The organism is Asaia bogorensis NBRC 16594 (genome assembly GCF_001547995.1).
In the GTDB taxonomy this organism is placed as follows: Bacteria; Pseudomonadota; Alphaproteobacteria; order Acetobacterales; family Acetobacteraceae; genus Asaia; species Asaia bogorensis.
In genome coordinates this window covers 1,795,001-1,852,671 of record NZ_AP014690.1, presented here as the reverse complement: position 1 = coordinate 1,852,671, position 57,671 = coordinate 1,795,001, and the positions used below count along the sequence as shown (strand labels likewise).

At 60.6% G+C, this 57,671-nt stretch carries 51 protein-coding genes and 1 tRNA gene (1 of these 52 cut by a window edge); 15 read left to right on the top strand and 37 right to left on the bottom strand.

What is annotated here, in order from left to right; genetic code table 11:
* The 3 genes from Asbog_RS08295 to pdxH all read right to left on the bottom strand — a co-directional run.
* On the bottom strand, window positions 1-1,617 hold the 5' portion of the coding sequence (locus Asbog_RS08295; RefSeq protein ID WP_062164775.1) for a glycosyltransferase N-terminal domain-containing protein. The gene continues 378 nt to the left of window position 1, outside the view; the window shows 1,617 of its 1,995 coding nt (coding positions 1-1,617); its start codon is at window positions 1,615-1,617; the stop codon falls past the left edge of the window.
* A 71-nt stretch (window positions 1,618-1,688) separates the two neighbouring features.
* Entirely contained in the window at window positions 1,689-2,576 is an 888-nt protein-coding gene (locus tag Asbog_RS08290; protein WP_062164774.1) for a universal stress protein, read from the bottom strand.
* A 75-nt stretch (window positions 2,577-2,651) separates the two neighbouring features.
* Window positions 2,652-3,263, bottom strand: a complete 612-nt coding sequence (gene pdxH / locus Asbog_RS08285) for a pyridoxamine 5'-phosphate oxidase (RefSeq protein ID WP_062164773.1) — start codon at window positions 3,261-3,263, stop codon at window positions 2,652-2,654.
* 142 nt (window positions 3,264-3,405) lie between these two features.
* On the opposite strand from pdxH, the gene fabI reads away from it, so the two are divergent.
* Together fabI and aroC are read left to right on the top strand one after the other, a co-directional pair.
* Complete coding sequence (fabI, locus tag Asbog_RS08280) at window positions 3,406-4,248, top strand: enoyl-ACP reductase FabI (RefSeq protein ID WP_062164772.1); 843 nt, start codon at window positions 3,406-3,408, stop codon at window positions 4,246-4,248.
* 1 nt (window position 4,249) lies between these two features.
* On the top strand, window positions 4,250-5,350 hold the full coding sequence (gene aroC / locus Asbog_RS08275) for a chorismate synthase (protein ID WP_062164771.1): 1,101 nt from the start codon (window positions 4,250-4,252) through the stop codon (window positions 5,348-5,350).
* A gap of 228 nt (window positions 5,351-5,578) precedes the next feature.
* Here aroC and Asbog_RS08270 read toward each other — a convergent pair whose 3' ends face one another.
* Complete coding sequence (locus tag Asbog_RS08270) at window positions 5,579-6,007, bottom strand: OsmC family protein (RefSeq protein WP_023978734.1); 429 nt, start codon at window positions 6,005-6,007, stop codon at window positions 5,579-5,581.
* 406 nt (window positions 6,008-6,413) lie between these two features.
* On the opposite strand from Asbog_RS08270, the gene Asbog_RS08265 reads away from it, so the two are divergent.
* Genes Asbog_RS08265 through Asbog_RS08255 form a run of 3 tightly spaced genes read left to right on the top strand, consistent with a single transcriptional unit; the run spans window position 6,414 to window position 10,113 of the window.
* Window positions 6,414-8,267 carry a ribonucleoside-diphosphate reductase subunit alpha gene (locus Asbog_RS08265; protein WP_083510969.1) on the top strand — a complete coding sequence of 618 codons (1,854 nt, stop codon included), beginning with the start codon at window positions 6,414-6,416 and terminating at the stop codon, window positions 8,265-8,267.
* Entirely contained in the window at window positions 8,258-9,091 is an 834-nt protein-coding gene (locus Asbog_RS08260) for an META domain-containing protein (RefSeq protein ID WP_062164770.1), read from the top strand. Before Asbog_RS08265 ends, Asbog_RS08260 begins: the two co-directional genes overlap by 10 nt.
* A complete protein-coding gene (locus Asbog_RS08255) occupies window positions 9,088-10,113 on the top strand; it encodes a ribonucleotide-diphosphate reductase subunit beta (RefSeq protein WP_062164769.1) in 1,026 nt (341 codons plus the stop codon). The genes Asbog_RS08260 and Asbog_RS08255 overlap by 4 nt, the downstream gene beginning before the upstream one ends.
* Before the next feature lie 186 nt (window positions 10,114-10,299).
* Here Asbog_RS08255 and Asbog_RS08245 read toward each other — a convergent pair whose 3' ends face one another.
* On the bottom strand, window positions 10,300-11,115 hold the full coding sequence (locus tag Asbog_RS08245; RefSeq protein ID WP_062164767.1) for a tRNA1(Val) (adenine(37)-N6)-methyltransferase: 816 nt from the start codon (window positions 11,113-11,115) through the stop codon (window positions 10,300-10,302).
* Between the two features lie 185 nt (window positions 11,116-11,300).
* On the opposite strand from Asbog_RS08245, the gene Asbog_RS08240 reads away from it, so the two are divergent.
* Window positions 11,301-12,338, top strand: coding sequence for a polyprenyl synthetase family protein (locus Asbog_RS08240; protein WP_062165787.1), 1,038 nt, complete (start codon window positions 11,301-11,303; stop codon window positions 12,336-12,338).
* A gap of 90 nt (window positions 12,339-12,428) precedes the next feature.
* On the opposite strand, the gene murI is transcribed toward Asbog_RS08240, so the two are convergent.
* Together murI and Asbog_RS08230 are read right to left on the bottom strand one after the other, a co-directional pair.
* Window positions 12,429-13,256 (bottom strand): glutamate racemase, encoded by an 828-nt coding sequence (gene murI / locus Asbog_RS08235; protein WP_231944542.1) that lies wholly within the window; start codon window positions 13,254-13,256, stop codon window positions 12,429-12,431.
* A 1-nt stretch (window position 13,257) separates the two neighbouring features.
* Window positions 13,258-14,010: an orotate phosphoribosyltransferase gene (locus Asbog_RS08230; RefSeq protein WP_062164766.1), complete on the bottom strand. Its 753-nt coding sequence runs from the start codon at window positions 14,008-14,010 to the stop codon at window positions 13,258-13,260.
* 175 nt (window positions 14,011-14,185) lie between these two features.
* On the opposite strand from Asbog_RS08230, the gene Asbog_RS08225 reads away from it, so the two are divergent.
* Window positions 14,186-14,422, top strand: a complete 237-nt coding sequence (locus tag Asbog_RS08225) for a hypothetical protein (protein ID WP_023978727.1) — start codon at window positions 14,186-14,188, stop codon at window positions 14,420-14,422.
* 168 nt (window positions 14,423-14,590) lie between these two features.
* Here Asbog_RS08225 and Asbog_RS08220 read toward each other — a convergent pair whose 3' ends face one another.
* From Asbog_RS08220 to Asbog_RS08170, 11 genes are all read right to left on the bottom strand, one after another.
* Window positions 14,591-15,907, bottom strand: coding sequence for a citrate synthase (locus tag Asbog_RS08220; protein WP_023978726.1), 1,317 nt, complete (start codon window positions 15,905-15,907; stop codon window positions 14,591-14,593).
* 36 nt (window positions 15,908-15,943) lie between these two features.
* Complete coding sequence (locus Asbog_RS08215; protein ID WP_062164765.1) at window positions 15,944-16,480, bottom strand: SixA phosphatase family protein; 537 nt, start codon at window positions 16,478-16,480, stop codon at window positions 15,944-15,946.
* A 14-nt stretch (window positions 16,481-16,494) separates the two neighbouring features.
* Complete coding sequence (locus tag Asbog_RS08210) at window positions 16,495-16,797, bottom strand: chorismate mutase (protein ID WP_023978724.1); 303 nt, start codon at window positions 16,795-16,797, stop codon at window positions 16,495-16,497.
* Window positions 16,790-17,506, bottom strand: coding sequence for a metallophosphoesterase (locus Asbog_RS08205; protein ID WP_371861649.1), 717 nt, complete (start codon window positions 17,504-17,506; stop codon window positions 16,790-16,792). Before Asbog_RS08205 ends, Asbog_RS08210 begins: the two co-directional genes overlap by 8 nt.
* A gap of 96 nt (window positions 17,507-17,602) precedes the next feature.
* A complete protein-coding gene (locus Asbog_RS08200; RefSeq protein WP_062164763.1) occupies window positions 17,603-22,117 on the bottom strand; it encodes a coiled-coil domain-containing protein in 4,515 nt (1,504 codons plus the stop codon).
* Between the two features lie 23 nt (window positions 22,118-22,140).
* Complete coding sequence (locus Asbog_RS08195) at window positions 22,141-22,743, bottom strand: thioredoxin domain-containing protein (RefSeq protein WP_062164762.1); 603 nt, start codon at window positions 22,741-22,743, stop codon at window positions 22,141-22,143.
* A 114-nt stretch (window positions 22,744-22,857) separates the two neighbouring features.
* Window positions 22,858-23,778, bottom strand: a complete 921-nt coding sequence (locus tag Asbog_RS08190; RefSeq protein ID WP_062164761.1) for a hemolysin family protein — start codon at window positions 23,776-23,778, stop codon at window positions 22,858-22,860.
* Window positions 23,775-24,215, bottom strand: a complete 441-nt coding sequence (gene ybeY / locus Asbog_RS08185; protein ID WP_231944541.1) for an rRNA maturation RNase YbeY — start codon at window positions 24,213-24,215, stop codon at window positions 23,775-23,777. The genes Asbog_RS08190 and ybeY overlap by 4 nt, the downstream gene beginning before the upstream one ends.
* A 70-nt stretch (window positions 24,216-24,285) precedes the next feature.
* Complete coding sequence (locus Asbog_RS08180) at window positions 24,286-25,350, bottom strand: PhoH family protein (protein ID WP_062165784.1); 1,065 nt, start codon at window positions 25,348-25,350, stop codon at window positions 24,286-24,288.
* Between the two features lie 113 nt (window positions 25,351-25,463).
* The gene (gene miaB / locus Asbog_RS08175; RefSeq protein WP_083510786.1) at window positions 25,464-26,882 is read right to left on the bottom strand and encodes a tRNA (N6-isopentenyl adenosine(37)-C2)-methylthiotransferase MiaB; all 1,419 of its coding nucleotides are present in this window, start codon (window positions 26,880-26,882) and stop codon (window positions 25,464-25,466) included.
* Between the two features lie 250 nt (window positions 26,883-27,132).
* Entirely contained in the window at window positions 27,133-27,954 is an 822-nt protein-coding gene (locus Asbog_RS08170; protein ID WP_231944540.1) for a lysophospholipid acyltransferase family protein, read from the bottom strand.
* Between the two features lie 599 nt (window positions 27,955-28,553).
* Here Asbog_RS08170 and Asbog_RS08165 point away from each other — a divergent pair.
* The gene (locus Asbog_RS08165; protein WP_083510785.1) at window positions 28,554-30,533 is read left to right on the top strand and encodes an autotransporter assembly complex protein TamA; all 1,980 of its coding nucleotides are present in this window, start codon (window positions 28,554-28,556) and stop codon (window positions 30,531-30,533) included.
* An 86-nt stretch (window positions 30,534-30,619) separates the two neighbouring features.
* The gene (locus Asbog_RS08160) at window positions 30,620-34,768 is read left to right on the top strand and encodes a translocation/assembly module TamB domain-containing protein (RefSeq protein WP_062164759.1); all 4,149 of its coding nucleotides are present in this window, start codon (window positions 30,620-30,622) and stop codon (window positions 34,766-34,768) included.
* Between the two features lie 60 nt (window positions 34,769-34,828).
* Here Asbog_RS08160 and Asbog_RS08155 read toward each other — a convergent pair whose 3' ends face one another.
* The 6 genes from Asbog_RS08155 to Asbog_RS08130 all read right to left on the bottom strand — a co-directional run bounded on the left by Asbog_RS08155 (window position 34,829) and on the right by Asbog_RS08130 (window position 39,800).
* The gene (locus Asbog_RS08155; protein ID WP_062164758.1) at window positions 34,829-35,455 is read right to left on the bottom strand and encodes a nucleoside/nucleotide kinase family protein; all 627 of its coding nucleotides are present in this window, start codon (window positions 35,453-35,455) and stop codon (window positions 34,829-34,831) included.
* Window positions 35,445-36,950 (bottom strand): tetratricopeptide repeat protein, encoded by a 1,506-nt coding sequence (locus tag Asbog_RS08150; RefSeq protein WP_062164757.1) that lies wholly within the window; start codon window positions 36,948-36,950, stop codon window positions 35,445-35,447. Before Asbog_RS08150 ends, Asbog_RS08155 begins: the two co-directional genes overlap by 11 nt.
* A gap of 2 nt (window positions 36,951-36,952) precedes the next feature.
* Window positions 36,953-37,315, bottom strand: a complete 363-nt coding sequence (locus tag Asbog_RS08145; protein WP_062164756.1) for a response regulator — start codon at window positions 37,313-37,315, stop codon at window positions 36,953-36,955.
* 20 nt (window positions 37,316-37,335) lie between these two features.
* Window positions 37,336-38,136 carry a glucose 1-dehydrogenase gene (locus Asbog_RS08140; protein ID WP_031240803.1) on the bottom strand — a complete coding sequence of 267 codons (801 nt, stop codon included), beginning with the start codon at window positions 38,134-38,136 and terminating at the stop codon, window positions 37,336-37,338.
* A gap of 99 nt (window positions 38,137-38,235) precedes the next feature.
* Window positions 38,236-38,826 carry a CarD family transcriptional regulator gene (locus Asbog_RS08135; RefSeq protein WP_023978709.1) on the bottom strand — a complete coding sequence of 197 codons (591 nt, stop codon included), beginning with the start codon at window positions 38,824-38,826 and terminating at the stop codon, window positions 38,236-38,238.
* Between the two features lie 98 nt (window positions 38,827-38,924).
* A complete protein-coding gene (locus Asbog_RS08130) occupies window positions 38,925-39,800 on the bottom strand; it encodes a bestrophin family protein (RefSeq protein ID WP_023978708.1) in 876 nt (291 codons plus the stop codon).
* 132 nt (window positions 39,801-39,932) lie between these two features.
* Here Asbog_RS08130 and Asbog_RS08125 point away from each other — a divergent pair, with 132 nt between their 5' ends.
* From Asbog_RS08125 to Asbog_RS08115, 3 genes are read left to right on the top strand one after another with little or no spacing between them, the layout of a single operon-like run.
* Entirely contained in the window at window positions 39,933-41,054 is a 1,122-nt protein-coding gene (locus tag Asbog_RS08125; RefSeq protein ID WP_062164755.1) for an S-(hydroxymethyl)glutathione dehydrogenase/class III alcohol dehydrogenase, read from the top strand.
* Window positions 41,051-41,908 carry an S-formylglutathione hydrolase gene (gene fghA, locus Asbog_RS08120; RefSeq protein WP_062164754.1) on the top strand — a complete coding sequence of 286 codons (858 nt, stop codon included), beginning with the start codon at window positions 41,051-41,053 and terminating at the stop codon, window positions 41,906-41,908. The genes Asbog_RS08125 and fghA overlap by 4 nt, the downstream gene beginning before the upstream one ends.
* The gene (locus Asbog_RS08115) at window positions 41,905-42,699 is read left to right on the top strand and encodes a ribonuclease T2 family protein (protein WP_083510784.1); all 795 of its coding nucleotides are present in this window, start codon (window positions 41,905-41,907) and stop codon (window positions 42,697-42,699) included. The genes fghA and Asbog_RS08115 overlap by 4 nt, the downstream gene beginning before the upstream one ends.
* Before the next feature lie 43 nt (window positions 42,700-42,742).
* On the opposite strand, the gene Asbog_RS08110 is transcribed toward Asbog_RS08115, so the two are convergent.
* Entirely contained in the window at window positions 42,743-43,159 is a 417-nt protein-coding gene (locus tag Asbog_RS08110) for a secondary thiamine-phosphate synthase enzyme YjbQ (protein ID WP_023978704.1), read from the bottom strand.
* A 61-nt stretch (window positions 43,160-43,220) separates the two neighbouring features.
* On the bottom strand, window positions 43,221-44,216 hold the full coding sequence (gene trpS / locus Asbog_RS08105; RefSeq protein WP_062164752.1) for a tryptophan--tRNA ligase: 996 nt from the start codon (window positions 44,214-44,216) through the stop codon (window positions 43,221-43,223).
* Window positions 44,217-44,340: 124 nt separating this feature from the next.
* Between trpS and Asbog_RS08100 the strand changes: the two genes are divergently transcribed.
* Entirely contained in the window at window positions 44,341-44,871 is a 531-nt protein-coding gene (locus Asbog_RS08100) for a thymidine kinase (RefSeq protein WP_231944539.1), read from the top strand.
* 84 nt (window positions 44,872-44,955) lie between these two features.
* Here Asbog_RS08100 and Asbog_RS08095 read toward each other — a convergent pair whose 3' ends face one another.
* From Asbog_RS08095 to Asbog_RS08055, 9 genes are all read right to left on the bottom strand, one after another.
* On the bottom strand, window positions 44,956-45,411 hold the full coding sequence (locus tag Asbog_RS08095) for a c-type cytochrome (RefSeq protein WP_062164750.1): 456 nt from the start codon (window positions 45,409-45,411) through the stop codon (window positions 44,956-44,958).
* Between the two features lie 10 nt (window positions 45,412-45,421).
* On the bottom strand, window positions 45,422-45,910 hold the full coding sequence (locus Asbog_RS08090; protein WP_062164749.1) for an FKBP-type peptidyl-prolyl cis-trans isomerase: 489 nt from the start codon (window positions 45,908-45,910) through the stop codon (window positions 45,422-45,424).
* Between the two features lie 23 nt (window positions 45,911-45,933).
* Window positions 45,934-47,163 (bottom strand): argininosuccinate synthase, encoded by a 1,230-nt coding sequence (locus Asbog_RS08085; RefSeq protein ID WP_023978699.1) that lies wholly within the window; start codon window positions 47,161-47,163, stop codon window positions 45,934-45,936.
* A gap of 96 nt (window positions 47,164-47,259) precedes the next feature.
* Entirely contained in the window at window positions 47,260-48,453 is a 1,194-nt protein-coding gene (gene rlmN / locus Asbog_RS08080) for a 23S rRNA (adenine(2503)-C(2))-methyltransferase RlmN (RefSeq protein WP_023978698.1), read from the bottom strand.
* A 112-nt stretch (window positions 48,454-48,565) separates the two neighbouring features.
* Window positions 48,566-49,303, bottom strand: coding sequence for a TlyA family RNA methyltransferase (locus Asbog_RS08075; protein ID WP_062164748.1), 738 nt, complete (start codon window positions 49,301-49,303; stop codon window positions 48,566-48,568).
* Entirely contained in the window at window positions 49,303-51,297 is a 1,995-nt protein-coding gene (gene dxs, locus Asbog_RS08070) for a 1-deoxy-D-xylulose-5-phosphate synthase (RefSeq protein ID WP_062164747.1), read from the bottom strand. Before dxs ends, Asbog_RS08075 begins: the two co-directional genes overlap by 1 nt.
* 4 nt (window positions 51,298-51,301) lie before the next feature.
* Window positions 51,302-52,222: a polyprenyl synthetase family protein gene (locus tag Asbog_RS08065; protein ID WP_062164746.1), complete on the bottom strand. Its 921-nt coding sequence runs from the start codon at window positions 52,220-52,222 to the stop codon at window positions 51,302-51,304.
* Complete coding sequence (locus tag Asbog_RS08060) at window positions 52,219-52,479, bottom strand: exodeoxyribonuclease VII small subunit (RefSeq protein WP_023978694.1); 261 nt, start codon at window positions 52,477-52,479, stop codon at window positions 52,219-52,221. The genes Asbog_RS08065 and Asbog_RS08060 overlap by 4 nt, the downstream gene beginning before the upstream one ends.
* Before the next feature lie 121 nt (window positions 52,480-52,600).
* Entirely contained in the window at window positions 52,601-52,870 is a 270-nt protein-coding gene (locus tag Asbog_RS08055; protein WP_062164745.1) for a sulfurtransferase TusA family protein, read from the bottom strand.
* A gap of 145 nt (window positions 52,871-53,015) precedes the next feature.
* Here Asbog_RS08055 and Asbog_RS08050 point away from each other — a divergent pair, with 145 nt between their 5' ends.
* The gene (locus tag Asbog_RS08050; RefSeq protein WP_062164744.1) at window positions 53,016-53,951 is read left to right on the top strand and encodes an ROK family protein; all 936 of its coding nucleotides are present in this window, start codon (window positions 53,016-53,018) and stop codon (window positions 53,949-53,951) included.
* Window positions 53,952-53,961: 10 nt separating this feature from the next.
* Here Asbog_RS08050 and Asbog_RS08045 read toward each other — a convergent pair whose 3' ends face one another.
* Together Asbog_RS08045 and Asbog_RS08040 are read right to left on the bottom strand one after the other, a co-directional pair.
* Window positions 53,962-54,759: an RlmE family RNA methyltransferase gene (locus Asbog_RS08045; RefSeq protein ID WP_062164743.1), complete on the bottom strand. Its 798-nt coding sequence runs from the start codon at window positions 54,757-54,759 to the stop codon at window positions 53,962-53,964.
* Window positions 54,756-55,895, bottom strand: coding sequence for a Ppx/GppA phosphatase family protein (locus Asbog_RS08040; RefSeq protein ID WP_083510783.1), 1,140 nt, complete (start codon window positions 55,893-55,895; stop codon window positions 54,756-54,758). Before Asbog_RS08040 ends, Asbog_RS08045 begins: the two co-directional genes overlap by 4 nt.
* Before the next feature lie 202 nt (window positions 55,896-56,097).
* Here Asbog_RS08040 and Asbog_RS08035 point away from each other — a divergent pair.
* A tRNA-Gln gene (locus tag Asbog_RS08035) sits at window positions 56,098-56,171 on the top strand.
* Window positions 56,172-57,671: the final 1,500 nt, after the last annotated feature.

The window sequence follows — 57,671 nt, the reverse complement described above, 5'->3', positions numbered from 1 at the left end:
GGCGCCTGCGCTACGCCGGGGCGCTGCCGGAGAGGTGAGGGTGGCGATATCCTCACCCCTTACCGGGTGTCTGGGGGCGATGATGGTCAGGAGAGCGGGAAAGTGCTCTCGCGCCAGGTGGGCGGCGCGCAAGATGATCTCGTCCTCACCGGGGTGGGTCGATGCGGCGAGGAAAACCGGTCGCCCCGCGATCAGGCGTCTGAGCCTGTCCAGCTCGACCGGGTCAACTGGCGGCGGCGGCGCATCCTGTTTGAGGTCGCCCAGACAGACAACATCCTTCACCCCGAGGTCGTGGAAATGCCGGCGATCCTCCTCGCCTCGCGCGGCCACAAAGGCCAGACGGCGGAACAGGGGCGGGGCAATATGGCGGGCCTTGTGCCAGCGCCGCCACGATTTTTCCGACAGGCGACCATTGAGAACACCTACAGGAATGGCGCGGCGTGTGCAGGCAAGGATCAGCCCCGGCCAGAGTTCGCTATCGGTCAGAAGCAGGGCTTCGGGTTGCCAGTGATCCAGAAAGCGTCGCGTCCAGAGCGGTGTATCATAGGGGATGAACTGATGGATGATGCGCGCATCCTCGTGCGCTTTCTGGCCAAGATAATGCGCGACAATATCGGCACCGCCGATCGTGGCGCTGGTGAGGAGGAAGTGCCACCCCGGATTGCGCCTTGCCAACGTCTCGATCAGGGGGAGGATGGAATGGGTCTCACCAACGCTTGCCGCGTGCAGCCACAGAACCCGACCGGTCGGCCGCGTAAGGCTCGCGCGGCCCCGACGCTCCGGGAGACGTTCGCGCCGCTCCTTGCTGCGCCTGAGGCGAACGAGCATCATGGCCCGCAACCCCGGCGTAAGAACCATGCCCAGCAAGTGCCAGAGATGATCCGGCAGGGTAAAACGGCCAGCAGATAGATAATGCTCCGCTTTGGCAGAGAGGTCTTTCAGTTCGTTCTCGATGGCCTCGGGGGTGGCGTCTCCCTTTCGAGGGGCACCATAGAGCATGTAACCGCGGCCGAAGGGCAGGGGAACGCGTAATCCATCCCAGCTCGGCAGACGAAGCGAAGTGCACGCTCCCCCGATGGGAATAAGGGGGCTGCCCGATAACCGCATCAGAGCCGGGGTGCCGGGCTGAACCTTTTCAGCGGGGCCGCGTGGGCCATCCGGCGTTATGGCAAAGACCACACCATTCTTGATCGCCCTGACAGATTCGCGCAGGGCGCGACTGCCCCCCTTGTTCTTGCCCTGACGATCACTTGACCCTTCGACCCCGGTAATCCCCCAGGGAGCCACAAGGTCGTTGATGAAACGTCCATCGCGGTTGCGGCTGATCATGACCCCAAAATTGAGGGCAGGGTTCTGGCGGTGTCCCCAGCGACACATGGCTGGCAGAAAGAGCAGGGAGCGGTGCCAGCAGGCCGTTATGCAGCCATCGACTGGTCGATCAGGACTTTGAAGCAGGGATGGGAGGGATTCCGGCGCACCGGTGAAACACCAGCGTATGGTGGCTTGGGTGAAGCCCAGATAGGCGCGTGCCAGTGTCAGAAGGAGGCGCTCGGCGCGTGAGCGGCCCGGATGCCTGACCTGGCATTCGGTCTGGAGCTCTGGCTCAAGACGGTTCATTCGGCGCCTGTAAGGAAGTCACCCATACCGCGCCGGTAGCATGTCCGGTGCGGTATGGCAAAAGTTCGACATCAACGGCTCATGAGAACCGTTATGCCAGCATGTTCAAGCACATGGCGGGTGGCGCCCCCCATGATCATCTGGCGCAACCGTGAATGGGAGTAGGCTCCCATAGTGAGCATATCAGCGCCGAAATCTGCACACGCGGTAAGGATGCCTGCGCCGACATCACGCTCGATTCCCTTGAAGTTCCTGATCTCGGCATTCACGCCATGAAGCTTGAGATAATCCTGCACGGTATCTGCTTCAGGCCCGCGCCGGTGATAATCGACACTGGTGAGGATCTGCACGGCTTCGGCCTGTTTGGCATAAGGGAGAGCCCCGCGCAGGGCCGATGCCGCCTCTGCGGTGCCATTCCAGGCAATACACAGGCGCTTGCCCGAACTGACAGGTGGCGTCGGAGGGGCAATAACCAGCGGGCAGCCACTATCATAGAGCACCGCATGCAGGACTTCCGAGGCACGGGCATTATCGTTAGGCCCGAGATGCGGCATGAGGGTGAGGTCCGACAGGCGGGCTCGCCAAGTCACGGCTTCGTGTTCCGATCCGGTCAGAAATTCGAGGGAGGCGCTCAGTCGTGAATGGGCGAGGGGGTCGTTTTCAAGAAAACCCTGCTTGGGCTCGATGTCATTGTCGCGAATGAACGCATCGAATTTGAGCCGAACCTGGAGCATGCGGCGATGCGCCTCATGCTCGGCCGCCTCCATCATCTCATTGATCATCGCACTTGAAAGGCCCTCGCCTGTGAGCGCTGCCATTTCATTGGGATCGTCGCCCACAAGTACGGTTGAGAGGTGAGCGTTGAAGGCGCGTGCATGGAGAAGGCCGACACGCAGAACGGCATCGATATTGCCTGCGCCATTCAGCGGGACGAGGATGTTTCTGACGTCGTTGGCCATGAGGGGTCTCACTAGATAAAAGATGTGTCTGGCCGGGTGGGCGAGGTCCCGCGAGTGCGCCCGTGTCAGGTAGTGTCAGGGGTAGAGCCGTGTGACGGCCCAGTCATTCTCTTCACGTGTCCACGTGGCGCGGTCATGCATGCGGTAAGGACGGTCCTGCCAGAACTCGATCTGCCGGGGCACAAGGCGGAAACCTGACCAGTTGGCCGGACGCTCGGGCTCCTTCCCCTCGAAACGCGCTGTCACCGCCTCTATGCGTTTTTCGAAATCAGCGCGCTCGGCAAGCGGCCGTGACTGGTCGGAGGCGATGGCACCGATCCGGGAATTGCGGCTGCGGCTGGCGAAATAGCGATCCGCTTCCTCTGCACTGACCGGTTCAACCGGACCTTCGATACGGATCTGGCGGCGCAGGGATTTCCAGTGAAAGAGCAATGCTGCATGGGGGTTGCTCGATAGTTCACCACCCTTGCGGCTCTCGAGATTGGTATAGAACACAAAACCTCGCTCATCCGCGCCCTTGAGCAGGATCATGCGGACGGAGGGAATACCCTCGGGTGAGGCGGTGGCGAGTGCCATTGCGTTGGGGTCGTTTGGCTCGCTGGCCTCGGCGTCCTTCATCCACTCGGCGAAGAGAACAAAGGGGTCTGCGTCGAGCGGTATAAGGGGGCGTGTGGTGTCGTCAGCCATGACAGGGTGTCTCCTGCGTTATTAGGGTCCGTCTTCGTTGTCACTGCTAACGTGTCATCTCGACACTTGTTTGCGCGGCAGGCATGTGCGACGTAGCGGAGCATTATTGTTTCTTTCTCTGACATTAACCGGGATCTGCCTCATGTCCACCGCTTCGTTCGATCTCCCCACCGGGACGCTGATGGCGGGCAAGCGCGGCCTTGTGATGGGCGTCGCCAATGACCGCTCCATCGCCTGGGCCATCGCCTCTGCCTGCGCCGCACAGGGGGCTGAGCTCGCTTTCACCTATCAGGGCGAAGCACTGGGCAAGCGCGTAAAGCCTCTCGCAGAGAGCGTAGGTGCTTCTCTGGTTATCCCTTGCGATGTCAGTGACGATGCCGATATCGACCGTGCTTTCGACGAGATCGAAAAAGCCTGGGGCAAAATCGATTTCGTGGTTCATGCCATTGGCTGGGCAGACAAGCAGTTCCTGCGCGGGCGCTATGTCGATACGCCGCGCGATGCCTTTCTGAAGGCGATGGATATTTCCTGTTTTTCCTTCACGGCGGTTGCGCGCCGAGCTGCGGCCCTGATGACCGATGGCGGTTCACTCCTGACCCTGTCCTATCTGGGCGCGGAACGCGTCATGCCTCATTATAATGTGATGGGCGTGGCCAAGGCGGCCCTCGAAGCTTCGGTGCGTTACATGGCCGCGGATCTTGGCAAGGACAATATCCGCGTCAATGCGATCTCTGCCGGGCCGATCATGACGCTGGCCGCCAATGGCATCGGCGATTTCCGCTACATTCTGCGCTGGAACCAGCTCAATGCGCCGATGGAGCGCAATGTATCGCTCAAGGATGTAGGGGGTTCGGGCCTATACTTCCTGTCTGACCTTTCATCGGGCACAACAGGTGAGGTCCATCACGTCGATTGCGGCTATCATCTGGTGGGTATGAAAAACCCGACCGCGCCCGATATCGCTGTCGCATCCTCAGAAGGCTGACATGTCGGATAACAGCTTCGGGACGCTGTTTCGTGTCACGACTTGGGGCGAGAGCCACGGGCCGGCCATTGGCTGCGTCGTCGATGGCTGCCCGCCCGGTATCACCCTGAACGAGGGTGACATCCAGCCCTGGCTCGATCGACGCAGGCCCGGGCAGTCCAAATTCACCACCCAGCGTCAGGAAGCAGATCAGGTCCGTATACTTTCCGGCGTGTTTGAGGGCAGGACGACCGGCACGCCGATTGCGCTCATGATCGAGAATACGGATCAGCGCTCGAAAGACTACTCGGATATCGCATCGCGCTATCGTCCCGGCCATGCCGACGTCACCTATGACCTGAAATACGGTCACAGGGATTATCGCGGGGGCGGACGCTCATCGGCCCGAGAGACAGCCTGCCGTGTCGCAGCGGGCGGTGTTGCGCGGCGTGTGATCGAGACCCTGCTGGGCGAAATGGCGACCATACGCGCCGCGTTGGTGCAGATTGGCGGCCTTGCGATCGACAGGGCGCGGTGGGACTGGGATGAAGTCAATCGCAATCCCCTGTTCTGTCCGGACCCAGTTACGGCGGTCGAATGGGAGGGTCTGCTTTCGAGCGTGCGTAAGGAAGGATCGTCCATCGGTGCGCTGGTTGAAGTCGTTGCCGAGAATTTCCCGGCCGGTCTTGGTGCGCCGCTTTATGGCAAGCTCGACGCCGACATCGCGTCTGCCCTTATGGGCATCAACGGCGTGAAAGCAGTCGAGATTGGTGAGGGCATGGGCGTTGCGGCGCTGCGTGGTGAGGAGAACGCCGACCCGATGCGCATGCGTGAGGGGGCACTTCATTTCGAGGGAAACAGGGCGGGCGGTATTCTGGGTGGCATCTCGACCGGCCAGCCTATCACCGCGCGTTTCGCGATCAAGCCGACCAGTTCGATCTTGGTGCCGGTGCCCTCGGTCAACCGTCAGGGTGAGAATATCGATGTCATGACAAAGGGCCGCCACGACCCGTGCATCGGTATTCGCGCGGTGCCTGTAGCCGAGGCGATGCTGGCCTGCCTGCTGGCAGATCACATCCTGCGTGACCATGCTCAGAACAGCTGGCATCGTGTCCGCGATTAGAGATCACTCTCCGGCGGGTGCTGAGCACCCGGGCTCACTCCCGCAGGTGAGGTAGATCGAGTCCGATGGCAGGACGATCGAACACTCAGCCGAATATGGTAAGGCGTTCCACGTTCCGCCATCACTGCCCCGGCACCTCCGGGCTTATCTACGCATGATTGCGAACCACGCGCACGTATCGGTGCTCAGGGGAGGGGGTGTCAGGCTGGCAGCCGCCAGCCCGACGGTTCAGACCAGCGCGGCAGAAAGGGTAATATCAGCCTTGAAAAGCTGCGAGACGGGGCAGCCATTCTTGGCCTTCGTGGCAAGCTCTTCAAACTTTGCCTGATCGGCGCCGGGGACAGTGCCCTTGAGGTCGAGGTGGATGGCAGAAATTTCAAAACCGCCCTCGGTCTTGTCGAGCGAGACAGTTGCCTTGGTTTCGAGCGACGTTGCCGTGAGGCCGGCTTCGCCGAGGATCATGGAGAGTGCCATGGTGAAGCAGCCGGCATGCGCCGCACCGATCAGTTCCTCCGGGTTCGTGCCGGGCTTGTCCTCGAATCGCGTGTTGAAGCCATAGGGCTGGCTGGAGAGCGCACCGCTCTGCGTCGAGATCGTACCCTTGCCGTCCTTCAGGCCACCGCTCCACTGGGCGCTGGCAGTTTTCTTGATCGTCATGTGCAAGTCCTCCTGCTGGATTCCGGACGCAGAAGCCTCCGGTTGTTCAGCCAACGCAGGGGCCGGGAAATTGTTCACCTGTAACGCTGTGACATCATCGCAACGCCGGGAGCGTACCGTAAAAAAAGCGGCTTGGGGGAACTCCATGTTCTCCAAGGGCTTCTGCCCCTGTCAACACCATATGTAGTGCCGAGGGCGAAATTTAACCCGATATATTGCTTGTCTGGCAGGCGCGACTTGCGCCAAGAGGACACTCGGAAATTGCGATACCAAACTCGATTTGATCCTGGGGAGATGGCCCGTGAGCCTGCTAGACGACACGATCCGTGAGCCTGTTTCAGCGACAGCTGATGTTCTGCCCGAGCCCTGCGACCGCGCGCCCCAGGAGATCGAGGCCGAGCCGGATATGTTCGATGATGTCGTTCAGCTTGAGGGCCATCACCCTGTCCGGGTCAACCGGTCGCGTGATTCGCTGCTGACCGATTTCGGCCGTGCGACGCTCGATAACCGCTATCTGCTCCCGGGTGAGCACTATCAGGACCTGTTTGGTCGTGTCGCCTCGTATTACGGTGCCGATGCCGCCCATGCACAGCGCCTTTATGACTACATCTCACAACACTGGTTCATGCCCGCAACCCCGGTTCTGTCCAACGGGGGAACGTCGCGTGGCCTGCCGATCTCGTGCTTCCTGAACGAAGCCGATGATAGCCTGCGCGGCATTGTGGACCTCTGGAACGAGAATGTCTGGCTGGCCTCCAAGGGTGGTGGCATTGGCTCTTACTGGGGTAATCTGCGCTCGATCGGCGAGAATGTCGGCAAGAATGGCAAGACCTCGGGTGTCATTCCGTTCATTCGCGTCATGGACAGCCTCACACTCGCCATTTCGCAGGGCTCCTTGCGTCGCGGTTCGGCGGCGGTCTACCTACCCGTCTGGCATCCCGAGATCGAGGAATTCGTCGAGATGCGCCGCCCGACCGGTGGTGACCCTAACCGCAAGGCCCTCAATCTGCATCACGGTGTGCTGCTCACCGACGACTTCATGCGCGCCGTGGAGAAAGATGAGGAATGGGGCCTGCGCTCGCCCAAGGACATGTCTGTCATCCGCAGCATTCCAGCACGTCAGCTCTGGATCCGTATCCTGACGGCCCGCATGGAGCAGGGTGAGCCCTACATCATCTATTCCGATCATGTGAACAAGGCGCGCCCCGAGCATCACAAGCTTGCCGGGCTTGAGGTCAAGACCTCCAATCTCTGCGCGGAAATCACGCTGCCCACCGGGCTCGATCATCACGGCAAGAACCGTACCGCCGTATGCTGCCTGTCCTCGCTCAATCTCGAGACATGGGACGAGTGGAAGGACAACCCGCAATTCATCGAAGACGTCATGCTCTTCCTCGATCGCGTGTTGCAGGACTTCATTGACCGCGCGCCTGATGACATGGAGCGCGCCCGCTACGCCGCCATGCGCGAGCGCTCGGTCGGGCTTGGGGTCATGGGCTTCCATTCCTTCCTACAGGCGCGCAGCATCCCGTTCGAGAGCGTGATGGCGCGTGTGTGGAACAAGCGCATCTTCCAGCACATCAAGGTGCAGGCCGACGCGGCCTCCAAGCATCTTGCCGAGCTGCTCGGGCCGTGCCCCGATGCCGAGGAATACGGCATCATGGAGCGTTTCTCGAACAAGATGGCGATTGCCCCCACGGCCTCGATCTCGATTATCGCCGGCAATGCCAGCCCCGGTATCGAGCCGATCTCGGCCAATGTGTTCCTGCAGAAAACCCTCTCGGGTTCGTTCACCGTGCGCAACCGCCATTTGCTCGCGCTGCTGGAGCAGAAGGGGTATAACAACGATGCAGTCTGGTCATCGATCACCCTGAACAAGGGTTCTGTGCAGCATCTCGACTTCCTGACACAGGACGAGAAGGATGTTTACAAGACGGCATTCGAGCTGGATCAGCGCTGGGTGATCGAACATGCGGCTGATCGCGCCGGCTTCATCTGTCAGGCGCAATCCATCAACGTGTTCCTGCCTGCTGATATTCATAAGCGCGACCTGCATCAGATCCATTTCCTTGCATGGAAGCGTGGCGTGAAGTCGCTCTATTACTGCCGTTCGCTCTCGATCCAGCGCGCTGACGCGGTCAGTGACATGGCGCTCAAGAACAACATTCTTGAGGACGAGGATTACAGCAGCGACGCGGCTGAGGCTGCCAAGAAGCCCGCCGCGACGACGAGCTATGAGGAATGTCTGTCATGTCAGTGAAGCATTCGCTCTGTGCGGTGGCGTTGCTGACAGGCGCACTCACGGCAGGTTCCGCTGGTAACTGGTGTGCCGTTGCGGCGGAAGCGCCGGCCCCCGGGTCCGAGGTGAAACAGACCGTCGTGAAGGGTGTGGTCGTCACACCTGCCGGGATGATCATACCGAAAGGTGCGATGATCACGGTGCGGCTGGATGATGTGAGTCTCGCCGACGCTCCCTCGGTGACGCTTGGCAGGACCGAGTTCACGCCGGTTGGCAAGTCGCCCTATGGCTACGCGCTGCATTACGATGCGCAGCACCTGACGGCCGGGCACCGCTATGCGCTGCATGCTGCGATCCGCCAGAGTGGCAAGCTAATTGCCATAAGCAAGACCGCCACTATGGAAGCTGGCGCTGTGCCGTCAGACACGACGGTGACAGTCGAATCCGTTAGCCAGCCTGTGCCTCAGCCCGTTGCCGGTGCGTGGGCGATCACGGAAATCGGCATGCAGAAGGTTGACCCCGCAGCGCCTGCCTTCATGGTCATACGTGCCGATGGTGCGCTGTCTGGAACAGGCGGATGCAACCGGATGATGGGGCATGTGGTTGCCGACGCGACCCATTTCACCTTTGGCCCGACGGCGGGAACACGCATGGCCTGCCCAGGTGTGCGCATGACGCAGGAAGACGCCGTGTTCAAGGCCATGCAGACCGTGCGTGCATGGCGCAGGGAGGGCGATCGCCTGATCCTGAGTGACGATCACGGCGTGGCTGCGCTGACATTGCAGGAAAATCAGGGCCGGACCGATGCCGGCCCGCAGACAGAACGGAGCAGGAAGAGCCCATGAGCGAGACACAGAACGCCGGCGCGCCGCTCGCCGAAGAACAGCATTTCGATCTGATGACCGCCAACCCGGTCTATAAGCCCTTCCGTTACCCCTGGGCCTATGACGCATGGCTGATCCAGCAGCGTGTCCACTGGTTGCCCGAGGAAGTGCCTCTGGCCGATGACGTGAAGGATTGGCATCGCACGCTGAGCGAGGGCGAGCGCCATCTTGTCACGCAGATCTTCCGGTTTTTCACGCAGGCCGACGTCGAGGTGAACTCGGCGTATATGAAGTATTACAGCCAGGTCTTCAAACCGACCGAAGTGCTGATGATGCTGTCATCGTTCTCGAATATCGAAACGATTCACATCGCTGCCTATTCGCATCTTCTTGATACGATCGGCATGCCGGAAACAGAGTATTCGGCATTCCTGAAGTACAAGGAGATGAAGGACAAGTATGATTTCATGCAGTCCTTCAACATCAACAACAAGCGAGAAATTGCGAAGACCATGGCAGCGTTCGGCGCTTTCATGGAAGGGCTGCAGCTTTTTGCCTCCTTCGCGATCCTGCTGAACTTCCCCCGCTTCAACAAGCTCAAGGGAATGGGGCAGATTGTTTCCTGGTCGGTGCGCGATGAAACGCTGCACTGCCTGTCCATGATCCGCCTGTTCCGTACCTTCGTGCGCGAAAACCGTGAGATCTGGACCGAGGATTTCCGCGCTGAACTCGCAGAGATCTGTGCGACAACGGTCGAGCATGAGGATGCCTTCATCGATCTCGCTTTCGAGATGGGCGATGTCGAAGGCCTGAGCGCTGATCAGGTGAAGCGTTATATTCGCTTCATTGCCGATCGTCGCATGACGCAGCTTGGTCTCGATCCCTTCTATGGCATCGAGGAGAACCCGCTGCCCTGGCTCGACGACATGCTGAATGCGGTGGAACACGCCAATTTCTTCGAAAACCGTTCGACGGAATACTCCCGTGCTTCGACGTCGGGATCCTGGGAAGAAGCTTTCGAGGCGGACGTTTTCGCTTCCTGAAATGCGGGGCGGGGTCATACTCCGCCCTGAAATCTCAGCACCGCGTGACTTTCGCAAGTCGAATCTACCCTCGAGCGGATGGCTCCCGGACGAGGGTGAAAATACCCTGGATCATTTTCAGGGCACCTATTCTCCGGTGTCGAAGCGTCGCTGTCAGACTGGCGAAGCCGCGCGAAGTTTCCGCGGTTACTCCAGCGCGCTCGCCTGACGTAGAACCGCCTCACACTCATCCGTGTAGCCGCCCTCCTGACGATGGAGCACGAGGCCGGGAAGAAGGCGGAACGCGCCCTTACCCCCCCATATCCCGCGTAGCAGAACGATCTTCGCTGCCCGCCCCTGTTTGGGCCAGAGCGGGCAGAGGGTGAGGCTCCCGAACCCGGCCTGGCGCAAGGCCTCGCAGGCTGTGTCAATGACGAAGGCAGGCAGGGCGAGCGTCAAGCTGCCGCCGGGAAGCACCCATTTTGACAGCGCGTCGATCCATGCGGTCCAGCCTCCTTCTGGCATGGTCATCGCCAGGCGACGTCGGGCATCATCGGCTCCGGTATGATCGGCAGGATGCCAGGGAGGGTTGGCCATGGCATGATGGAAGCGGCCATTGGCCCCCGGCGTTATCTGTCGCAGGGTAGGGGGGATGTCGGGCAGGCTGCCCTGAATGATCGAGACGCGGGCGCCCAGACCATTGGCCTCCATGTTTAGTCTCGCCAGTTCCGCCGTCGCACCATCGGCTTCGATACCTGCGCCGCTGGTCTCAGGGCATCGCGTCATGAGGCAAAGCAGGCCCGCACCTGCGCCGCATCCAGCCTCGAGAATGCTCTCTCCACGTCGAGCGGGCACGAAGGCAGCCATCAACACTGGTTCTATGCCAGTGCGATAACCCTTTGTGAACTGGTGATACCGCACACATCGGTCGAGCAGATAACCGGGCATCGTATCGGTTGTATTGATTGCGGCAGCGTCAGCTTTGAGGGTTGCCGGGTTGACCGGGGCCGTCCTGCCGCTCATATGGATTTGACTGTCAGAGGGCCGGTTCTCCGGTCTGAATGGCTCATGCATGAAATCCGGTTTCTGTCTCGGTGTTCTGTTACGCCGTGCGGGGTGTCGGCTCGTGCCTTATACTGCATCAGGGTCGTCAGTGGCCAAGTAGGAAGTGGAGAGTTGCCTTGGGTGGTGCCGACAGCCTGGCCGATATGAAGGCCGAGCAAAACAACAGTGCAGCCGTGCCCGTCAATGGCGAGCGCTCAGCCCTTAACGCCCTTTCCGACTTTCTCAAGGACGACATGGAGGCCTGCAACCGCGAGATCGTCGCGCGTATGCAAAGCCCGGTCCCGCTCATCCCCCAACTGGGCGCCCATCTGGTCGCCGCTGGTGGCAAGAGGCTGCGCCCGTTGCTCACCCTCGCATCGGCGCGTTTGTGTGGCTATGAGCCTTCGCCCGAAAACCAGCGCCATGTCGGGCTCGCCGCCTGCGTCGAGTTCATCCATACGGCCACATTGCTGCATGACGACGTGGTGGATGAGAGCACCTTGCGCCGTGGCCTTGCCTCCGCCAATGCCGTGTTTGGCAATAAGGCCTCAGTGCTTGTGGGCGATTTCCTGTTTGCCCGTTCGTTCCAGCTGATGACCGCCGATGGCTCCCTCAAGGTCATGGCCATTCTTTCGGCCGCCTCGGCTACGATTGCCGAAGGCGAGGTGTTGCAGATGGCGACACAGAACGACCTGTCCACACCGATCGAGAAATATCTGGAGGTCATTCACGGCAAGACGGCTGCGCTGTTTGCTGCTGCATGCCGGGTTGGCGCAGTGGTGGCGGCGCGCCCGGAGAGCGACGAGAATGCGCTCGAGGCCTATGGCACCAATCTGGGTATGGCGTTCCAGCTTGTCGATGACGCACTCGATTATGCGGCTGACCAGCAGGTGCTAGGCAAGACCGTGGGCGACGACATGCGTGAGGGCAAGATTACACTGCCTGTCCTGGCGGCTTTCCAGGCTGGCGATGAGGCCGACCGTGCATTCTGGCTACGTGTCATCGAAACCGGCGAGCAGACCGACGAGGACCTGCCGCACGCGCTCGCCCTTATCGAGAAAACCGGGGCCATCCAGACGACCCTGGATCGGGCGCAGCTTTACGCGGATGCGGCTATCGAAGCCCTGTCGTCTTTCCCAGACAGCCCAATCCGGCAGCTCATGATCGACGCAGCCTCCTATACGGTCAGCCGCGCCAATTGACTGAAGAGACGAGGGAGCAGATAGCTCTCTCGTCGGTATCTGTTCGCGCCTCATACGCTTGGCAGCGAGGCAGGCCCAGCACACCCCTGTTCAAGAGATGGGGGTTGGGTCCAGAACCGTGATATCCTGATACCCCAAGCGAGCAATGGCGTGTTTCAGGGCCTGCTCATCCGCAGCTGGGCCGGTCAGGCAGAGCGATTCTGGCGAGGCGCTGGTCGAACGATCTGCCACCCGCATTTCAAGCACGTGATTGACCTGCCGGGCGACCGCAAGAGCCGGATCGAGCCAGTTGATGTCCGGCGGGCACAGGCGCAGGAAAGCGTTACTGAGAAACGTATAATGAGTGCAGCCCAGTCCGATTGTATCGATCCGATCGCCATTGGGCGCCTCGAACAGATGGCGCAGTTCCTGTGCCACCAGATCGTCATCGATCGGACGGCCCAGAAAGGCCTGCTCCGCCAGATCGGCGAGGGTACGGGCCCCGTGTACGATCATCTCGCAATCGGCAGCGAAAGTGTCGCGTAAGCTGCGCAGATAGGGGCGACGTGCCGTGCCTCTCGTGGCCAATAGGCCGAAAACCCGCGTCTGACTGACGCGCGCCGCCCAGCGGACAGGGGGTACGCAGCCCACGAAGGGTACGTCGAAACGAGCGCGCAGGGCCTCCAGGGCGATGGTGCTGGCCGTATTGCATGCAATCAGCACGACATCGGGGCGAAGCCGGGCAATGCGTTCTTCCATGAGCGCAAGGATGCGCGTGACGAGCACGGCATCGTCCTGCTCGCCGTAGGGAAAAAGCGCGTTATCGGCCAGATAGTCGATCAGGGTGCCGGGCGGCAGGGTGGTGCGCAGAGCCTGCACCACCGCCAGACCGCCTATGCCCGAGTCAAAAGCCAGAACACGACCCGGATCGGTAGGCAAGTCAGCCTTCCGCCTTGGCCTTGAGGGCTGCGGCCTCCTCGGCGCTGCCGACACCACCATGTGCCTTGGACCAGCCACAGGGATCCTCAAGGAAGCGACGCACCTCATGGATGTCGCTCTCGGAGAAATAATTGGCGCCGGAGCAGGCCTCAAGCACATCCCACCAGGTGCAGAGCGAATGAAGCGAGACATTCATGTCGGCAAGGGTCTTCTGTGCGCCGGGGAACACGCCATAGAAGAAGACGACAAAGGTGTGATCGACAATGGCACCCGCCGAACGCAGGGCATTGGCAAAGCGGACCTTGGACGCGCCGTCCGTGGTGAGGTCTTCCACTAGAAGGGTGCGCATCGATTCCGGAACGTCACCCTCGATCTGCGCGTTACGGCCAAAGCCCTTGGGCTTTTTGCGGACATAGGCCATTGGCGCCATCATCCGGTCGGCAATCCAGGCAGCGAAGGGAATACCTGCAGTTTCACCCCCAACAACGCACTCGATGCTCTCATAGCCGATATGACGACCGATCTTCTCGACGGCGAGTTCGACAATCTTGGCGCGTGCCCGCGGGAAGAAGATGATCTTGCGGCAATCGATATAGACCGGCGATTTCCAGCCCGAGGTCAGGGTGTAGGGCTCGTCAGGGCGGAAATTGATCGCCTTGATTTCCAGAAGGATGCGCGCTGTGGTCAGGGCTGCGTCCCTGTCCCACTGGGTCTGACGAACCGTACCACCGTTGATCTCGTTGCTGAGAGCCATCTCTTGTCACTCCATGATCTTTAGCCGTGCAGGATTATCCGGCCTTCGTGAGAAAAGTAAGACAAATAAGCAGAGAAAACGCTCCCGTGAGTGCGATAGGCTACGCTTGCATTTACCATCGGAAAAGATTTACAATGCAGCAATTGATAATAATTCTCAACTAGGATCTGTTTGCGTGACTGTTGATCTCAACCGCATTTCCCGAAAGTGCGAACGCGCCGTGATCACGGCGTATGAAGAATTGCGGGAAGTGGGTCAGCCTGACATCCAGGCTTTCACCGCATGCACGACCCTTTATCGCATCCATCATCCTGAAGCGTCCATCAATGAGGCGCGCCGTCTGGTCTCGGAATGGATCGATCATCATATCGTGCGTCAGGATAAAGGAGCGACGCCCGGCTGCGATTGCTGAACTCCAGCGGCATCCGCGCGGGATACTTGCTGACAGTTTTTCGTGTCCAGCAGCCTAAATGGGCAACCAGCCCTTGCGACGCTATGATCTTTGACGGAGTCAAAGGCCTTTTTGTCATGCCAGGCTAAAACCGGAGCAACGCTCCGGTTTTTTGTTGGCCGGATGTCTTCAGCTTCGCCGGCAGAGCGGCACGTAGTCACGACGCGCCTGGCCCACATAAAGCTGGCGCGGGCGTCCAATACGCTGGCCGGGCTCTTCGATCATTTCGCGCCACTGACTGACCCAACCTACCGTACGGGCCACGGCGAAAAGCACGGTGAACATCGAAGTCGGGATACCCATCGCCTTCAGAATCAGCCCTGAATAGAAATCGACATTGGGGTAGAGGCGGCGCTGCACGAAATAGGGATCGTTGACGGCAATACGTTCGAGCTCGGCAGCAAGATCGAACATCGGATCGTGCTTGAGCCCAAGCTCTGCCACGACCTCGTGATAGGTCTGCTCCATGATCTTCGCACGTGGATCGAAGTTCTTGTATACGCGATGGCCGAAGCCCATCAGCCTTACGCCGCTCTCACGGTTCTTCACCTGAGTGATGAAGGCCGGGATGTTTTCCTTCGATCCGATCTGGGAAAGCATGCCCAGAACGGCTTCATTGGCCCCGCCATGCGCAGGCCCCCAGAGCGCTGCGATACCGGCTGCGATACAGGCAAACGGGTTCGAGCCGGTCGAACCAACGAGGCGTACCGTCGAGGTCGAGGCATTCTGCTCGTGATCGGCATGCAGGATCAGGATACGATCGATGGCGCGGGCCAGAACCGGGTTGACCTTGTAGTCGGCGTTTGGCTTGGCAAACAGCATCTTCAGGAAGTTTTCCGAGAAGGTCAGGCTGTTGTCAGGGTAAACGAATGGCTCGCCCACCGTGTATTTATAGGCCCAGGCAGCGATGGTTGGTACCTTGGCGATCAGACGGCGTGTGGAGAGGTCACGCGAGGCTTCGTGGGAGATATCCACGGCATCGGGGTAAAAGGCCGACAGCGCAGCCACGGTACCGCACAGGATGGCCATTGGATGAGCGTCGCGGCGGAAGCCATTGAAGAAGTTGCGGATCTGCTCATGCAGGAGCGCCTGCTCCTTGAGGTCGTGCTGGAACCGATCGTAATCCGCGCGGTTCGGAAGCTCGCCATAGACCAGAAGATAGGCTGTTTCAGTGAAACTGGCCTCGGTGGCGAGCTGCTCGATGGGGTAACCCCGGTGCAGCAACACGCCCTCATCACCATCAATGAAGGTGACAGCACTACGGCAGGAAGCCGTCTCACCATAGCCGGGATCGAAGGAGAACATCCCGGTCTCGGCTGTGAGTTTGCGGATATCCACCACATCGGGGCCCATCGTACCCTTCATGATGGGGAATTCGGCAGAGCGCTCGCCTATGCTGAGGGCCGCCGTTGCGGAGATAGGTCCGTTAGTGTCGTGTTCAGCCATAGGAAATGCCTTACGAATTGTGCCGGACGGGGGCAATCAACATATGGGTGATGAGCCTTGCGGATGGAGCACCGCACCAAGGCCAGCCGTGTTGGGAGAAAGACCAGCCCAGTCAGACGCCACGGTGAAACGGGTGGCTGTACCAGGCTCGTAGGATTTCATCAGGTCACGCGCGATTGGGCCATCAACAGCATTGCTGGCCAGGTGGCGGCATGTCTCGGCGATACCCGGGTTGTGCCCCACGATGATCAGGGTCGTGATGGCGCGAGGTGTCTCCCGGAGCAATTCGAGGATTCCGTACAGGTCGAGATCATACAGCGCATCGAGACCAAGCATGACGCTTGAGCCTGGCAGGGATTGCATGATGGACGACGCTGTCTGGGTCGTTCGGGTGGCAGTACTATGCCATAGATGCGTCTGCTCGAGCGGGATATCGAGCGCTGCGATTTTGTGCCCCAGGCAGAGAGCATCATGCTCGCCTGCCGGCGTCAGGACACGTTCGCGGTCGCTGCCGCCGCGCATTTCAGGTGCAGCCTCAGCGTGTCTGGCGAGGATGAGGTGATGCACGGTCATGCAGGCTCCGTCATTCAGCGCGGGCTGCGCCCGGCGATTGAGTCATGATGACGGATCACTTCCTTGATGATGAAGGCAAGAAACTTTTCTGCGAAGTCGGGGTCCAGACGTGCTGACGAGGCAAGCTGACGCAAACGTTCGATCTGCCTGGATTCGCGTGATGGGTCGGCAGCGGGCAGGCCGGCGCGGGCCTTGAGTTCACCCACGGCCTGGGTCTGCCGGAATCGCTCTGCCAGCATGTGGATCAGGGCGGCATCGATATTATCGATACTCTGCCGATGCTGTTCGAGGAGAGTACGGGTTTCGGTTTCAGACATCGAGATCAATCCAGGCAAGATGGCCGCCTTTGCCGGCGCCAAGGTCGGTGAATATCGCACGCCCACCGTTACGCCCATCGCGTATCCAGGGGCGTCCGTCGGTCGAGCGTCGGTCATGGCCGCAATAGACGACATGGCCTGCGGGAATATGGTCGATCCAGCGCAGACGTCGCTCGGGATAGCCATCCGGCTGCATTCTTCCCGTGGTCTCGCCAAAGAGCGCGCGCGACAGCAGCGAGCTCATGCTTCCGAGTGCGGGTGGGGGCGCTTCCACAAGCATGTCGGTGTGGAAGCCGCCATGGACGAAAATTAGCTTGTCGTGAATGATCCAGGCGGGTGCGGTAGCGATCGCCTCATAGGCGCGCTCACGCAGCCCCGCCTGAACGGGCCCGGAAAGCTGATGCAGTGTCTCCTCCAGAGGGGGATCACGGCGCAGCCTACGCCCCTCGAGGGCTCGACCGAGCTTACGGTCATGATTGCCAAGGATGAACAGGCCGCGACCATCATCAATCAGGTCAAGCATGAGCCTTAGCGTGCCTGCGCTGTCAGGACCATGATCGACCAGATCGCCCAGCTGGATGATGAACCGGTCGGTGGCGACCGCATGTTCAAACGCAGTCAGGTCTCCATGCACGTCTCCCACCACGCGTATGCCGCGACCGGCACTTAGCCTGGACAGGTCGGGAGGAGGGGGGGGAGAAAAGGTAATCGTCGGGGCCTTTCAGTGCTCTCACATGTCGAAACTGCCAGTATGAGCTGCATCTGGCGAAAAACACAATGAAGACATGGTTATAACCGATCGCTGTCAGGACGCCACAGCCACGGTGCCGCTTTCTGCAAAAGCGGCAGCCAGCGACAGATCCACCGAAAGCACCTGACTGACGCCACGCTCCTGCATGGTCACACCGAACAGCCTGTCCATATGGGCCATGGTCAACTGGTGATGGGTCACGATCAGAAAGCGTGTCTGGGCTTCCTCGGCCATGTCCTTGAGCAGACCGCAGAGGCGCTCGACATTGGCATCATCCAGCGGCGCATCCACCTCATCGAGGATACAGAGCGGTGAGGGCTGACACCGGAAGGTGGCGAATATCAGTGATAGCGCTGTCAACGCTTGCTCACCGCCAGAAAGCAATGAGAGGGTCGACAGCTTCTTGCCCGGTGGCTGCGCAAAGATTTCGAGCCCCGCCTCGAGAGGATCATCACTGCCGACGAGACCCAGATGCGCCTTGCCGCCATTGAACATACGGCTGAAAAGCGACTGGAAATGGCGGTCCACCTCAACGAATACCGCCTGCAGGCGCTCGCGCCCTTCCTTCTTGAGGGCATTGATTGACCCACGCAGGCGCTGGATGGCGGAGGTCAGCTCCTCATGCTCGCGTGTCAGATGGTCGGATTGCTCCTTGGCCTGCGTGTATTCCTGCTCGGCCAGAAGATTGACCGGCCCGAGGGCCTCACGGTCTTTATGGGCGCGGGCGAGCCGCCGTTTGAGCGTCGTTTCGCTTGCCTCGGTGAGGGGGATATCCGGGGGTGACTCCGGCTCGACGAGCGGTGTTTCGGCCAGTTTCTCATGCTGCGACAGTGCCTGGGCGAGGCGCTCCTGCAACCGGATGGCGTTCTCGCGGGCGTGCGCTCCGCGTTGCTCCTCCTCGCGCTGGCTGTGCGCCAGATCCTGCAGGGCCGTATCGAGCTCTGTCAGCGCAATAATAGCCTGTTCGTGCTCCTGCTCGGCGTTTTGCAAGGCGGTCTGATGGGTTTGCAGCGCTTCATCCTGCGCGGCTCTCTCAGCAGCACTACGGGAGATCTCCTCGTGGCTGAGTGTCAGACGCTCCTCAAGACGGGAACAATCGTCGCGCAGGGTCTCACCCTGTGCGCGCGTTTCACCTAGCCTGAGCGCGATGGCGTGCTTCTCCTGCGTCGCCTGATCCAGCCGTGACTGGGCCTCCTGCACCTGCGTTCTGGCGGCGAGGTCGCATTCGCGCTGATCGGCCTCGGCGGCCAGCGCCGCGCTGAGCTCAGCTTCAGAGGGCGCGAGATCCGGGATCGGTGCCAGAGCTTCCTGTGCTTGCGTTGCCCGCGCGAGTTGATCCCTGACAGTGTTCTGGCGTGGGGTCAGGGCCGCAAGGCGGCTGTTCAGGCTGAGTTTGAGGTCACGGCGCGTCTGAAGTTCGCGGCTGGAATGGCCGATATCACGGCTGAGGGTTTCGAGCCTTGTCTTCAGTATGGCGCGTTCCCGGTCACCGGTAACAAGAGCACTCTTGCACTGTTCAAGCACCGTGCGGGCAGAGGCCAGTGCTGCGTCGTGATCGTTTTGCGAGAGCGCCTGACGCTGACCGGCCACGTCATCATGATCAGCACGCGCCTGCTTCAGCACGGCGCCGATTGTGGCGAGCTTGGCGACGCAGGAATCGTTCTGCAGGTGTTGCCTTGTCGCATCCTGCTGTGCGTTCGTGTAGTCGGTCTCAATCTGGCTCGCAGCGGCAATAGCGGCTTCGGTCACGCTGCGCTGCCTGGAAACATCGCCATTCAGGATGTGCAGGGCCTCGTGCAGTTTAGCTTCATCGCCCAGCGCCTCAAGGCCTATCACGGCGTTGCTCAGGCGGTCACGGGTCTCGTCCCGCTGGATTGTGGTCTCGGTGCTGTTCTGATCGATCTGGGCAATCTGCCCGGCGAGCCGGTCCCGACGATCGAGCAGGTCGGTCTCGGCCTGTTTCAGAGCGCTCAGGGTTTTTTCCTCGCGTTGTACCGTCTCGCGAAGGGTTGTCAGCTTTGCCGCTTGATCGGCCTCCTGATCATTGAAGGAGCCAAGCGTTGCCCGTAGGGCAGGAATGGCAGCCTCCGCGGCAGCAATCCGGGTATCCAGATCCCGGAGCGCGGCCAGGTGCTCGACCCGGCTGAGGGCGTTCGAGGGCAGGTTGGCCGCTTCCCGATAGCCATCCCAGCGCCATAGGGCACCCTCGCTTGTGACGAGACACTGACCGGGGAGGAGACGCGTCTGAAGTGATTCAGGATCATGCGTGCTATCGATCAGGCCGACATGATCGAGGCAGCGCCGGAGCGCTTCAGGCGCCTTGATCAGGGCTGAGAGCGATGTGCAACTAGCCCCGAACTGAGCCGGGGTCAGCGGTGGAAGCGCCTGCCATGCGCGGCTCTGAAGTGTGTCCAGCGAAGCCTCGAGCGTTTGCCCGAGGGCCGCAGCAACGGCGCGCTCAAGCCCCGCGGGAATTTCCATTTGCGCCAATGCAGGGTCTGGAAGGGCATCGTCGGGCGTATTGGCCTGCAAGGCATCACGCCTCGCCACGAGGCCGAGATGATCGGCGCTGGCAAGGCGGAGGGCATTCTCGGCCTCGTCCCGCGCCTGCTGCGTATCGCGCCGCACCTGGCTTATCGTCTCAATTTCGGAAGTCAGGGACGACAGCGCGTGTTGCGCGGCCTCCCGGGCTTCAACGGCGTGACTGATAACAGCATCGTCGGGCATATCGCGGCCGAGAGCCTCCCGCCGGGCGATAAGGGTCTCGAGAGACTGATTAAGGCGCTCAAGACTCTGGCGGGCCTGATCGCGGTCTTTCTCGAGAAGCTCCCGCTGCCGGGCGATGCTGCGCGCCTCGGCTTGCTGGGCGCTGAGCTGTTGCTCGATCTGCGCAAGAGCGGAGCGGCTCTCTTCTGCTTTCGCTCTGGCGACATCCCGCGCGGTCAGTAGGGTGGCGGCCTTGGTATCGAGCGCGTTCAACGCAGCGTCATCAAGCCGGGCGGCTTCGAGGGCTTCCAGTTCATTCTGGTGCGTTGCGATCTGCTGGGCGAGGTTGTTTGCCCTTGAGGTCAATCGCGCAAGCATCTCGCGATTTTCGCGAGCTTCCCTCTCGATTCGGGCCAGATCCTGTTCGGCTTTGGAGGTGTTGACGAGTTGTTCCTGCCTGAGCTGCGCCTGCTGCTGGATTTGCTGGTCGAGAGCGGTTCTCTCCTGACGCTGCTCGTCCAGTCGCCGGGCAAGTTGCTCTAGCGCCGTCTCATCGGGAAGCTCATCCCGGAGTTCGGCTATCGCCTTCGCGAGCGTTACCGATTCACCCGTCAGGGCTTCAACGGCCTTTGCGGCAGCTTCATGCTCCAGTGTGAGGGCCTGAGCGGTCATGCGCCGTGTGGTCAGCTTGTCAGTCAGGGCCAGCCTTGTCTGCTCAAGGCGGGACAGGAGTTCGGCGCTTTCCTGAGCGGCCTCGCGCAGGGTGGCGAGCGTATCGGGCAGCTCGCCCAAGGTGACGGCAAGCCGTTGCTCTTCCTCATTCAGCAGCGCCTCACGCTGCGTGAGTTCCTCCAGTCGTTTCAGGGCCAGCTGGTGATCGGCTTCCATCTGCTCGTGGCGCTGGGTCGTCTGCTCGTGGCGCGCCTGGGCCTGCGCCATGGCCTCGCGGGTCGATTCGCTGATAACGCGCAGCCTGTCGCGGGTGGTACGCAGGGCGTCGGTATGGTCGCGCAGGGCGAGCAGGCGTTCGCGCCCTGCTGCGCCCTGCTGCCCTGCCTCATCGGCAGCGCGCGCCGAAGCGTCACGGGATTTTTCCGCCGCCTCAAGCTGCTCCCGCGTGCGCTCGACAAGCAAGGCGGCCCGACGGTGTATGAGCCAGGAGAGGGTCAGTTCATCTGTACGTATCGCTTCGGAAAGGCTGCGATAGGCTCTTGCCTGAACCGATTGCGCATCGAGTGTGGCCAGCCGCGTCTCGATCTGCTGACGCAGGTCCTCCGAGCGCTCCATATTGCCTTCAGCCTGCCGGAGCTTGATTTCAGCATCATGGCGCCTTGCATGAAGACCCGTTATGCCCGCAGCCTCTTCAAGGAGCGATCGTCTTTCTTCGGGCTTGGCGCTGATGAGCGCGCTGACACGGTTCTGGCTGACAATGGAGGAGCTGCGAGCCCCCGAAGAGAGGTCGGCAAACATCGTGGTGATGTCACGTGCGCGCAGGGCGCGCCCGTTGAGGCGAAACTCACTGCCCGATCCGCGTTCGGCTCGCCGGGTGATTTCGAGACCGTCTGTTTCGCTGAACGGGGGTGGGGCGAGACCCTGTGCCTCATCCAGCCACAGCGTAACCTCGGCGAGGCTGCGGGCCGAACGTGCGCTCGTCCCTGCAAAAATCAGGTCGTCGAGTTCGCCGCCGCGCAGGGCACGGGCGGAACTCTCGCCCATCGCCCAGCGCAGGGCCTCAACGACGTTGGATTTGCCACAACCATTCGGCCCCACGATACCGGTGAGGCCAGGCAGGATGTCGATTGTGGCTGGATCGGCAAAACTCTTGAAACCCGCTATCCGCAGGCGCGTGATCTTGGCTGACATACGCGAAAAGCGGGGTCCTCTGTTTAGCCGCCGGCTTTCTTGACCTCGGCCTCGAAGGCCTCATAGGTCAGAAGCTCCTGATTATAGGGCTGTTTGTTGAACATGAAGAAGGGCGTGCCGCCGATATTGTATTTTGCCTGATCGGCATCCTGCTGGGCGACCAGCGCCTGGCGGAATGTATCATCGGCGTCAATCTTCGCAAATTGCTCAGCCGAAATGCCTGCGAGCGCAGCCATCTGCTGGATCTGCTGCTTGGGGTTCACATCCCGTGCAAAAGCCCAGCGATCTTGGCTTGAGAGCATCGAATTGACGAACGGCACATAGCGATCGACAGGCAGCGAACGCGCCACCATCGCCCCAAGCAGGGCGATCTGATCGAGCGGGAAATCGTGATAGATGTAAAACACCTTGCCGGTATCGATCAGGTTTTTCTTAACATCCTGAAAAACCGTCATCTCGAAATGGGCACAATGGGTGCAGGTGAGGGAGAACCACTCATTGACCGTGACGGGCGCCTTGGGGTTGCCAAGGGTGCGCGGGGTCAGTCGGGCATCCTCTGCGCGGGCCTTCGGCATGAGGGCGAGGGCGGGCATGGCTGCCAGGAAACTGCGCCGGTACAAAGACATGAAGAACTCTCCCCGTGAATGATACCGAAGTTTTGAAGACCGGAAGCCCTCTCCGCGTCAAGTGTCCCGCGCGACGGCGCGCCGGACATCATGACACGAAATAGGGTGCGGGGTTCAGCGTTTCTCGTCGCTGTGGTGGGGCGTTGGATTGTCGCTACGGACCCAATCGGGCGGCACGCGCATCCGGAGCGCCCGGATATGGCGTGCATCGGCATCGGTCACACGAAAGACAAGGCCGCTTTCATGGGTAAAGACCTCACCGCGTATCGGCACATGCCCGGCGAGACGAAAGACGAGACCGCCCACGGTTTCGATTTCCGCCTCACGTTCCGCTTCGGTCAGCACCGGCCCCATGAAGCCCTCGAGTTCATCCACAGGCAATCTGGCATCAAGGTCGAAGGACCCATCGGCACGCTCTGAAATCATGGCCGAGACTGGCTCGTCATGTTCGTCCGAGATGTCGCCCACGATGGTCTCCACAAGGTCCTCGATGGTGACCAGCCCATCCACGCCGCCATATTCGTCGATGACGAGCGCCAGATGGGTGCGGCGCTGACGCATCTGCAACAGCAGATCCAGCACAGGGATCTGCGGCGCTACCAGCAGGGGCTGGCGCAGAAGGGGCTCGATATCAAACGCCTCCGAAGTGCCGATATAGGCAATAAGGTCCTTGACGTGAATCATCCCGATGACGTTGTCGAGATGCTCGCGATAGACCGGCACGCGTGAATGGTTTTCACGGCGCATGAAGTCCAGCGCTTCATCCAGCGTGATATCCGCTGACATCGAGACGATATCGGCGCGGGGTACCATGACGTCATCGGCGGTTTTTTCGCGCAGATGCAGCACATTGGTGATGAGTGCACGTTCCTGCCGATCCAGCTCCGGACGGGTGCCCGCTTCGGGGTGGGGGGCAGCTGCCTCTTCCACAAGAGCCGCAATCGAAAGTCGCAGCCCTTGTTCGCGCCCCTTGCGATTGAAGATGCCGAACAATCCCTTGGCCGGTCTCTGGCGATGGTCGTCGCTCTCGCTCATGCGCCGCGCCCTCCGCCCATGCGCCAGGGATTGGGAACACCGAGACGGGCCAGAATGCGGGATTCCGTCATTTCCATTAGCCGCGCCTCATCGGGGCGGTGATGGTCGTGACCCGCGAGGTGCAACAAGCCATGAACGACGAGATGCGCAAAGTGATGCGGAAATTTCTTGCCGCTTGCCTTGGCCTCACGACGGACGGTCTCGTAGGCAAGGGCTATGTCGCCATCGCCAAACGCACCGTTCTCCTCGAAGGTCAGGACATTGGTCGGCTTGTTCTTGTCACGGAACGTCGCGTTGAGTGCCTTGATGGCGTGGTCCCCCGCAAGAAGGAAGGCTGGAACACGGTCGCGGTCAAGCCACGGCCAGCTTGCCTCAAGGCAACGGGCGACGAGCGCTTCCAGATTGGGCACGCTGGCACGCCAGCGGCGATCGGCCACGATCAGATCAAGACGTGAACGAAGGGCCGCCCTCGTGATAGAGGACGGCTCTTCGGCGGATGGGGTCAGACTACTTCGAGGTTCCATTGTATTCCCGGCGCGACCTGCCTCGGGAATAGTCCCGTGCCGCAGCCACTCGTTGATCATAAGCGTCCACAATACGTGCCACCAGCGGGTGACGCACGACATCGGCGGACTCGAAACGGGTAATACCAATTCCCGGCAAGCCTTCAAGGGTCTCGACCGCTTCACGCAGCCCCGAAGCGACGCCCGACGGCAGATCGATCTGGCTGAGATCGCCGGTAATGACCATGCGAGCGCCCTGACCCATGCGGGTCAGGAACATCTTCATCTGGGCCGGGGTGGTGTTCTGGGCCTCGTCGAGAATGACAAAGGCATGGGCGAGGGTCCGGCCACGCATGAACGCAAGCGGCGCCACCTCGATTTCGCCATTGGCCATCCGGCGGGCGACCTGATCACCCGGCAGCATGTCATTGAGCGCATCGTAGAGTGGGCGCAGATAGGGGTCGATCTTCTCCCGCAGGTCGCCAGGCAGGAAGCCGAGGCGCTCACCAGCCTCGACGGCAGGGCGGGAGAGGATGATCCGGTCCACCTGGCCTGCCTGAAGCATGGCAACACCCTGCGCCACGGCCAGATAGGTCTTGCCGGTACCGGCCGGCCCGATCCCGAATGTCAGTTCGGTCTTGGCCAGCATCTGCATATAGGCGGCTTGCCCGCGCGAACGCGGCGCAATGGCCCCGCGCTTGGTCTTGATGGCCGGCAGGTCGAGGAAGGGCGCTGGTCCCTCGGTCTCGTTGCGTGGCAGTTCGGCTGCTGATGCCTCGTTCTGGCGGGGCGCGTTTCGGGGCTCCGCCGCGCGGGTGGGCCGCGGCAGGGCAGACAGGCGAATGACGCTGTCGACCACGGGGCCGTCGATCTTGCCGCCATGCTCAAGCTGATTATAGAGCGCGGTAATAGCGGCCTGAGCGCGAGCGACAGAAGCCGCTTCACCCGTGATCGCAATCTTGTTGCCGCGGCACGTCAGGCGGACATCGAAACCCTGTTCGAGCCTGATGAGATGGCGGTCGTGATCGCCCAGAAGCTGCTGGAGGAGAATGTTATCTCCGAAACGCAGCGCCGAGGTGCGGTGTCCCTGTTCGTGAGGAGGGGTTTCAGGCGGGAGGTGCCGCCTGGAGTTACGGTCATTGGTCCCGTATCCGGGATGCGACTGGGGTGCCGTGGGGTGGCTCAAGCGCAGACTCTCTCCCGTAAGAGTATACCAGCCAGCGAATTTGTGAGACGCTGGGTTATCACAACCGGCACGGTCTGACCGATCAGGTCATCGGTCCCTTCGACATGAACCGGTTGCAGATAGGGTGAACGTCCGGTGATCTGTCCGGGTTTGCGGCCGCGCCCGGTAAAGAGCACCGGCAGTGTCCGGCCAACCATATCGGCGTTGAAGGCGTCCTGTTGCTCACGCAGCAGGGCCTGCAGACGTTGCAGACGCTCGTCCTTGACGGCCTCTTCAATCTGGAAGGGCTGGCCGGCGGCAGGCGTGCCGGGGCGCGGCGAATACTTGAACGAAAATGCCTGGGCGAAACCGATATCGCGCACAAGCTGCATCGTCGCCTCGAAATCCTCTTCCGTTTCCCCCGGATGGCCGACGATAAAATCGGAAGAAAGAGCAAGATCGGGACAGGCTTCACGCAGCCGCGCAATCAGCGCGCGGTACTCGTCGCCCGTATGACCGCGGTTCATGGCCTTGAGGATACGATCCGACCCGGACTGCACAGGCAGGTGAAGGAAAGGCATGAGCGCAGGATTGTCACGATGCGCGTCAATCAGGGACTGGTCCATGTCGCGCGGATGCGACGTCATGTACCGGATGCGTTCAAGGCCGGGCAGTGCCGCTAGGGCTTTCGCAAGGCGTGGCAGATCGGCCGTGCCACCTTCGCCATCATCGCCGTGATAGGCATTCACGTTCTGCCCGAGCAGCGTGATCTCCCGGACGCCGCTCTCCACCATACGGCGCGCCTCGGCCAGCACGGAAGGGAGGGAACGGCTTGTTTCGGCGCCGCGTGTATAGGGCACGACACAAAAAGAGCAGAACTTGTCGCAGCCTTCCTGAATGGTCAGGAAGGCCGTCAGGTTTCCTTCCACCTGAGGGGCAGAATCCTGCGGCAGGAAGTCGAACTTCATTTCGACCGGAAAATCCGTATCGATCACGGCACCGCCAGCGCGGGCGGCACGCGCGACCATCTCGGGCAGGCGGTGATAGGTCTGCGGGCCGAGAACGATATCCACGTAGGGTGCGCGGGCGAGAATTTCCTCGCCTTCCGCCTGAGCCACGCAACCGGCAACGGCGATGATTGAGCGGCTGAGCCCGGCGGTCTCGCGTTCTTCGCTGATCTTGCGCAGGCGGCCCAGCTCCGAGAACACTTTCTCGGCAGCGCGCTCGCGGATATGGCACGTGTTCAGAATGACCATCTCTGCCTGTTCAGGCGTGGTCACCGGCTTGAAGCCGAGCGGCGCAAGCACGTCGGTCATGCGCGCGCTGTCATAGACATTCATCTGACAGCCCCAGGTGATGACATGCAGCCCACGCGCGTTGGTCTGGCTGTCGTTCTGCGCGGGGAGAGTGCTGTCGGTTAAAGTCTCGACGTTCACGTATCCTAACCTTTGGCCCTGTGGTCCGCTTGTATCGGCAACGATAGGAGAGCACGCACCATTTTAATGCGGGGGCTGTCCATCAGGCGAAGCCGATCATTTCGATATGTCCTTCGCGCTTTGTAGCGCAAGGTAGCGGTAAATGCATGGCTAATATTCACGCGCTGTGTTGCGCAGCGATGCAGGGCGCGTATGCCAGCCGTGCCATGCGTCCTGTTACGACGGGGTGTGAGGGCGCGGCCCACCTGTTTCAGTGCTGCACCGGCTCCGGGTGCTCGGGATTATGGTGCAATTGTGCCACGCCTCGCGCCACGATCTCCTGAACCGCAGTCGAGAGCTCCTTGCGGCTCGGGTAATCCGCCGGATCGACAGGGGGGTGCAGGATCACGGTGGCTCCCAGAGAGCGCCACTGCGTGACGGACCAGATATGGGGTGCAAGGTCCATATCGCCGTACCAGGCCAGCGCTGTGCGCCGTGCGCGACCTATCGGCAACCCATTGAGTTGGTCATAGACAATCGAGACAGGCTGGATCAGGACGGAAGGCGGCGTTGGCAGGGTCGTATCGACCCGGCTCGGCTTCGCGATGGCGAAAAAGGACGACATGAAGGGCAGCACATGCGTGCCGTCAGTCGAGGTGCCCTCTGGAAACAGGATCAGATTGTCACCATTGTTGAGGCGGTCGGTCATCGCCTGCAATTCGCGACCCGTGTTGTTGCGCTGACGGCTGACGAAGATCGTGCGGCCGAGACGCGCAAGGGTACCGATCACGGGCCAGTCGGCAATCTGTTGTTTGGCGACAAAAACGGTGGGCAGGATGCCGCCGGCGACAGCAATATCAAGCCACGAGGAATGGTTCGCGACGAAAATAACCGGACGCTCGCCGTTTTTGACGGCAATACTGTCGCGTATCGTTCCGACAGGTTCACCAACAACCCGAACATGCATGCCAAGAATGCGGCAGATGGTTGCCCAGTAGAACCGTGCAAAAACGATCTTTGCCGCACCTTGGCGCTTGAGCAGGATGCGCTGCGGGACACTGGCAACGAGCGTCCATAAGCAAGACAGACCCATGCGACGTATCGCGCGGAGCCGGCAAATCATACCTTTCCCCGATGCACGCTCCTTAGGGAGGGCAGGTTCAAGCGGAGCGGTCCAGGAGTCGGGGCCGGAAGCGTCACTAGCAGGACGGCGGCGCGTAATCGCGTCTGTCATTGCCTGATACCTAGCGTGAAACGGTCAAGCCGGACAACAGCCATCCGGGATCGATTTTATTAAGATTGAACGAAACGCGGGGGCGAACGCTCAAGGAGAATGGTCCCGCATTGGTTTTGCGCTGCACAGTGCCTTTTCTTGCCGGCTCTCCCGTGACATGATCCTGACACGGTTTTCTGCCACTGAATTCAGGATTTCAGCCTGCAGCAGGAGTTCTATTGCTGTCGTTTTACCGCGCTTCCCGCCTTTCTCGTCACTCTGAAACCGGGGTCAGGCGGTTACGGCCTGAGCGAACGCCTGCCCTGTGTTTTATCGTTTCTGCGGCCACTCTAGCGGCCTTCGGGCAGCCAGACAGCGCTCTTGCAGCCCACAAGGATAAAAGCGCAGGCAAGAATGGCGAGCCTGACACGGCCTATCAGGTGGAGATTACACCATCGAGCGACCCGGAACTGGACCCAATGGTTCAGGCGGCCTCGACACTGATTTCCCTGCAAAAAACGAAGGCTGTCGATCCCTACGCGCTCGCAGGGCGCATCCGTGGCGATTATGATCGTGTGCAGACAGCACTGGAGAGCCGCGGCTTTTACGCGGGCAAGGTCGTGATCAGCGTCAAGCTGCCTGACGGACAGACCATCGATGGTCGCAATCCGGCATTGCCGGACCGCCTTGCGGCGCTGCACAGCCAGGGCAGATTGCATATCACGATCAAGCCCGAGACGGGGCCGCAATTTCATATTGGCAAGATCACGCTTGTCAGCGGTCCTCTCAATGACGGATTACCGCATGATGCGGGAGCGGCCGATGCGCAGGGGCAACACGCACCACCGTCCGGCACCGGTAATCCCGGGGATAAAGGGGCGGTACAACAGGATGCTGCGTCGTCACATGGCGCGCGGCAAGGGACTGCGTCGGTCAGAAAACCTGTCGCACCTGGCGCGGCGACGGCAGCGCGTGCCATGACACCTGCTCCGGTTACGCTGAGTGCCGAGGAGCAGAAGGTTTTCGGCCTGGAGGCCGGACAGAAGGCCATTGCCGGTGATATCCTTGCGGCCCAGTCCTCGCTGCAACATGTTCTGCTTGAGGAAGGTCATGCTCAGGCGAGCGTTGCGACACCACTGGCCTATCTAAGACCTGCTACGCATACGCTGGACCTCGAATTTGCAGTTGGCACGGGCCCGGTCGTGGATATCGGCCCGATCAGCTTTGAAGGGCAGAAACGCACGAGAGAGGCATTTCTGCGTCGTCGTCTGCTCATTCGCGAGGGTCAGCTTTATCAGCCCAGCAAGATTGAGGAGGCCCGACAGGATCTGGCCAGTGTCGGGATCTTTTCTTCCGTCGGTGTTCACGATGCACCACCACTGGTGGCACTGGCGCGCGGAAAGGCGACACCGGGCGTATCGCAGGCCATGCCGCTTCGCTTCACATTGGATGAGTCACGGCGGCATACGGTTTCGGCGCAGGTAGGCTACTCAACCGATCTTGGCGGGCGGGTCGGTGCAAGCTGGACGCATCATAATCTTCTGGGTGCGGCAGAGCGTTTGCGTCTGACGGCACTCGTCACGGGACTGGGTGGGAGTGCACAGCAAGGGCTCGGCTACGATGTCTATGCTGACTTCCTCAAGCCGGATTTCATGCGGCGGGACCAGAATCTCAGCCTGCGCGTCGAAGGCATCCGTCAGCTCCTTTATTCCTATCACCAGACCGCGTTGCTGGTGCGTGGAGGGCTGATCAGAAAGCTCAGCCGCTACTGGAACGTGTCTGGGAGCGTTCTGGCCGAGCAGGAAAACATCAAGCAGTTTGGCGTCTCGACCGATTATCTGATCGTGCAGCTGCCGCTCGGCGCCAATTATGATTCGACCGAGCTTGCCAACCCGATTGATCCTGCCACGCATGGGATCAGGGCGAACGTCAATATCACGCCCTCCGAATCACTCGAAAGCGGCAGCACATTTTTCACAATCATGAGTGCCGGCGCATCGACCTATTTCGACCTGAACCGGATCGGGCTGACGGCCCCTGGGCGTTCGGTTATCGCTGTGCGTGGAATTGTCGGTTCAGTGCAGGGCGCATCGACCTATCAGATTCCGCCTGATCAACGCCTCTATGCTGGTGGACCTGCAACCGTGCGTGGCTTTCGTTATCAGGGTGTCGGGCCGCAGAACGGTAAATACGGCATTGGTGGAACCTCGCTCGATGCCGGGACGGTGGAATATCGGCAGCGTATCCTCAAGAGCTTCGGAGCCGCTGCGTTTGTCGATGCCGGTCAGGTTGGCGTCGGAAGTCGTCCGTTCCAGGGGAAGCTCAGGGTCGGTTACGGCGCGGGTGTCCGCTACTACACGCCGATCGGCCCTGTGCGTCTCGATATCGCCCTGCCAGCCAATCGACCGCCCCACGGTGACAAGTGGGAACTCTATATTGGTCTCGGGGAGACGTTCTGATGATCCGCTTTCCCCGACGCAGGACCTCGCACGCGACCGCTACGGCCTCGCCTGATGCGGATAGGGCACAAAACACCAGACCCCGCATGTCGCGCACGCGTCGTATCCTGCTGTGGGTGGCCGGGCTGGTGGTTGGTGTGCCCGTGGCGCTGGTCACGATTGCCCTCGTCGCCATACTGGTTTTCGTCAACATCCCTTATGGCCAGCGCGTCATCGAGCGTCAGACCGCGAGCCTGACTGGTGGGATGGTCCAGTTGCAGGGGGTGGGTGGCTTCATTCCATCGCGCCTGCATATCAGGCGGATCACACTTCATGATCATCTTGGCCCCTATCTGACTGTCGATGAAGCGCGGCTCAACTGGTCGCCACTTGCGCTTATCCATATGACGGTGCGCGCATCGCTCCTGCGGGCTGCTTCCCTGCGCTTCGAGCGTCTGCCCGTATCGGACCCGTCCGCACCTGCTCCAGCGCCCGCATCGAACGAGCCGTCCAGTCTTCACCTCGGTATTGCGCTTGCCCGGCTCGATATCGGCCGTATTGATCTGGGCAAGTCTCTGGCAGGTTTCCCGCTGAGCGCCTCGGCACAGGGCCATCTGACACTGGCAGATCTTGCACCCGTGCTCGACGGGCTACAGATCGGCAAATTGCCGAAGGCCGATCTGGGGCTCGATATCAGGCGTCTGGATCGTCCGGCGAGCATAGTGGTATCGCTGGCGACACCACGCGATGCGATCAACCTTCATCTTCGGGTCCAGGACGGCGCGCATGGTCTTGTTGCGCAGGCTGCGAAGCTCGATGAACTTGACCCCCTGACACTCACGCTCGACCTCGACGGACCTGTCCGGGCGAATGATCTCAGACTAGCTCTGCAAGCCGGTGCCGTGCGGGCCGATGCGCAGGGCAATCTCGACCTCGCTCATCATGTCGGTACTCTTGGGCTTTCAGCCTCCACGCCCGTCATGAAGCCTGTGGCAGGTGTTGCGTGGTCCAGCATAGCCCTCAAGGCTCATCTGCGCGGAGATCTGCTCGCGCCATCTGGGGATGGTACACTCGACATCGACGCATTGACCGCTGCCGGGGCAGGCGTCAATCATCTGGCCCTGCGTTTTGCTGGCGATGAAGGGCAGGGGCCGAAGGCGGCGAGGATAAGGCTCAATGCGCATGCGGACGGTGTCCGGGCGCCGGGTGTGCCTGCCGGGTTGCTGGCGCAAGCCCCGATCGACGCGGTTCTCGACGCGGCACCGGAGAAGGCGACGCAGCCATTCTCGCTCACGGTCACGCATCCGCTGTTCCAGATCAGCACAACAGGCACGCTGAAACCCGATATTGCCGGGGCGCTCGATCTCGTGCTGCCCGATCTCAAACCGCTGGCCGCCATCGGCAAGCTCGACCTGGCCGGGCACAATGTTGCGCATCTCGACTACACCTATAGACCTGATGGCAATTCCCATATCGCGCTGCGTGACAAGCTCGCGATCACAGGAGGGATGAAGCAGCTTGTGGCGCTGCTGGGTGCCGACACATCGCTTGGGCTCGATGCCACGATGGTCTCCGGGCCGAACGCCGCACGCCAGGTCAGGATAGAAGCGCTCACTCTCGATGGTCGCGCCCTTCATCTCCATGACGAAGGCTCGATGACGTTGGGAGCGCAGCCTTCTATCGTCAATGAGCTTTTGCTGGCCCTGCCTGATCTCAAGGCGGCGGCACCTCAGATGCATGGCCATGTGGCCTTGACGGCGCATAGTGATGGCCCGCTAAATGATCTTGCGGCCAAGCTGCAGCTCAAGGGAGAGATCGGTGCCAGCGCTGTCCCTTCCGGCCCGCTGACCCTTGACCTTGCCTTGCTTCATCTCCCTTCCGCTCCGGAAGGGACATTGCATGCCGATGGCAAGCTCGATGGCCGAAAGCTTGCGATCGATGCAGGTTTTGGCCGCCACAAGGACGGAGAGGTGGAACTCGATCTGACGGCGCTCGACTGGGCCAGTCTCTCCGGCAAGGGGCATCTGACATTGCCCGCCGGGGCTAAACTGCCGCTCGGCAATCTGGCTGTCATCGCGGGTAATCTCAACGATTTCTCCGCGCTGGCCGGAAGAAAACTCGGGGGACGGCTCGTGCTCGACCTCAAGACGAGCGATCCGACGCCCGAAACGCCTCCTGTTCTGACCGTGTCGCTCAAGGGGGGCGTGCAGGCGGATCCGGCCCGCATCGGGACGCTCGATCTGGCTGGCACGGTGCGTAATCCCGTCGACAAGCCGGATATGGACCTCAGGCTTGCTGTGAGCAGCGTTGCCTTTCAGGAGATGAGGGGTGGGGCGACCTTGTCGGCACGGGGTACGCTCGATGCGTTGGCGCTAGCCGCGAAAGGCAGCTTCGACCATGTGCTTGGGGCACCTGCGACGCTGGATACAGCCCTCCTGCTCGATCTCCCTGGCAAGATCGTCCGGCTCGATCGTCTGTCTGCGCTCCTCAAGGGGGAGACCCTTCGAAGCGCCGGTGTGAGTACCATCAGCTTTGGCGAGAAGACCGGCGTGGATCGTCTGCAAGTCGCTGTAGCACCGTCCGGCGTCGCGCCCGCGACACTCGATCTGTCCGGTACGATCAAACCGCGTCTGGACGTGCATCTGCGTGTGGCCCGTGTCACGCCGGCGCTCGCCAAGCCATTCATGCCGACACTGGATGCATCCGGTACTCTTGCCGCGCAGGCGGATCTCAGTGGTGACCTGTCGCGTCCTGCCGGAACGGTCGGCGTGACCTTGTCCGGCCTTCATATGCTCAGCGGGCCGGCTGAATCGTTGCCCGCGCTGAACATGCAGGCCAATGCGACCCTCTCTGGACAGCGGGCGCAGATCAATGCGAAGGCCGACGCCGGGCGTCGCATCAGTCTGCGTGTGGCGGGGAGCGTGCCGACAGGTGGAGCAGGAAATCTCGATCTGAAGGTCAATGGCGCGGTGGATCTGGCGGTTGGCAATGCCGTGCTGGGTGCACAGGGTATGGCCCTGAGTGGCACGTCAAGGATTGATCTGGCCCTTGGGGGTGCGGTGTCGTCTCCCTCCGCGACAGGCCGGGTCACCCTTGAGGCGATCAACTTTGCCCATTACGGGCAGGGCGTACGCCTGACCGACATCAACGGCGCAATTATTGCCGCCAATGATACGCTTACGTTGCAGGATGTTCTGGCGCATGCAGGCAAGGGCACCATCGCCCTGTCAGGGAGTGTCGGCGTGCTCCGTCCTGGATTGCCGCTTGATATCAAGGTCATTGCCCACAAGGCTCAGCCCATCACAAGTGATTTGCTGACCGCCGTAATCGATACGGATGTCAGGGCCCACGGTCAGCTCTCTACGCGCCTCGATGTCGATGGCACCATTCGTTTGCCCTCCGTGATTGTGAATATTCCCAATTCAATGCCCGCCTCGGTGCCGCAGCTTACGGTGATACGCCCCGGCGAAAAGCGCGAAGCCACGACACGGGCCATGATCATTGGGCTGGATCTGAACGTGATCTCACCCGGCAGCTTCTTCGTGCGGGGGCATGGTCTCGATGCGGAGATGTCGGGCAAGCTCCATGTCGGGGGCGTAAGTACTGCGCCGGATATTTCTGGCGGATTTGATCTCAAGCGTGGCTTCTTCAACCTTGCCGGCGTCAATCTGAACTTCACCAAGGGGCGTGTGGCTTTCGATGGCTCGGGCGTGGATCACAAGCTGGATCCATCGCTCGATTTCCGGGCCGATCGCAATGTGCAGGGGACCGTGGCAAGCCTTGTGGTGGGGGGCTATGCAAGTGCGCCCAAGATCGACTTTACATCGCAGCCATCGCTCCCGCGGGATCAGGTATTGGCCATGCTGCTTTTCGGCAGTTCGACGGCCTCGCTCTCACCTACCCAGCTGGCCAGCCTGGCGGCTGCGGTCGCCCAGATCAGCGGTGGATCGAGCTTCGATCCGCTCGACAAGGTTCGCGGGTTTCTGGGGCTTGACCGTCTGGCAGTGGGCGGCGGCAGCGGGGTGAATAATGGCGGTGCGAGCCTTGAGGCCGGGAAATACGTCATGAAAGGCGTTTATGTCGGGGCCAAGCAGGCGACGAGCGGTTCGGGAACGCAGGCGCAGGTTCAGGTGGATCTGACCAAGAGGCTCAAGCTCAACACGACGGTTGGCACAGGAGGACAGATCACCGGCTTCACCACGCCGGAGAATGATCCCGGTTCGAGTGTCGGGCTCAGCTATGGTTTTGACTACTGAGCCGATGTTACGTCCCGGTTGGCGCTAGAGGAGGCGACAACCGGGCAGCCACTAATGGCGCTAACTTGTGAGTGCTGGCACGTAGATCCAATCCGCCTTGTCGCGCGTCGCGAGGATGATCTGCGCATTGGGGGCATCGGTGCTTGCAATCCACGCCCTGGCTTCTTCCGGTGTGCGCCCGAACTGAACGTGCCGCGCTTCAAGCCACAGATTGCGTTGCGCCTCGTCGGTCGCCACAAACCAGCTCTCGTCCAGACAGGCGCGGACCGGGCTCCAGAGGCCATCGCAGAGGAGATAGTTTCCCTCAACGATAACCAGTTTCACATTGGGCGGAACCGGAATAGCGCCCGCGATCGGCTCCTCGATCGCACGGTCGAAAAAAGGCGCGTAGACGATCTGATCTTCCTGATGACGTATGCGCGACAGCAGGCTCACAAAGCCGGTCGCATCGAAAGTATCGGGGGCACCTTTTCGACCAGCTCGACCGAGGCGCGCCAATTCGCAATTGGCCAGATGGAAGCCATCCATCGGTACGACCATGGCCTGATCAGCGAAATCGGTAGCAAGCTGGGCCGCGAGGGTGGATTTTCCGCCCCCCGGTGCGCCAGCCAGTCCCAGAATCACACGGCCCGGACGGGTCAGGAGCCGGTATACGCGCGCTTTGGCGGCCTGATAATCATGCGTCATGGATTTTCCGTTCGGCGTATTGTGAAATCATGTTCCTCACCCGGGAGACGACGTCCTGCCATTCCCACGCTGCTGTCTGACGAACGATGCGCAGGGAAGGGTACCACGGGCTGTCCTCACGGTCGGTCATCCAGCGCCAGCACGGATTCATCCGGTCCATCAGCAGGACGGGTTTGTTCATGGCACCCGCGAGATGGACCATCGAGGTGTCGACCGAAGCCACGATGTCGAGGTTGTCGATCAGGGCTGCCGTGTCATCCATGCTCTCGATTGCAGGCATCAGGTCAATAACGGGGTTGGGCATTGAGGCGAGCTGTGCCGCTGCGTCACCTTTCTGGAGACTGTAGACGCTGACCCCAGCGAGCGAGAAAAGCGGAGCCAGTGCCGAGAGCGGCATCGAACGGCGCTGGTCGAGCATATAGGCTTCGGTCTGATCCCGGCGGGGCGCGCCGGCCCAGACAATGCCCACTCGCAATTTCCTGTCCTGCGCAAGACGCGCGGCAAAGCAGGCCGATTTCGCTGGATCGGCCGTGATGTAGGGCGGTGTGATACCGAATGGCATTTTGCTGGCTGCGAAAGCGCGGGGCAGGCTGATGAACGGGCAATGGTAGTCATATGGCGGGATATCTCCGCCCACCTGGACGCTATCGACCCCGGCGACACGGCGGCATAGATCCGCCATGATGTCGGCCCCCCAGACGCGTATGATCGCCCCGCGCTCGGCAAGAAGCGGGATGTAGCGCAGATACATGAACGTATCGCCATATCCCTCTTCATGGGTCACCAGCACCTTTTTGCCTCGGAGGTCCAGCGAAGGGGTGATGTTAGGCAAGAGGCGCGCCATGGGCAGGGAGGTATGGCCGGGAAGCTGGAACCGCCATTCATGCTCGGTCCATCCCTGCTGGAAGTATCCGGCCTTGAGCAGGGCGATGGAGTAATTCAGCCGCATCTGGGGGTGATTGGGCTGGATCTGGATGGCTTGCCGGTACAGGTTGAGCGCCGCGTTCATGTCTCCAGCAGCAGACAAGAGATAGGCGATGTTCGAGAGCGAACTTGGATCGGCAGGGTCCAGGGCGTAGATCCTGTCGAGTACGGCCCGGGCCTCATTGAACCGCCCGGCCTGATTGAGCGCCGTGGCCAGCAGGCTCAAGGCAGGTAGATGACAGGGGCGACGCGAAACGGCTATCTCGAGGCGGGCGACAGCCTCAGCCAGATCGCCTCTTTGCATGAGCAATGTGCCGCTGAGTTCGAGCAGACGGCAATCGTCAGGCGCGGTCCTGCTTGCTGTTTCAACGAGCATCAGGAGATCACCGCGTCGGTCCAGTGCCTCGGCCAGCCTTAGAAGGCCCTCGAGAGGGTGGGCTCCTTGTCCCGGCACTATTCTTTTCACAAGTGCGAGACATTGCGCCATATCCTGCCGCCGAAAGGCCTCCGACAGGAGAGCCTGCTGCGTCTTCACGCCTTGGGCTGGTGCGTGGGCTGTCCGGGAGAGCACGGTCAGGACTCCGGAACGAGTTCCTGAACCACGCTTAGTATGGCATCCAGTTGGTAGGGTTTGGTCATGACCCGGTCGAGGCGGGAGTTCCGGTCGACCTGCACACCGTGGCCTGTTGTGTAGATGATGGGCAGGTCTGGCCGCTTGACGCGGCTTTCCTGCCCGAGATCAGCCCCGCTGCCATCCGGCAGGGAGATATCCATGATCATCACGTCGAGCGGTTGATCACTATCGATCAACCGTCGCGCCGATTCGCAGGTATCGGCTTCCAGAACATGTACATCGCTGTCCTCAAGGAATTCGATCAGGCACGACCTGATCAGGAAATCATCTTCGACGACAAGGATGGTAGGAGGAAGTGACATAGGCGGGGATCTCGAACGATTCAGGACGACCAGTTCTGTTCGAAATCGGCGTAGAGCGTCAGCCCACCGTCAACGAACAGGGTCTGCCCCGTAATATAGCTTGATTCCTTGGAGGCAAGGAAGGCCATCGCGTCGGAGATCTCGCGACACTCACCCGGGCGCTTCATCGGAATATGTTTGGCCGTCGCCTCGTATTTCTCCGGGTCCTTCACCCAGGCATCATTGATGGGGGTGACGATCGCACCGGGGGCAACAGCGTTGACGCGAATATTGTAGCGGCCATATTCGAGCGCCAGCGTGCGCACGATGTTGCCAACCGCGCCTTTGCTGGCCGAGTACCCGAGGTAGTGCGGCTTGGGGATCTGCTGGTGCACCGAGCTGTTGACGATGATATTGCCGGGGACATCGTTCTCACGCCAGTATTTCAGCGCGGCACGGGCACAAAGGACAACACCTGTGACGTTGACGGCCATCACCATGTTGAAGTCCTTGAGGGCGATCTCCTCTGACGGACATTCGATCTGCATACCGGCGTTGCAGATCAGCACGTCGAGACCGCCGAAGCCTTCGAGTGTTTCCTTCATCACGCGATCGACATCTTCCTCGACCGACATGTCGCCGGCGACGATGAGATGATTACCATCAACCGGTTTCGGGAGTTTTTCCAGCAGAGGCTGCAGCTTTTCCGCCTTGCGGCCATTGATGGCGACCTGTGCGCCTTCACGAGCGAAATGCATGGCTGCATCTTCGCCGATACCCTGTGAGGCTCCTGTGATCAGGATCTTCTTGTGGGCAAAACGTTTGCTCGTCTCTTCGGCCACGCGGTGCGCTCCTCTTCCATGAGAAAAGCCAGCCCCGGAGGGCTGGCAGGTCAGACTGGAGAGTGAAACGCAACCGGGGGCGAAAGGATGCCTGAAACCTCAGGCCGCTTTCATGGTCTCTGTGAGAGCCTGAAGGACGGCTGTAGGGTCCTTGTTCTCAAGGACGGCCACTTCGCTCACAAAGCGTTCCTGTGCCGCTTCGAACAGCTTGCGCTCACTGAAGCTGCCATCGAGGCTGTCGACATTGCGGCGCAGGTCGCGAAGCACTTCGGCAATCTGGATCAGATCGCCCGAGTTGATCTTTTCCTGATAGGCAACGGCACGACGTGCCCACATGCCTTTGCTTACATGCGGCTTGCCCTTGATGATCGACATCGCCTTCTCGACAATATCGCGCGTGACGATCTTGCGCAGCCCCGATTTACGGGCCTTCGAGAGAGGGATGCGCAGTGTCATCTGGTTGCCGGGAAACGAGATCTGGATGATTTCCAGCTTCGTTCCGGCAATTTCATCGACACCGATGCGATCGACGCGACCGACACCATGTGCGGCGTAGACGATGGAATCCCCTTCCTGGAAGGGATCGTCGTCTCCGGCATGAGAGTCGGCCTGTGTTGCGGTCAGCGCGGCGGCGCTACGCGCCATCGCGTCTGTCATGCCTCCCTTGGGAGGGGTTTTGAACGTGCTCATGGCACAGGCCTATATCAGAAATTCCACAGTTTGTCTTGTGCCTCTGATAGGCTGTTGCCCGGCGTGCATCCGCCAGGCGGGCAAGGTATCGAGAGCGATCAGGGCTGCACACCACGGCTGGGTGGAATGGGCTTGCCGACATCGTCGCCGATGGGTTGCAACAGGTCGATCTCGATATTGCGCGACATGGTCAGCATGGGCAGGGCGTGCTTGCTGGGAACGAATGGTTCCTGAAGGTCGCGACCGCTCTTGTCCAGCGCTTGGAACAGAAAGCCCACAAGGCTCGAACCCAGCGGCGTGATCCAGCCGAGCGACTGTACGGCCGAAAGCGGCAATACGATGCAGAAAACATGCACCACCAGCAGCGGCAGGACGGAATATTGTATGGGGAGTGGCGTGTTCTTGATGCGCTCCAACCCACCCTGGGCATTGGCGAGATCGGATAGGATACGATCAACCGTGCCATGCACGGCGCCGTCGATGTTCTTGAGCGCGACTTCCTCAGCCACACCGAGGCCGATTTCATAGAGCAGCGCGTTGGGCTTGTTGTTTCGCGCCATGATGCGCTCATACATCTCTGGCGTAAGCAGACGTCGGGCTTCCGGACCCTGCTCCAGATTGGAAAGCGCTGTACGCAGCAGATAGGGATAGGCGGCCATGGCGCGAGCAAGGTCAGGGCGGCCACCCAGCAGCGTCGCGGCCTCTCGGGCAAAGGAGCGGCAGTTATTCGTGATCAGGCCCCAAAGTGACCGGCCTTCCCACCAGCGGGCATAGGCGGCATTGTTCCGAACACCCAGAAAAAGGGCCAGCGCGGAGCCCATCAGCGAAATGGGAAGGGCAGGTTGCTCCATCCATTCCTGATGATAGACCTGATAGAGTATAACGACGACGAAATCCCACAAGGCGAGAATACCAAGGGGGACCGCTGTCTCACGTAACAGGATCCAAAGGCCGTAATTCTTGTCGACGATCAAGGTGTCTTGGTCCTCAAAAGCTGCTGTTGGGCTAGGGCGATATCTTAGACAGGACGCCCCCGATAAAACTCGTTAAAACGTAATCTGTTCTGTGACGTATCGTGAACAGCCTGTGATCGGAGATTTGATAAGATGGATGTGATTGCCGCACTTGCACTCGAGGCCGGTCGGAAGCTGGAAATTGATACGGTGCAGCTTGAGGGACCGCGCGCGGGCGAGGTTCTGGTCGAGATCAAGGCAACAGGCCTGTGCCATACGGACAAGTTCACCCTGTCCGGTGATGACCCGGAAGGCTTGTTTCCTGCCATCCTCGGTCATGAAGGAGCGGGCATCGTGCGTGAGGTCGGCGCTGGCGTGACCTCGCTCAAGCCGGGCGATCATGTCATTCCGCTCTACACGCCCGAGTGCCGGAACTGCCCGTCCTGCCTGTCGCGCAAGACCAATCTTTGCACCTCGATACGCGGCACACAGGGCAAGGGTCTGATGCCTGACGGCACAACGCGCTTTTCCTACAAGGGGCAGCCGGTCCATCACTATATGGGCTGCTCGACTTTTGCCAATTTCACCGTGCTGCCCGAGATCGCTCTGGCCAAGGTGCGTAGCGACGCGCCGCTGGACAAGATCTGCTATATCGGATGTGGCGTGACGACAGGGATTGGCGCCGTGCTGTTCACGGCGAAGGTCGAGGCGGAGTCGACTGTTGTGGTGTTTGGTCTGGGGGGGATCGGGCTCAATGTCGTGCAGGGGGCCCGCATGGTTGGCGCCCGGCAGATCATCGGTGTCGATCTCAACCCCGAGCGTGCCATCATCGCGCGTGAGTTCGGCATGACGCATTTCGTCAACCCTGCCGATCTTGGCCCCAATGGCGATCTGGTAGGCCATCTGGTCGAACTGACTGGCGGAGGCGCGGATTACACCTTCGAGTGTGTGGGTAATGTGAAGCTGATGCGCCAGGCGCTCGAATGTGCCCATCGCGGGTGGGGTGTTTCCTGCGTGATCGGCGTGGCCGGGTCTGGTCAGGAAATCAGCACGCGCCCGTTCCAGCTGGTGACAGGACGGCGCTGGATCGGCTCGGCTTTCGGTGGGGCAAGGGGGCGCACCGATGTGCCCAGAATTGTCGATATGTATATGGAAGGGCGCATCAACATTGACTCGTTGATCACCCAGCATCTCAAGCTGTCGGAGATCAATTATGGCTTCGAGCTGATGAGCCAGGGCAAGTCGATCCGCTCCGTCGTTGAATTCGACGCATGACCCCTGAAAAGATAGCCGATCAGCTGTGTCATGGCGGCAGCGTGACCTGCTGGCGCCATCGATCCGAAGTCTTGGGTCTGGATGCGCAATTCAGCGTTTTCCAGCCCGCGCAGGCGCTACTTGGTGAGGTCGTTCCGGTGCTTTTCCTGCTTGCAGGGCTCACCTGCACGCATGAGACGTTCCTGCAGAAATCGACGATCATTGCCCATGCAGCAGAGCACGGTTTGATGTTGGTGGCCCCCGATACCTCGCCGCGCGGCGCTGGCATCTCGGGCGAGGAGGAAAGCTATGATCTCGGCACCGGGGCAGGCTTCTATCTGGACGCGCTGATTGCGCCCTGGAACCGGCATTACCGCATGGGCAGCTATATCGACTCAGAGCTTCCTGCGCTGCTGAAGCGACTGTTCACACTCGATGGCACGTCTTTCGGCATCATGGGTCATTCGATGGGTGGGCATGGTGCTCTGGTGCATGGGCTGCGCAATCCTGATCAGTGGCGCTCGATCAGCGCGCTCGCTCCGATTGTGCATCCCTCGGTCGTTCCCTGGGGTGAGAAAGCATTCACGGCTTATCTTGGCAGTGATCGTAAAGCCTGGGCGCAATGGGATGCGGTTTCGCTGATAGAGGCGGGTCGCATCCATCCTGCCAGCATCCTGATCGATCAGGGGGTCGCGGACCCTTTTCTCGCACAGGAGCTGCGGCCTGATCTGATCGAAAATGCGGCGGCAGCAGCAGGGCAGCCGCTCACGTTGCGCTATCATGAGGGATACGATCACTCATACTGGTTCATCCAGACTGTTATTCGTGACCATGTGGCCCATCATGCGCGCCTGCTTGGAGCTTCCTCCCGATGATCAAGTCAATTTCCGCGAGCCCTGGCGCGTTATGGCGATCTCTCTCATGCCTCGCACTGGGTGTCATGGCGCTGGGTGTGACGGCGCTCGGTGGATGCAGCACCGGACCCGCACCCTGGCCGACCGCCTTGACCCCGACACGTCACGCTGACTTCGATCACAATACGCTGGCTTTGACGTGGCAGCCCGGCTTTTGCACTGTCGGCAAAGGATGCAGCGCCGATCAGCCACGCCAGCCCCTGATCGGGCTTCACGGTCTGTGGGCGTCAGAACCCCATTCGCTGGAGGCGCAGGATATTCCGGTCGAGCATTGGTGGCGGGACGGGTGCAGCCTGCTGGAGCCCGATGCTCAGGCACCCTTGCTCGATAACGCCATGAGCGCGACGCTCAGCCAGATCATGCCGCACACCCAGCCTTCGCTGGTCACACATGAGTGGGTCAAGCACGGGGCGTGTTTTGGCTATTCTGCGGGTCCGTTCTTCGCCAAGGCGAGCGCCCTGCGTGAGCGTTTCGCGCAGTCACCGATGGGTACCTATCTTGCCGAACGCGCCGGGTTGCGGGTGCGTCATGATGACCTTATGGCGTTTTTCAGAACAGCGAGCCAGACCACTCTGCCGCGTGCCCTGCAGCTGCGATGCGAGACCGATCATGAGGGACGCATTGTTCTGACGCAGCTCTGGTTCACGCTGGCACCCGGCAAGATGCATCTCTTCCCTGCGGCAGAAAGCTATCTGACATCGCCGCAAAACCAGGATAACTGCCCGGCGGAATTCTGGGTTAAACGCTGGTAGAAGACTTGTCTGACCGGCATGTCCGGCGCATGCCGGTCAGGTTTCAGTCACCGAGGAGATGCAGCACGATCTCGCGTCCATGGGACGCACGGCGGTGCTCGAAAAGATAGATACCCTGCCACGTGCCCAGGACCGGCCGACCGCCCATGACCGGGATCGTCAGTTGAACATTGGTCAGTACGGAGCGGATATGGGCTGGCATATCGTCAGCGCCTTCATAGTCGTGACGATAGGCCCGGCTTTCGGGTACCAGATCCTCAAAATAGCTGTTGATGTCCTGTTGCACCGTCGGATCAGCGTTTTCCTGCACGATGAGCGATGCCGAGGTATGACGGCACCACAGGGTGAGGAGCCCGTCCGTTATTCCGCTCTCCGATACCCAATCGAGTATCGGGGCGGTGATCATGGTGAGGCCCTTGCCGCGGGTGCGTACCGACAGACGGTGAAATGCCTGCTTCATGAAATGGACCTCCTCCGGAGCGCGGTGGTCTGCACCGGCTCCCTGCATGTTGCTGGCAGTTCTAGCGCAGATAACCCACGAGGCGTTCCGCCTCAGTCACGATTGGCTCCGCAATCGCGTTGGCTCGGGCAGCGCCTTCACGCAGGATCTGTTCGAGATGCGCGCTATCTTCCAGCAAACGACGGGTTTCGCTGGCGACGGGTGCGAGCTTTTCCACCAGCAATTCAGCCAGCGCTGATTTGAAAGGACCAAAGCCCTGTCCGCCAAAGCGCGCCAGAACGTCGTCATTACTCAAATCGGACATGGCGGCAAAAATGGTGACGAGATTGCGTGCCTCGGGGCGCGCGGCGAGACCGGCATTTTCCGAGGGCAGGGGTTCCGTGTCCGACTTCGCCTTGCGGATCTTCAGCGCGATCTCATCAGCCGTATCCGTCAGTTCGATCCGTGATTGCGCGGAGGGATCCGATTTGGACATTTTCTTTGTGCCGTCGCGCAGGCTCATGACGCGTGCGGCGGAAGGGGGTATGAGCGGCTCGATCGTGGGGAAGAAATCGACCCCGTAATCATGGTTGAATTTGGCAGCGATGTCGTTTGCGATTTCGAGATGCTGCTTCTGGTCTTCGCCAACGGGTACGCGTGTGGCGTGAAAGGCGTGTATGTCCGCCGCCATGAGGGCAGGGTAAACGAACAGGCCGGCAGAATGCTGCTCACGGTCCTTGCCCGCTTTTTCCTTGAACTGCGTCATGCGGTTCAGCCAGCCAAGGCGAACCACGCAGTTGAAAATCCAGCCGAGACGCGCATGCGCGCTGACGGCAGACTGGTTGTAGAGCACGTGTTTCTGCGGATCGATGCCCGAGGCAATCAGGCAGGCGGCCTGCGCCAGACTGTCCTGACGAAGTTGCGCGGGCTCGCGGAACACGGTCAGGGCGTGCATATCGACAAGGCAGAAAACGCAGTCATGATCGTCCTGCAACCGGACCCAGTTGCGGATTGCGCCAAGGTAATTGCCAAGCTGGGGGACGCCGGTCGGCTGAATGCCGGAAAATACACGTTGCATGGGCAGTGTTGTCGAATGTGCTGCCAAAGCGGTCAAGTGGAAAGATTGCCGAGCCCATGCAAATGCCTGTAATGCCTCGCCAATGCGCGTTTGACCCTGCGCATCGAGCTGCGGGAGAAGATTTTTGGTACGGGGAATTCTGACAGTCTATGCAGGCCCGATGTTTGCGGGAAAATCTGCCCATCTGTTGCAGGAGCACCCGGATGTTCGATCCACACTGTGCCTCGCCCCTGCCTTCGATACGCGCTCAGGTGCCGCAATCCATAGTCGTGTGGGGTTGAGCCGCCCTGCACGATCGGTAAGGGCATGGCCTGACGATGCCGCAGAATACGACCATATCCTGCTTGATGAGGGGCATTTCATGATCGCGCCGCATTATGCGGGTGACGTTGTGGCCGATATCAACCGGACTTTGGACCAGGGAATTCATGTCAGTGTGTCAGGCCTCGACACTGATTTCATGCGTCAGGCGTTCGATGTCATGGCCCGGCTGCGTGCCATGGCCGATCGATATATCCTGCTGCAGGCGCGTTGCCATGTTTGCGGGGCGCCGGCGTACTGGACGGCCAAGAAGCGCCAGACCGCGTATGTACTCGAGACGGGCGATGACGATCTTTACGAAGCCCGTTGCGAAAGCCACTGGGCGCCACCCTGAACGTTTGTCGCCCACACGACGCGACAGTGAGGGCTGGGCAGGAGGCTCGTTAAGACAGAGAGCTCCGGTTCGCCCGCTCCTGGATCAGGGAATCTGCCCCTTGGCCGAGAGGGCCTGCCGCATGGCATGCACGCGGTTGGAGCCGATTTCTTCTTTTCTGGCCGCCGCGATGACATCGGGCGTGATCTGAGGTGCGGGATGTGTCGCACCACGCGAGATCAACCAGTTGAGGATGAGCGAAAGCTGCTCGTCGCTCAACCTGCGGAAGCTCGGCATGGAGAAATTATAGTGACCGCCATTGGCTTCGATGGGGCCATCGAGGCCGTTCAGCATGACACGCGCCAGATAGTCGCGCCCTTCCGGCGTCCTGGCAATCAGGTCAAGACGCCCGACCAATGGGGGTACTTCACCGGGCAGGCCGTTGCCGCCATGGTGACAGATGCCGCAATTGGGACCGTAGATCTTCTGCCCCGCACTTTTCTTGCCGCAGGCCGTGAGAGCGAGAGCGGCAAGAAGCGCAAGAGCGAGGGGCGCACGCATGGTCAGACTCTTACTGTTCCTGACCACCCAGACCCAGAAGCTGGATCTTGAACACGAGCGGGCTATTCGGCGGGATGATGCCCATGGAACGCTTGCCGTAGCCCAGCTCGGGCGGGACATAGAGCATCCAGGTATCGCCCACATGCATCATCGGAAGGGCTTCCATCCAACCCTTCACGAGGCCGTCGAGAGGCATCTGCATATAGGCGCCGTTGCCATGCTGCTCCGAACTATCGAAGATCCCGCCATCGGGCAGGCGGCCTTCATAGATCAGCATCATCTGGCGACCCTTGGACGGCTGCTCACCGTCCTTGGGGCCGGATTTCAGCACCTTGTAGGCCAGACCGTCGGGCAGGGTCTTGACCCCCGGCTCCGCGCGGACCTTGGCCATGAACTGCTCGGGCGTTAGCTCCGGCTCTTCTTTCGGGCCGCCGCAGGCTGCGAGAGCGAGGAAAGACGCCCCGGCAACGAGGGTCTTGATGGAGCGGGATATACGCATGGTGTACCTCTGAACGCTGGCGATCAGGGCTGGCCGCCGGTGCGGCCAATCTGGCCACCCAGACGCAGGCGCAGCGCATTGAGCTTGATGAAGCCCTGAGCGTCGATCTGGTTATAGGCCCCTTCATCGTCCTCGAAGGTGACAACGCGGGTGTCGTACAGGCTGTTCGGGCTTTCGCGGCCGACGCAGATCACGTTGCCCTTGTAAAGCTTCAGCCGCACGCGGCCCGTGACCGATTTCTGGCTGGTGTCGATCAGCGCCTGCAGCATGTGGCGCTCGGGCGAGAACCAGAAGCCATTGTAGATGATCTCGGCATAGCGCGGCATCAGGCTGTCCTTGAGGTGCATGGCCTCGCGGTCGAGCGTGATGGATTCAATGCTGCGATGCGCCGTGAGCAGGATCGTACCGCCCGGTGTTTCGTAGATGCCACGCGACTTCATACCGACGAAGCGGTTCTCGACAAGGTCCAGACGGCCAATGCCGTTGTCATGGCCAAGCTTGTTGAGGCGCGTCAGCAGTTCGGCGGGGGAAAGCGTGACGCCATTGAGCGCAACCGGATCACCTTCGAAGAAATCGATGGCGATTTCAGTTGCGACATCGGGCGCGTTTTCGGGCGAGATGGTGCGCTGGAAAACGATTTCATCGGGAGCAACTGCGGGATCTTCGAGGATCTTGCCCTCGGAAGACGAGTGGAGAAGGTTGGCATCGACCGAGAAAGGTGCCTCGCCGCGCTTGTCCTTGGTGACAGGAATCTGGTTTTCCTCGGCAAAGGCCAGCAGCTTGGTGCGCGAGGTCAGGTTCCACTCACGCCACGGCGCAATGACCTTGATGTCGGGCTGCAGCGCATAATAGCCGAGCTCGAAACGAACCTGATCATTGCCCTTGCCTGTCGCGCCATGGGCCACGGCATCGGCACCGACCATCTTGGCGATCTCGATCTGGCGCTGCGCGATAAGCGGACGCGCAATCGATGTACCCAGCAGGTACTGCCCTTCATACAGCGCGTTGGCGCGGAACATCGGGAACACGAAATCCTTCACGAAGGTTTCGCGCAGGTCCTCGACGAAGATGTCCTTGACGCCGAACATCTCGGCCTTGCGGCGTGCTGGTTCCAGCTCTTCACCCTGACCGAGATCGGCGGTGAAGGTGACGACCTCGCAGCCATATTCCTTCTGCAGCCAGCGCAGAATGACGGAAGTATCCAGCCCGCCCGAGTAGGCGAGAACAACTTTTTTGACGTCCCGGGCAGTCATGAGGCCAGGCTTCCCTCTGATAGAATGACAAATACAGAGTCATTCTTATCACTCGCCTCGCGCACTGGCCAGCCTGACAGACTGGCCAGCACCGGGTTATTCTGCGTCGGCGGTCGTGCTGCGGCGCAGTCTCTCGCTCTCGGTCTTGAGCTGACCACAGGCTGCCAGGATATCGCGCCCGCGTGGCATACGAATTGGCGCGGCAAATCCGGCATCCATCACGATGGCGGCAAATTTCTGCAGCTGCTCACGCGTCGAGGGTTTGAATTCCGACCCCGGCCACGGATTGAAGGGGATCAGATTTACCTTCGCGGGCAGGCCCTTGATCAGGCGCACCAGCTCACGGGCATCGGCCTCACTGTCATTGATGCCACGCAGCATGATATATTCGAAAGTGATGCGTCGGGAGTTCGAGGCTGCAGGGTAGCGTCGGCACGCCGCCATTAGTTCCTCAATCGGATACTTGCGATTGAGCGGTACGATCTTGTCACGCAGATCGTTCGTTACGGCATGCAGCGAGATCGCGAGGTTGACGGCCAGTTCCTCACCGCAGCGATCCATCATCGGCACCACGCCCGACGTCGAGAGCGTGATGCGGCGGCGTGACAGGGCGATCCCCTCGCCATCCATCACGATACGCATCGCCTTGGCCACGTTGTCGTAATTATAAAGCGGTTCGCCCATACCCATCAGGACAATGGTGGAGAGCAGGCGCGGTGTCTCGCCCTTGGGGCTAGGCCATTCACCGTAGGAATCGCGGGCTGCCATGAACTGCGACACGATCTCCGCCGCACCCAGATTGCGTACCAGCTTCTGGGTGCCGGTATGGCAGAATGTGCAGGAAAGAGTGCAGCCAACCTGAGACGAGATGCAGACTGCGCCGCGGTCCTCGCGACGGTCCGGTATATAGACGGTCTCGGCTTCCTGCCCATCGCGGAAACGGAACAGGAATTTGCGTGTGTCGTCGCTGGAGGTCTGTTCCAGGCTCGTCGCAGGGCGGCCAACGACATAACGCTCTGCAAGTTTCGCCTGAAGCGGCTTCGCGATGCTGCTCATACGGGCGAAATCGGTGGCACCCTGATGATAGATCCAATGCCAGAGCTGCTTGGCCCGGAACGGTTTTTCACCGAATTCCGCCATCTCGGCAATCAGCTCTTCGCGGGACAGGCCCACGAGGTCACGCCGCCCGTCGGGCAGGACAGCCGGGGGCGGTGCAAAAAGCGCGGATTTGGCAAGGATGCGCGCGCGCTCCTGCTCATTCAGGTCGAGTGTGGTCGAGATGTCGGACATGGGGGTGCTCTATCACGAATAGGCACCGGGAACGCAAGCAAAACCGCTGCAAGGCACGGGGCGCTTGTGCGCTAACTCTTCGACTGCCCAAAGGTGTGGTGCCCGTGGCCCTTCAAACGCGCCGGGCGGCGATCAGGAATTCGCGGTTCCCCTCGGGGCCAGTGATGGGGCTTGGTTCAATGCCAAGAACCTCCCAACCTTTGAGTTCTTCCCACCAGGTACGGATTTCAGCGCAAACACGCTCATGCACTGCGGCGTCACGCACGACGCCCTTCGCGCCAATCTCGGAGCGTCCGGCTTCGAATTGCGGTTTGATCAGGGCCACCGCCCATCCACCTGGCTGACAGAGAGCGAGGGCAGGGGGCAGTACGATGCGTAGCCCGATGAAGCTCGCATCACAAACAACAATGGAAATCGGGTCGGGAATGATCGTCTCATCCAGCGTCCGGGCATTGGTCTTTTCCATGACCACAACGCGCGGGTCAGACCGCAGCTTCCATGCAATCTGACCATGGCCGACATCGACGGCATAGACTTTTGTGGCGCCCTTGGTCAGCAGCACATCGGTAAAACCCCCTGTGGAAGCACCGACATCCACCGCGGTTGCCCCTGCAGGATCGAGCCCGAAATGGCTGAGCGCATGGTTCAGCTTGAGACCGCCGCGCGAGACCCAGGGGTGATCCTGCCCCTTGAGGTCAAGCGCGGTATCCTCGGCGAGCATATCGCCCGCCTTGGCAATGCGGCGGTCCTTGGTGAACACAAGTCCCGCCATGATCAACGCCTGTGCGCGGGCGCGGCTCTCGACGAGGCCGCGCTCGACCAGCAGGACGTCTGCCCGCTTCTTGGCCATCAGGCCGTCTGCTGGGCGTTCTGTGCACCGAGCGCGGCAAGTGCCGTATCGACGATTTGCGGCGCATTCAGCCCGGCTTCATCGTACTGCACGTCCGGCAGGTTATGATCGATATAGGTGTCAGGCAGCGCCATGGGGCGGAACCTGACCTGATCGAGAAGGGCCGTCTCAGCCAGATGACGGACCACGAGGCTGCTGAAACCGCCTGCTGCACCTTCCTCGATCGTGATCAGGACATCGTGCTCACGCGCCAGACGCTCGACCAGTGCCGTGTCGATCGGTTTGGCAAAGCGGGCATCGGCAACGGTCACGGCAACGCCCTGCGCAGCAAGGTGATCGGCGGCCTTGAGCGATTCGGTCAGGCGCGTGCCCAGCGAGAGAATGGCGACGCCGGATTTGTTGCCCGGCTGACGAACCGCCTCACGGACGATGCGGCCACGACCAATCTCGAGAACCTCGCCCTTCTCCGGCAGGTCCAGACCCGTGCCACCACCACGGGGGTAACGGAACGCAATCGGACCCGCATCGTACACGCAGGCCGTTGCCGTCATATGGGTGAGTTCGACCTCGTCACTCGGGGCCATCACCACCATGTTCGGCAGGCAGCACAGATAGTTCAGGTCGAATGAGCCAGCATGGGTCGCACCATCGGCACCGACAAGACCGGCACGGTCAATGGCAAAGCGAACGGGTAAGTTCTGCAGGTCCACATCATGCACTACCTGGTCATAGGCGCGCTGCAGGAAGGTGGAATAGATGGCGCAGAAAGGACGCAGCCCTTCCGAAGCCATGCCCGCAGCAAAGGTTACGGCATGCTGCTCGGCAATGCCGACATCGAAGAAGCGCTCGGGATGCTTCTGGGCAAACTTGTCCAGACCCGTACCTGAGGGCATTGCCGCAGTAATGGCCGTGATGCGCTCATCCATCTCTGCATGACGCAGCAATTCGCGTGCCATGACGGAGGTGTAGCTCGGCGGACCGGCGGGAGCCTTTTTCTGCTCACCCGTGATCACGTTGAACTTGCTGACAGCGTGATACTTGTCGCCCGCGGATTCAGCCGGCTTGTAGCCGCGTCCCTTCTCTGTGATGACATGCAGCAGGACCGGGCCCTCATCGCTGTCGCGAAGATTGCGCAGGATCGGCACCAGCTGGTTGAGGTCATGACCGTCGACCGGACCGACATAATAGAAGCCGAGTTCCTCGAACAGCGTGCCGCCCGTGATCAGGCCGCGCGTCAGTTCGTCAGCACGTTTGGCGGTGCGTTCCAGCCCGGCAGGCAGGCGCTTGGCCAGCTTGCCAGCCAGATCGCGAAGGCTCAGGAACTGACGTGAGGTCATCAGACGGGAGAGATAGTTGGACATCGAGCCGACTGGCGGCGCGATGGACATCTCGTTGTCGTTGAGGATGACGATCAGGCGCTTGGCACCCGGACCGGCCACGGCGGCATTATTCATGGCTTCATAGGCCATGCCAGCCGAAATCGACCCGTCACCAATGACCGCAATGACATTGCGCTCTTCATAGGACGGATCATCATTGGCGCGCAGATGATGCGCCACGGCCATGCCGAGACCGGCAGAGATGGACGTGGAGGAATGGGCTGCACCAAACGGGTCGTACTCGCTTTCCGAACGACGCGTGAAGCCCGAGAGACCCTCTGGCTGGCGCAGCGTGCGGATACGGTCGCGGCGCCCGGTCAGGATCTTGTGCGGGTAGGCCTGATGGCCGACATCCCAGATGATCCTGTCATCAGGCGTGTTGAACACGGCGTGCATGGCCACGGTCAGCTCGACCACGCCAAGGGAGGCGCCAAGATGCCCGCCCGTGGTGGACACCGCATCAACCGTCTCGGAGCGCAGCTCCTCAGCCAGATGCTTCAGCTGGTCGGTTGAGAAGTTTCTCAGATCGGCGGGAACGACAACCCGGTCGAGATGAGGAAAACGACCCATGGTCGGGATCGACGAGGCTTGGTTCGGTTTGGTGGTATCGCTCATTCTCTTAATTCCTGCGCTCGACGATGTAGTGTGCCAGGGCTCTGAGCGCGGCTGCTTCGGTCCCGAAAGAGGTCAGGGCCTGTGTGGCCTGCTCGACAAGGCGCCCGGCTTCCGCACGTGCGCCGTCAATGCCGAGAAGGGAGACATAGGTGGATTTGCCGGAAGCTTCATCCTTGCCGGCCGTCTTGCCGAGTTCCTCGGCGCTGGCTGTGGTGTCCAGCACGTCATCGGCCACCTGAAAGGCGGTGCCGATATCACGACCATAGGCAATGATGGCGTCGCGCTGAACGCGCGTTGCGCCACCAAGAATGGCACCGGCCTCGGCGGCGTAGCGGATCAGCGCGCCGGTTTTCATGGCGTGTAGGCGTCGCACCTGATCGAGCGGCAGCGATTTGCCTTCGCCGCGGATATCGACCACCTGACCGCCGACCATGCCCGCCGCACCCGACGCCTGCGCCAGTGCCGTCACCAGGGCGATACGCACGGAGGGGTCGGAATGGGTGGCTTCATCCGCCAGGATCTCGAAGGCAGAGGTCTGGAGGGCGTCGCCAGCCAGGATGGCAATCGCCTCGTCAAACTTCTTGTGCGTTGAGGGCTGCCCACGGCGTAGATCGTCATCATCCATGGCAGGCAGGTCATCATGAACCAGACTGTAGGCGTGAAGCATTTCGACCGAGGCCGCGACACGAAGGGCGCCCTCGGGCTCTGCCCCGAAAATGCCGGCAATCTCCGTCACGAGATAGCCGCGCAGTCGCTTGCCACCGCCAAGGGCTGCGTAGCGCATGGCCTCAAGCAGAACCGATTCGTCGCCGTCAACCATGGGAAGAAGGCGATCAATGGTGCTTTCGATTGCGCGCGCTGCCGTGCCAAGTGAGGCCGCAAGGGTCTCGGGCGATGCAGTTGAGGGTGATGAGGTGGTCGTCATGGGGCTTTTCCGCCAGAATTCTCGTCGAACTCGGCAAGCGGCGTTGTGCCTGTCGTACCATCACGCTGTGTGATGGCCCGAACGCGCATTTCGGCTTCCGAGAGTTTTGTTTCACAATGGCGGCGCAGGGCAGCACCTCGCTCATAGGCGCTTATCGCGTCCTCAAGTTTCATCTGACCGCTTTCGAGGCCGCGTACAATCCTGTCGAGTTCTGACAGGGCATCCTCGAAAGAGAGCTGTGATAGCTGTGCGTCCATGCCGTAACTGCCGTCCCGCTCCGCTGTTTCGGAAAAATGCCGTCAGCATATGACGGCCATTGGGATGGAGGGATAACCTGTCGCACTCCATTCTCCAAGCCCAAGGGTGGAGAGAGTATGATTATTCCGTGACAGGCAAGGACACAGCTGTGTCCGATTTGCGACGAATCACAAAGGAGAGTGTCTCGCCATCTTCCGAAAACGCCACCAGCGCGTGGCCGGTCTCGCGACAGAACGCCTGAAAATCAGCAACACTTGCCCTGTCCGTGGCCAAAACGCGCAGCTTTGCACCCGGCGAAAGGGTCTTGAGGCTGCGATGGGCCCGGAGCACCGGCAAGGGGCAGGCCATTCCACGAACGTCGAGCAGGGTTTCTGAGGGCGAGGCTGTCATTTTCAGGACTATGCGCGCAGCGCCATGTGTGTTTCAAGATCGGGCGCTGTTTGACCGCTCTGTTTGACCAATAGATCTTTACTCGGACCGTATTCGTCCGCAACATGCGCCGCAGTTTTCAGAAGCAACATCAGTAAGGCATGAGATGGCTGATTATCGCCTCGGCATCGATTTCGGTGGCACAAAAATCGAAATCGCAGTTCTCGATCGCGCTGGCGATCTGCAACTGCGCGAACGCGTACCGAACCCGGGAATTTATGAAGATGCCGTGATCGCTGTGCGCGATCTCGTAGCCAGCGTCGATCAGCGCCTTGGCAGCGTGGCCTCGCATCTTGCGGCGCCGGGCCAGCTCACCTCGACACTCGGCATCGGTATTCCTGGCTCCATCTCGCCCGAGACTGGCCTCATCAAGAACGCCAATGCGACCTGGCTGAACAACCAGCCTTTCGGTATCGACCTCGATCGTGCCCTCAATCGCTCGGTACGTGTTGAGAACGATGCGAACTGCTTCGCCTTGTCGGAAGCCGCAGACGGCGCTGGCGCAGGGAACCGTACGGTGTTCGGCATCATCATCGGCACCGGTATGGGCGCTGGTATTGTTGTCGATGGCAAGGTCATTGGCGGTCGGCACAGCATCGCGGGCGAATGGGGGCACACGCCACTTCCCTGGGTGCGTATGGAAGAATTCCCCCTGCCGAAATGCTTCTGCGGCAATGAGGGCTGTCTTGAGCGCTATCTTTGCGGACCGGAACTCGCGAAGGACTGGAAGGGCGTCGGGCACCATAACACGGCAGGGATCGAGGAAGCCGCCGCAAATGGTGATATTGCTGCGATCGGGGCGCTCGATCGCTACATGGACCGCTTCTCGCGTGCTTGCGCTCTTGCGATCAACTTCCTTGATCCTGACATCATCGTGCTCGGCGGTGGCGTGTCCAACCTCGACAGCATCTATGAACGTGTGCCGCCCTTGCTGGCACGTCATGTAATCACCCCGACTTGCACCACCCCCATCGTGCGCAACAAGCACGGCGACAGCTCAGGCGTGCGCGGTGCCGCCTGGCTGTGGGACGTGACCGAGTAAGGGGCGCCTCTCAGTCTTGCTTGAGGCGATCGGGGCGGAACCCGGTCGCCACAACATAGAGCTCGCTCGATTCCTTGCGCGACGCAGGGGGCTTGAGGTGACGCACACTTGAGAAGGCTAGTTTCATGGGCTCGAGCATTTGCCGTTCGGACCCGCCCTGAAACACCTTGGCGACGAATCCGCCGCCAACCGCCAGAACCTGCATTGCAAAATCGAGCGCACCTTCCGCCAGTCCCATGATGCGCAGGTGATCTGTTGGCGCATGGCCTGTTGTGTTGGGTGCCATGTCGGACAAGACCAGATCAGCGGGGCCGCCCAGCAATTCGATCAGTCGCGCAGGCATGTCGGGATCTGTGAAGTCGCCTTCTATAATTGTAGCGTCGCTGACAGGGTCGACCGGCAGCAGATCCACGCCCACGACAGCGCTGGCACCGCGCTTGACCGCAACCTGTGTCCAGCCCCCCGGGGCAGCGCCAAGATCGATAATTCTCATCCCGGGCTTGATCAGCTTGAGCCGGTCATCGATTTCAATCAGCTTGAACGCTGCACGCGAACGCCAACCCTGCTTGCGCGCTGCAGCCACATACGGGTCGTTGAGCTGGCGGTTCAGCCAACGTTGTTGCGCCGTGGAGCGCCCACGTGCCGTGCGAAGCATGATTGTCTTGTTACGCGCCGTCTGGACAGAGCTGCCATCCAATGCGCTGTCTGACTCACCGGGCGCGGCTGAACTCTTGAGGGCCTTGCCCGGAATACGGCGCTCCTGCACCTTGCCGCCCTGACGGCCGCGCTTGTCATTATCTTTGCTCATGCGCGTCCCATAAAGGAAGACGGTGCATGATGGCCACGATAATTCGCGTGTCTGTCATGGGAGGGCGCGTGTTGACGCATACCATGAGCATGAACGCGCGAGCGGCGCGACTGCGACGCCATGCGGGCCACCATCCCATCGCGAAGCCCCCGATCCGCGACAATGATTTCGCGTGATGGCCAGACACGATGGATAGCGTCGAAAATCGCGCAGCCAGGCAGCATGAAATGCTGTCGGTCCGGGGTGAGGCCGGGAGGCGATTCCTGCTGGCCGGAGGCGGCCTGACGCACGAGCCCGATGGCGTCGTGAGCGGCTTCTGCTGTGAGCGTGAAGCCATCAACGGCATGGCGGCTGTAGCGCGCCAGGTTCTGCGCGACACTGGCCAAAGTTGTTACCGTGCCGCTTGTACCGAGCATCTGCACGGCACCTCGGCGCATTTCCTGGCCGATCTGATGAACACGTTCGAATGCCGTGAGCGGCTCCTGCACGAGGCGAACCATGTCTTCATAAAGGCTGGCGGGGTTTTCACCGCGCTGCTCACCGCGCCTGTGTCCGAACTGCTCCGAGAGGGTCACGACACCAAAGGGCAGGCTGACGAGGCCGACAACCTCGTGCTCGTGCGTCTCTGGATGCAATCTCAGCCATGCTACTTCTGTCGAGCCGCCGCCAATATCAAAAAGAATAGCCCGACGCCCTCCTTCGGGATCGCGGTGCAGCAAGGTCCGGCATCCCTCGACAGCAAGTTCCACTTCCTCCCTGGGGGAGATGATTTCTAGAGATAGGCCGGTTTCGGAGCGGACGCGCGAGAGAAAGCTGTCGCGATTGAGCGCGCGGCGGCACGCTTCTGTTGCAACGGCACGCACCTGAAGCGAGGGGAGGCCATCCATGCGCGCGGCGTAGCTGTCGAGGGTACGAATGGCGCGGTCCATGGCACGGGAACTCAATTCACCGGTTTCAACAAGCCCTTCGCCGAGGCAGACCATGCGATTCTGACGGTCAAGCACCTGCACACCATGACCGCTCCGCCGGGCGATCATGAGGCGGCAATTGTTGGTGCCGAGATCGAGGGCGGCAAAATGCCTGGGGGTGTGCCCCCCGATCGAGGGGGAAGCAGCATCGCTTTGGCGGTAGCCCATGATCGTCCCCTTTTTGTGATGGTGCGATGCACCGGAAATCTTGTGTAAAAAACAATGTGATAGCGCTGGCACAGCACAGCAAGGATTTTGTGACGGGACAAAGACTGATTTGTAGAAAAAAATGCAAAAAGGGGGGTTGCGGCGCTGTGGGGTGGATGCTATCTGACCGCCACCGCAAGGCACTGAGCTACGGCTCAACTGCTGGGGGATAGTTTAGCGGTAGAACTACCGGCTCTGACCCGGTCAGCCCTGGTTCGAATCCAGGTCCCCCAGCCATTTCTCTTTCGGTCCCAACTCTTTAAATTATGATTTGCGCAGGTCATTTCCTGCGTGATATACGTGCCATAGGCGCGTCCGGCTGACGCCATTTCGTTCATGAGTTGCGCCTTTCCTTTGCGATCTGGCGCCGAGAGGAGCATGCCCCATAGGGTGTCTCCGCTCGCGAGTTAGGCCGCTCAGGAAACCTGAGGCGCTGGTCGTATCGCGTAAGCTTAGATCTGCTCCGGGTGGGGAAGGCGCAGATTGTGCGAATTGGCGTGACCCTCTCGTCTGCGTTTGATCGGGGAGCCAAACGCTCACGCCCGCAAAGCTCTGTATTTGGTGTGGAAAACGCTTCGAAGCTTGTATCGATTGGCGATACGATCCTGGAATGGCCCCCGCTGAAAGAGTAAGAGGGGGGGGGGGGGGGGCATACGATGCAGTTGCGCGGGCCTTTTCCCGTTTAGCCTAAATCCCGCACCGCGTTCGACAGGGTGCTGTCAAATGTCATTCAAGCTTGGATTTTGGTGGTGCGACACGGCGCTAGCCCCCCCTTGCGCTCACTCTTGTCATTCGTATGGTCCCGCGCCGAGTGACCAGTCCGGTATCACCGATGGTGCTGCGCTTCTCAAAGATGAAATACTGTCCCTACCGGGTGGGGTGACGATAGCTGAGGCTCTTTGCTGTAGCGGTGACCCATATCATGCAGAATGTAGGAAAGGCGCTGATTAGCAATCGCGGCACCCGTAGATTTGGCTCCACGGGGCGAAGCTATGAGCAGCGTCAGACACCGCCGGTTGCCGCATCTATCCTCTTGTCCGGGAAGAACTCTATGTTTGTCTTGGTATTCGCGCTGAAACAGCGTTTGGCAAACAATGTACCTACGGCGCTCGCTGGAGCGATGAATTGCTTGAGCAGGCGTAGGGACCTCTGTCGAAGGACCAATCGCCATTGCTTCCCGAGGGGCGGCGCGCAAAACGACCTGGGACGGTTCCGTGGAAGGGGGGGGGGGTATTGATATCGCGCGACGAGGGCGGCTTCGGCGTTATTTGTGTAAGGCTATGCCCACATGAGCGTGGTTATCGAAATAATGATCGCATAATGAAATCTATATATGAGTAGAATTAAGCAAACCAACAAATACAGGATCGTAAATATAGATTACTAACTTCTATACTTATAAAACCACTGTCTCGACGTAATGGCGTCGCTCCGGACGGTTTGTATTGTATCGTAACGATACCCCATGTAACTATTATAAAACGATTTTAATATTTCGTATCGTCATCAAATTTTCATCCCGCGACCGCAATGCGTTGTGATAGGAACATTAACGTAACGATCTAAGTCCGTTAATAATCCAGCATGTGTTTCGGGAAGTATGATGCGCTTTAACGCCCGCTATTTTTTATGTGCGACATCGGTCCTCGCGTTGAGTGTCTCTGCCGCTCAGGCAGAGCAAAGTCAGACCGGTCGTAAGACGGCCTCGTCCAAAACTGCACAGAGCACGGATTCAGG

Coding starts and splice junctions, on each gene's coding strand:
- Asbog_RS08290 (WP_062164774.1), bottom strand. CDS start 2,576: ATGGCCAACGACGTCAGAAACATCCTCGTCCCGCTGAATGGCGCAGGC.
- pdxH (WP_062164773.1), bottom strand. CDS start 3,263: ATGGCTGACGACACCACACGCCCCCTTATACCGCTCGACGCAGACCCC.
- fabI (WP_062164772.1), top strand. CDS start 3,406: ATGTCCACCGCTTCGTTCGATCTCCCCACCGGGACGCTGATGGCGGGC.
- aroC (WP_062164771.1), top strand. CDS start 4,250: ATGTCGGATAACAGCTTCGGGACGCTGTTTCGTGTCACGACTTGGGGC.
- Asbog_RS08270 (WP_023978734.1), bottom strand. CDS start 6,007: ATGACGATCAAGAAAACTGCCAGCGCCCAGTGGAGCGGTGGCCTGAAG.
- Asbog_RS08265 (WP_083510969.1), top strand. CDS start 6,414: ATGTTCGATGATGTCGTTCAGCTTGAGGGCCATCACCCTGTCCGGGTC.
- Asbog_RS08260 (WP_062164770.1), top strand. CDS start 8,258: ATGTCAGTGAAGCATTCGCTCTGTGCGGTGGCGTTGCTGACAGGCGCA.
- Asbog_RS08255 (WP_062164769.1), top strand. CDS start 9,088: ATGAGCGAGACACAGAACGCCGGCGCGCCGCTCGCCGAAGAACAGCAT.
- Asbog_RS08245 (WP_062164767.1), bottom strand. CDS start 11,115: ATGAGCGGCAGGACGGCCCCGGTCAACCCGGCAACCCTCAAAGCTGAC.
- Asbog_RS08240 (WP_062165787.1), top strand. CDS start 11,301: ATGAAGGCCGAGCAAAACAACAGTGCAGCCGTGCCCGTCAATGGCGAG.
- Asbog_RS08230 (WP_062164766.1), bottom strand. CDS start 14,010: ATGGCTCTCAGCAACGAGATCAACGGTGGTACGGTTCGTCAGACCCAG.
- Asbog_RS08220 (WP_023978726.1), bottom strand. CDS start 15,907: ATGGCTGAACACGACACTAACGGACCTATCTCCGCAACGGCGGCCCTC.
- Asbog_RS08215 (WP_062164765.1), bottom strand. CDS start 16,480: ATGACCGTGCATCACCTCATCCTCGCCAGACACGCTGAGGCTGCACCT.
- Asbog_RS08210 (WP_023978724.1), bottom strand. CDS start 16,797: ATGTCTGAAACCGAAACCCGTACTCTCCTCGAACAGCATCGGCAGAGT.
- Asbog_RS08200 (WP_062164763.1), bottom strand. CDS start 22,117: ATGTCAGCCAAGATCACGCGCCTGCGGATAGCGGGTTTCAAGAGTTTT.
- Asbog_RS08195 (WP_062164762.1), bottom strand. CDS start 22,743: ATGTCTTTGTACCGGCGCAGTTTCCTGGCAGCCATGCCCGCCCTCGCC.
- Asbog_RS08190 (WP_062164761.1), bottom strand. CDS start 23,778: ATGAGCGAGAGCGACGACCATCGCCAGAGACCGGCCAAGGGATTGTTC.
- Asbog_RS08170 (WP_231944540.1), bottom strand. CDS start 27,954: ATGGGTCTGTCTTGCTTATGGACGCTCGTTGCCAGTGTCCCGCAGCGC.
- Asbog_RS08165 (WP_083510785.1), top strand. CDS start 28,554: ATGGTTCAGGCGGCCTCGACACTGATTTCCCTGCAAAAAACGAAGGCT.
- Asbog_RS08160 (WP_062164759.1), top strand. CDS start 30,620: ATGTCGCGCACGCGTCGTATCCTGCTGTGGGTGGCCGGGCTGGTGGTT.
- Asbog_RS08155 (WP_062164758.1), bottom strand. CDS start 35,455: ATGACGCATGATTATCAGGCCGCCAAAGCGCGCGTATACCGGCTCCTG.
- Asbog_RS08145 (WP_062164756.1), bottom strand. CDS start 37,315: ATGTCACTTCCTCCTACCATCCTTGTCGTCGAAGATGATTTCCTGATC.
- Asbog_RS08135 (WP_023978709.1), bottom strand. CDS start 38,826: ATGAGCACGTTCAAAACCCCTCCCAAGGGAGGCATGACAGACGCGATG.
- Asbog_RS08125 (WP_062164755.1), top strand. CDS start 39,933: ATGGATGTGATTGCCGCACTTGCACTCGAGGCCGGTCGGAAGCTGGAA.
- fghA (WP_062164754.1), top strand. CDS start 41,051: ATGACCCCTGAAAAGATAGCCGATCAGCTGTGTCATGGCGGCAGCGTG.
- Asbog_RS08115 (WP_083510784.1), top strand. CDS start 41,905: ATGATCAAGTCAATTTCCGCGAGCCCTGGCGCGTTATGGCGATCTCTC.
- Asbog_RS08110 (WP_023978704.1), bottom strand. CDS start 43,159: ATGAAGCAGGCATTTCACCGTCTGTCGGTACGCACCCGCGGCAAGGGC.
- trpS (WP_062164752.1), bottom strand. CDS start 44,216: ATGCAACGTGTATTTTCCGGCATTCAGCCGACCGGCGTCCCCCAGCTT.
- Asbog_RS08095 (WP_062164750.1), bottom strand. CDS start 45,411: ATGCGTGCGCCCCTCGCTCTTGCGCTTCTTGCCGCTCTCGCTCTCACG.
- Asbog_RS08090 (WP_062164749.1), bottom strand. CDS start 45,910: ATGCGTATATCCCGCTCCATCAAGACCCTCGTTGCCGGGGCGTCTTTC.
- Asbog_RS08085 (WP_023978699.1), bottom strand. CDS start 47,163: ATGACTGCCCGGGACGTCAAAAAAGTTGTTCTCGCCTACTCGGGCGGG.
- rlmN (WP_023978698.1), bottom strand. CDS start 48,453: ATGTCCGACATCTCGACCACACTCGACCTGAATGAGCAGGAGCGCGCG.
- Asbog_RS08075 (WP_062164748.1), bottom strand. CDS start 49,303: ATGGCCAAGAAGCGGGCAGACGTCCTGCTGGTCGAGCGCGGCCTCGTC.
- dxs (WP_062164747.1), bottom strand. CDS start 51,297: ATGAGCGATACCACCAAACCGAACCAAGCCTCGTCGATCCCGACCATG.
- Asbog_RS08065 (WP_062164746.1), bottom strand. CDS start 52,222: ATGACGACCACCTCATCACCCTCAACTGCATCGCCCGAGACCCTTGCG.
- Asbog_RS08060 (WP_023978694.1), bottom strand. CDS start 52,479: ATGGACGCACAGCTATCACAGCTCTCTTTCGAGGATGCCCTGTCAGAA.
- Asbog_RS08055 (WP_062164745.1), bottom strand. CDS start 52,870: ATGACAGCCTCGCCCTCAGAAACCCTGCTCGACGTTCGTGGAATGGCC.
- Asbog_RS08050 (WP_062164744.1), top strand. CDS start 53,016: ATGGCTGATTATCGCCTCGGCATCGATTTCGGTGGCACAAAAATCGAA.
- Asbog_RS08045 (WP_062164743.1), bottom strand. CDS start 54,759: ATGAGCAAAGATAATGACAAGCGCGGCCGTCAGGGCGGCAAGGTGCAG.
- Asbog_RS08040 (WP_083510783.1), bottom strand. CDS start 55,895: ATGGGCTACCGCCAAAGCGATGCTGCTTCCCCCTCGATCGGGGGGCAC.